Below are 57,671 nucleotides of genomic sequence, written 5' to 3'. Positions count from 1 at the left end.
TTTGGTGTCTGCATATAGGGTGTCCTGTTAATGTATGTTAAATTCGGCTTAATGTAATAATTTGCCGACCTGCACGCATATATTGCTCTTGACAAGGAAAGCTATTCCGTATTACTATATACCTGTAGTCGTTAATACTGAATACCGTTGATACAGAGTACTAAACAATACTGGAGTAAGCGAGGGATAAGCTTGGAGAATATTACCGAGATGCTGAAAGGGGTGCTTGAGGGCTGTGTGCTTGAGATCATCAGCCGCGGCGAGACGTACGGTTATGAAATCACGCATCAGCTGCGGGAGCTTGGCTTCACGGATGTGGTTGAAGGGACAGTCTATACGATTACCATGCGGCTTGAGAAGAACAATTGGGTTGATATCGAGAGGAAGCCATCCACTATGGGACCGCCGAGGAAGTTTTATACCCTCAACGCAGCGGGTCAAGAAGAGCTTAAAGCTTTTTGGAGAAAATGGGACTTTGTCTCAAGCAAAATTAACGAACTCAAAGCCAAACAAAGGTAAGGGAGCGAAGCAATATGAATTTTATTGAGAAAATTATCGGAAGTTTGGATGACAAGCGGGAATGGAAGGCGATGGAGGCGCGTGCCAAGTCACTTCCAAGTGAGTACCGCAATGCTTACAACACTATAAAAGAATATATTTATGCCACTGGCGGCGTTACGGACTGGAAGGACATCAGCCGGATCTTTAACGGAATTCTGGACCTCTTCGAGGAGGGTGCAGCGAATGGCAAGAAAGTCACAGACCTCATTGGCGAGGATGCGGCCAGTTTCTGTGATGAGCTGGTGAAGGATGCGAAGACTTGGAAGGATAAACAGCGCAAGAAGTTAAATGATCAGATAGGTCACAACTAATGCGAATTCTTAACTGAATAGCGAATTAAAAAAAGATCACTACTATTTCCGCCTGAATAGCTGGTTGCCAATGTAAATCAGACCATAACTATTCAGTTTATTTTTACCCAAGTAGTAAGTGATACAGAATATCAGTAAGGCTAAGTAGGCAGAGGGCAATGCTCTCTGCTCCTGGTATCGCAGGCGGCCTTGCTGCACGTTTAAGGAGGAAATAAGCATGACTAATGAAGTGATTTCTGTAAAAGGGTTGAGAAAATCCTTTAAAGACAAGGATGTCTTAAAGGGAGTGGATTTTGAGGTGCGGCGCGGAGAAATCTTCGCCCTTCTGGGCTCGAATGGAGCGGGCAAGACAACGACGGTCAACATTCTCTCGACACTAATGAAGCCAGATGGCGGCGAAGCGTGTATTTGCGGCTTTGACGTTCAACGGCAGCCGGATGATGTGCGGCAGAGCATAAGCTTAACAGGGCAGTTTGCAGCTTTAGACGGAATGCTGACCGGGCGGGAAAACCTGATGTTAATTGCCAAGCTGCGGGGAGCTGCCAATCCTGCTCAGGTCGCCGACAACCTGCTTGCGAGATTCAGCTTGAAGGATGCGGCTAACCGCCGTGCGGACCAATATTCTGGCGGGATGAAGCGCAGGCTGGACATCGCAATGAGCCTGATCGGAAAGCCGGCCGTCATCTTTCTCGACGAACCAACTACAGGGCTTGATCCCGAAGCGCGGATTGAGGTCTGGGCTGCGGTCAAGGAGCTTGCAGACGGAGGTACGACCATCTTGTTGACGACCCAGTACCTGGAGGAAGCCGAACAATTGGCGGGCCGTATCGCCATCCTGCATGAAGGGAAAATCATCACGACGGGTACTCTTGCCGAGCTCAAGAGGATGTTCCCGCCCGCAGAAGTGGAATATATCGAGAAGCAGCCGACATTGGAGGAAATATTCCTTGCCATCATCGGCAAAAAGGGGGAGATGTAAGTGAAAGGTAAAACAGGGGTCTTATTAGGCCGTTTAATGCGGAATATTATGCGCAGTCCAGATACGATTATCACGGTGGCGATCACGCCGATTATGATGATGCTGCTGTTTGTCTATGTATTTGGCGGCGCTATTGAGACTGGCACGGATAACTATGTCAATTATCTGCTGCCGGGGATACTGCTGATCACGATCGCATCCGGCGTTGCTTATACTTCCTTGCGGCTCTTCACGGATGTAAAAGGCGGGCTGATGGCACGTTTCACTACGATGCCCATTAAGCGTTCGTCCGTATTATGGGCTCATGTATGGACCTCGCTTGTCTCCAATGCGCTTACTGTCTTGGTGGTGATCCTGGTCGCGCTCTTGATGGGCTTCCGTTCCAACGCTGGTATTCTGGATTGGCTAGCGGTAATCGGGATACTCACGCTGTTTACGCTCGCGCTGACATGGCTGGCGGTCATCCCGGGATTGACAGCAGGGTCTATGGAAGGTGCGACCGCATACTCGTATCCCCTCATTTTCCTGCCGTTTATCAGCTCAGCTTTTGTCCCTACGGAAACGATGCCCGCCATTGTTCGCGCGTTCGCTGAGAACCAGCCCGTGACTTCAATCGTGAACTCGATTCGTGCCCTCTTGTATGATGGGGCGGTAGGCAGCGGGATTTGGATCGCGCTTGCCTGGTGCGTCGGCTTGATGCTTATCGCTTACTTTATCGCGAACAAAGTATTTAAACGCCAGTTAGGATAGTATGCCCTAGCGGGACTTATTATGGACAAAAGAGCGGTGGAGGCACGATACCTCCATCGCTTTCTTTATTTGGATAACGCTATCCCCAGCATGAGATTCTGAACAGCCTAAGTCACCTTCATATTTCCTCTTACGCTCGTTTCCCTTGTTAAAGAAAAGACGGCGAATCCCAAGGAGAGGATGACAAGGACGCCGCCGAACCAAGCTGTATGGGAGACCGTTCCGGTTTGGCTTAACACGATGCCGCCAAATGCTGACCCAAGAGAAATACCGATTTGTAACGCAGAGTTATTAAAGCTTTGCTGAATATCTGATGTAACAGGATCTGCTTGGATCAGGTAGCTTTGCAGCGGTGGAGCCAGACTCCAGCTTAGGGCTGCCCAGATCATCATGACCGGTATGAATACAATAAGTGAAAAAGTAGTGAATGGTATGGCGAACAGTACAACGGCAAATAAAGTGATGACGGCAATAATGCTTTTGTGAGTTCCAATCGAATCTGAAAGGATGCCACCGAATGCTCCGCCGCTAACCGCTGCGATTCCAAATAATAGATAACATATGCTGATCCAATTGGGGTTCAGATGAAGCTCCGTTTCCAGGAATGGCGTGAAGTACGCATAAAGCGTATAGTGTCCTGCCAGCATAAACATGGTTGCCAGATGTGCGCTGCCTAGTTTAAAGCTGCTAACGGCCTTTATCTGCTGCGAAAGCGGAATCGTGGTTTCCCCGGGAATCCTCTCCAAAAAGATGGAAATAAGCACAAAAGAACCTATCGATAAAATAGCGATCCCGAGAAAAATAACGCGCCAGCCAAATTGCTCGGAAATCAGAATACCCAGCGGCACTCCCATGACAAGCGACGAACTAATGCCCATATAAATGAGACCCAGCGCTTTTGCCCGGTGTGCTGGCGACACAACTTTTGCAGCTATGGTCAAGGACAGGACAACGATCAGTGCTGTACTCATGGCGGTTACAACCCTTGCAGCCATCATAAAGGTAAAATTCGGACTGAAATAGGTCATGATATTCCCAATGAAGAAAACAGCCAAGGATAGGAGATATAGCTTTTTCCGCTCCATTTTGCTAGTCATCACTAGCAACACAGGACCGGAAACCGCATAAATAAGTGCGAAGACCGTGATGAGCTGCCCTGCAGAGCTTAATGAGATATTCAGATCATTGGCGACGGTTGGAAGGATTCCGCCAATGATTAATTCAACCAGTCCAACGGCTACAGTTGATAAGGCGAGTATAAAAACTTTGACATTCATATCTGCTTTACGTCCTTTCTTATGAAAAACTGCGTTGATAAAATAAATAATCCTGACTACAAAAAATGAACGAATCATTTTCTGTAATCAGGATTTTATGGTTCCTGGTAGAGACCCTCAGCCATATTCTGAGGTTATACAGGTCGTATTATTTTATAAGCGCACTTTGAACAGTTTACTCGCTATCCTCTGAATTATCAAGTGGGAGGGGATAACTGCCACTGAAGTAATCGGTGCGTGGGCTACCAGAGGGTGCGAATGACATGTTTTAGGATATCTTCTGCCTTTACCACCTTTACCTTCCCTTGCCGCAGCCTGCGGTCGCTGACGATCCAGGTGTGGTCACTGGAATTTGTCCGCCGATGGGCGAGGAAATTAAACCGGCTTCCCGAATAGATCTTGAAGCCTTTAGCCCTGCAGGCCGTACAGAAGGCGACGCATTCGCCGTTATTCCTGTTCGGAAAACGGACTTTATTCAACACGCTTCGTCTGATGAGAAGGGTTGCCCCCTGAACGAGGGGAGCATAGCAGTTCTCCTTGTTATAGTAACGCAGCAGGAGGGTCTTACTGCCGTGCAAATACATATAGTGGGCCCGTTTTCCAACGATATCAGCGTTGGTGCGCTGCATGGCCTGAACACTTTCGGTAAGATAATGAGACGCATAATAATCATCATCATCGAACTTGGCGATGAGAGGATAGTTGGCTAAGGACGCACCATAATTGAGGCAGCTGCCGAGAGACAGGTGTTCGGGAACCTGGTAGATTCTTGTGTTGGGTATATGCCTAGCTGACTGAAAATAGTTATGCAGCGCAGCAGTGTCCTTATTCAAGATGACAATGAGTTCCTTATTTTTATACGTTTGCCGATTGTAATTCTCGAACAGGGCATGCATGAACTGCGGCCGGTTGGTAGCAGTGATAATGGAGACCCCAGCGTGTGTATTCATTGCAGAGGAGTGCATGATTACATCTTACCCTGTGGAGGCTTCTGTACGAACTTCCGAAAGCTGCGTACACCAGGAATTATCTTATGGTGGGAGATAAGTTCGCGATCGCTGATAATCCAGGTGTGGTTGGCGGAATTCTTCCTGCGTATGGCTGCAAAATTATATCTGCTGCCGGAGTATACCTTATATCCCGCCCTTCTGCTGCGAAGACAGAACAGATCGTCTTCCCCGACGTTCCGGTTAGGGAATCGGACTTTGTTAAATACGCTGCGCTTAAAGACGAGTGTGGCACCGGGAAGCAGTTTCGTCTGGCGGTTCTCATACTGTTGAAAACGCAGAAGCAGCTTCTTGGAACCGCGCAGATACATATAGTGGGCCTTCTTACCGAGGACATCAGCCTTCGCTCGTTTGAGTGTTTCCAGGCTTTCAGTCAAGTAGTAAGGTGCATAATAGTCATCGTCATCAAATTTAGCGATACAGCTGTAATTAGCTTTGTCCACCGCATAGTTTAAGCAGGCACCAAGAGTGTATCTCTCGGGCAGCTGATATATCCGTATATTCTGAATTCCAGCTGTCAGCTTTCGGTAGGGAGCAAGGGGGATACTGTTACAGTTAATGATAATAATCAGTTCCTTCTTCGGATGGCGCTGACGCTTGTAGTTGTTGATAAGATTCCTCATGTAACCTCGCCGATTCGTACAAGTAATAATTGAAACACCTTGGCTCTTGATCGAACCATCATGGTACTGAGCCATGTTTTCCCCCCTTATCGCAGTAAATCATTTTGTCCAAACCATTGTATGTACGAGAACAATAGAGGAAACGGCATCCGTACAACTTAACAATAAGGGGTCATGTGCAGCCTTCAATGAAATGAGAGTGTCGCATCAGGCGCCTTTTGCTTTGTACAAGTTATCTTGAAAATTTAGAAATATCTGGTTGACAACTAGCGGGTTACGCCATAAACTACTGTTGAATGAATCGTTCAATCAAAAAAACCGGTTATTCCCAAGTCATGATGAAATGAATCACCAAACATTGGAGAGGGGTATTTCCATGACAAACAGTAACTCGAAGGGTAAGGCTATTCTCATCGGCGGGGGCATGGCAGGACTGCTGGCAGCGCGTGTATTATCGGATCATTACGATGAAGTGGTAGTTATCGAGAAGGATGAATTTCCTGCAGGGCCTGACCTCCGGCCAGGAACTCCGCAGGCATTCCATCCGCATCGTTTTATGCCTCGCGGGAAAGCGGTCACTGAACGCCTATTTCCGGGATTTGAGCAGGATTTGGCGGCGCAGGGCTGCCCCTCAACACTGGGCAAAACGATGCATTTCAAGAACCAATACGGGACCATGGAAATGAATAATGACCAGAATGACAGGAAATTCAGCCGGGCTCTATTGGAGTGGGTCATACGCCAGCGCGTGGTTTCAATTCCCAACGTGCGTTTCCTGCCTAGGCACGATGTCACCGGGTTGTTAACAACTCCCGACCGCTCGGCTGTGGTGGGCGTGAAGGTTAGAGAGCGCAGTCCATCCAAGCTGGAAAAAGCCCTTACTGCAGATCTCGTTATCGATACAAGCGGTCGGTTCTCGAAGCTCTCGGATTGGCTTACAGATTTGGGGTACGAGGTGCCGAAACCTGATTTGTTGAAGGTGTCGCTTGGATACAGCACCCGCAGATACAGAGTGCCCCCCCATTTGACACACCTGATCGATAAATGGGATGTCATAAACCTGCAGGGTCAGCCTGAAGGCGGCACGTACACCTGTGTGTTTTCCTTTATTGAGAACGGGATTGCCGAAGTGCTTCTTTATCGTCCGGGCGGCAATTACCCTCCGACAGTTGCAGATGAATTTGAGCTGGCCTTAAAGCAGCTTCCGAGTCCGATCATATCGGAAATGGTGCGCGATCTTGAACCGACCGCCCTGCCAAGAAGCTACCGGGTTCCAGAGTTATACTGCCATCGTTATGAACAGATGTCCCGCTGGCCTGCAGGATTGCTTGTTCTGGGAGATGCTTACTGCATTTATGATCCGATTTTCGGCCAAGGGATGTCCGTTGTCACGCTCACTGCTGAGATTCTGGAGGCTTGTCTATTAGAGCGCCGGGAACATCACCGATCTGGCTGGGAACAAGACGCACTTCGAAGAGTGAAGGAAGTCATCGAGCCGGCCTTCTGGCTGAACTGTACAGCTGATCTAAGGTGGAGCGGCGTCGAATATGAAGGCTCGGATTCGAGCACGAAGAGCGCATTCAGCAGGGAGTATATGGAGTTGTTTCTCCAACATGCCATGAGGACGTCCGATTTGCAGCTTTACGGGCTTTATTGGGCAGTCAATTCGCTAATGGTTTCTCCCCGCCATCTATTTAACCCCGAGATGGCTGTGCAGGTTTTATCTGCTTCGGAAGAAGGCAGGCGTCTGCTCTCGACACTTGCAGGGGAGAATGGCGAGTCTATTGAAACCATGCTTGAGGAGCGGTTTCCTCAATTTTCAGAAGCGCCGTATGGGCATTCATACAGTGGTTAAATCTGGTACACTTATCGATAACGACATGGGGAAAGGAGCTCTCGACATTGACACCATTAAACGATGAACAGCTGCATCAAATTCGCGACGAACGGAGAGAGCAGATCAAGGCGGCGGCCGCTCAGGTTTTTGCCCGGAAAGGAATTCTTTGTGCAAAGATGAGCATGATCGCGGAAACGGCGGGCATCAGCAGCGGACTGCTGTACCATTATTTCAAGTCAAAAGACGAGTTGTTCATGTCACTCGTTCAAGAGGCGCTGGATGGTTCGGTAGCCGCGGTTCGAGGCGTTTATGAGCTGCCGGGCACACCAATTGAAAAGATCAGGGCGATGACAGAGGTCATCCTTGACGAGAGCGGCGCTCCATACTTTCTGCTGGTCCACCAAGCGCGTACGTCCGACGGTGTGCCGGAGCCGGTTAAGCGGCTTCTGCTGCAGTATTCGATGGACCACTATATTGAGCTGCTGCTTCCATTATTCGAAGCTGGACAGCGTGCCGGAGAAATCGTTGCAGGGGACTCCAGAGAACTAATCTCCAGTTACCTGTCGGTCCTTTCGGGGATCATGGTCGTCAGCTCGTACGGGATGAAGGACTATTGCATTCCGAAGGTTGATAGGCTGCTGCGGGTAATTTCCTCTCATTAACTCAGATTCAGGGGGGTGATACTTTGCATGGGCATGTACCGGATTACCGTGCATATAAGCCCGTTTTCTTTTGATAATGGATAACCTGTGTTGATATAATTGATATATGCCAAATCCAATAATCGCCACCAAATTTTATATCCCGGCGCCTGGGCCGAGAACGGTTATTCGCCGAAGGTTAACTGAAAGACTGAGCAAGGGATTGCATCGCAGGTTGTCCCTTATCTCCGCACCGGCGGGCTACGGGAAAACGACTCTGGTCAGTGAATGGCTAACAGACTGCGGCCGGCCGGCGGTATGGCTATCACTTGAACCAGGGGACAACGACTTTACGCGCTTTATAACGTACATGATCTTCGCTCTTCAGACTATAACGGATCATATAGGTGAAGGAGTACTTGCTGTCCTTCAATCTCCACAACCAGAACCGGCAGAGTCCATTCTGACCGCTCTTCTTAATGAACTCCAGAATATTCCGGACCCCTTCATCCTTGTACTGGACGACTACCACGAGGCGAGTTCTGAAGGGATCGACAACGCCCTGTCTTTCCTGATAGACCATCTTCCGAAGCAGATGCACCTTGTCCTAACAACCCGTGAAGACCCCTCTCTCTCCCTGCCGCGCTTACGGGCCCGCGATCAGTTAACCGAGCTGCGCGCAGCGGATTTGAGATTTACGCTTAACGAAGCTGAGGTTTTCTTTAACCATGTAATGGATCTTGACCTCTCCACAGAACACATAGCCGGGTTTCAGTCACGCATCGAAGGATGGGCTGCGGGTCTGCGCCTTGCTGCGATCTCGATAGAGGAAGATCATGATGCTGACCGGCTTCTTCAGTCATACTCGGGCAATCATCTGTACGTGCTGGATTATCTGGCAGAGGAAATTTTGCAGCGGCAGCCCATGGCTGTACAGGATTTTCTGCTGCAAACGTCACTCCTTGATCGCATGTGCGGTTCGTTGTGCGATGACCTTATGCTCAATTCTGAGGTTTCGGGCAAGGAGATGCTGCTGGACCTTACTCGTAAGAACTTGTTTATCATTCCCTTGGATACAGAACGCCGCTGGTATCGTTACCACCAATTGTTCGCGGATATTCTTCGCAGGCTGCTGCAGGAGCATGCGGACAGGAGCAGGATCAGAGATTTACATACACGAGCAAGCATATGGTACGAAGGCAATGGTTATGAGATTGAGGCGCTTCATCATGCTGTGGAAGCAGGGGATATAGCGCGAAGCTCGCTTCTCCTCCAGGGGAATGGGATGCCTCTTCATCTGCGTGGGGCTTCAAGAATTGCGCTTAAATGGCTGGAGTCGCTGCCTGCTGAGGAGCTGGATGCCAGGCCGGAGTTAGGGGTGTTTTATGGTTCTGCTCTGTTGATTACCGGTAGACCGACGGAGGTCGAGCAGAAGCTCAGAGCGGCAGAAGCGGTCTTGGATGGCAGGGTGCTGGACGCTGGGATTACGGACCTGATTGGGTTAATCGCAGCTACCCGTGCGGCAGTGGCATCCTTACTGTTGACGGGTAATCGCGCGGTTGCGGACTCCAATCTTCACGCAGCCGAGGCAGCCATGCAAGCCTCGGAGCTCGAAGACAAGACGGATGAGCTTATTGGCTTGATTATGCCTGCCAGCAATGCCGCGGGAAGGGGAACAGGCGGAATAGACGAAGTTATTGCTCAATCACGCCGTGCGCTTGCCTGCCTGCGGCCGGATAACCTGCCTGTTCGCACCGCATCGGCTTGGATGCTGGGTGTGGCTTGCCAGCAGCAGGGAAATTATACGGAGGCATATGAAGCCTACCACGAAGTCATTATGAATTGCGGCAAGATAGGTCATCAATTGATGGCTGTTATGGCCTTTATCGGCCTTGCTCAAATGAGGGCGGCGGAAGGGCGGCCGGACCTGGCGGCAGAGCATTATCAAGAGGCTCTGAAGCTTGCCGGCGCTCTGCCGCACCCTGCTGTAGCTGAAGCCCAATCGGGCTTGGAGCAGATGCGCCGCATCCTTGAGAATGGGAGAATGAAGGGCAGCGGGACCGAGCCTCTTAGCGAACGCGAGACTGAAGTGCTTGAGCTCATAGCCAAGGGACTGTCCAATCAGGAAATTGCCGAGAAGCTCTATATAGCTTTGGATACGGTGAAGGGGCACAATCGCAGAATCTTCGAAAAGCTGCACGTGCAGCGACGTACGGAGGCGATAGCCCGAGCCCGGGAATTAAACTTGTTAACGAACAGCCCCAAACCACACTAAAGTGTCTACTGGCGTGCTCCTCTTCCAGCTATACTGCAGTTAAACGAGCGAAGAGAGGGGCAAGGACATGAGAAGAGCAGAAATAGCTGTGGGGGTTTTATTTTTATTGTCAACGGGTTCATTCTTAATTGGAAGCGGAATGCTGAATCCTATATTGCACGGGGCTGATTTACTCCGCCATGTGGAATCCAATCGAACAAGTGTAATTACTGGGCTGCTGTTGGAGTTGATTAATGCCATTGCGGTTGTAGGAATTGCCATGCTGCTGCAGCCTATACTGAAGAAGCACCATGAATCATTTGCATGGGGTTACTTTGCTTCACGGGTCATGGAGTCTGTATTGCTCATTGTGAGTTTAATCGGTCCGTTGATTCTCCTGGTGCTAAGCAAGCAGTCTATACCCATGGGAACCAGCAGCGGTGAATTCTTGAAGGCTGCAGGAAGTTTAGCAGTGGAAGCTCATTTTTTGTTATTTGACATGGCCATGATCGTGCTGAGTATAGGCAGCTTATTGTTTTGTTACATCCTCTATCGTTCCAGACTGGTTCCGCGATTGTTATCCATCGTTGGTTTCATCGGATATGTGGGGCTGCTGGCGAGCAGTTCCTTGTCCATTATCGGACTGAATACGGGGAGTCTCCTGTATATCCCTGGAGCGGTCTTTGAAATTGTCTTGCCGGTTTGGCTCATAGCAAAGGGATTTAATCTGCGGACGAAGGGAGCCTGATCTTCAGAGGGTCGGCCTTCAACCGATTGAGAGGAGCGGATGTATGTACCGGATTGCCGTATGCGATGATGACGGGCAGCAGAGAGAGCGGGTCAGGCAGCTGCTGCTCGCTTTATCGGTTAAGGCTGGAATTGACTATGAAGCGGAAGAGTTTGAGTCCGGAGAACAGCTGCTTGCACATTATGCAGATGGGAAGGCTCCATTTCATATTCTGATCCTTGATATCGAGATGAACGGATTGAACGGGATTCAGACTGCACGGAAGCTGCGGGAGTTGAAGCGGCACCAGGAACAGATCATATTCCTGACAAGCTACGCCGAGTATATGCTGGACAGCTTCGATGTGATCACGTTCCAGTATCTGATCAAGCCGGTGGAACCGGAAATCTTCGAGGCGAAGCTGATGAAGCTGTGCCGGTATTTTGAGGAGCGGGAGCCGGACATTCTGATTATTAAGTCGGGATACGATGAAGTTGTGCTTCGGCACAGTGACATTATCGCCATCGAGGCGGCGAAGAGTCTGACGGTGAAGAGTAAGCTGAAATTTACGACAACAGATGCCGTTTATGACGGCAGGGGACTGATCTCCAGCTATGCAGCGGCACTGAAGAACAGTAAATTCCTGCAGATTCACCGCTCCATTCTCATTAACCTGCACCACGTCTATAAATTTTCGGGGAGCAAGGTTGTCATGGCTAACGGAATGGAGCTGCCAATCGGGCGGTCCAAGGTTCAGGAAGTCAAGGATACCTGCACAAAATTTATGGTTATGAGGGCGGATTGAAGTGATGGATCCTGTGCTGCTGCTGTTCAATGCGGGGATCGCGCTGGTCATGACCGTGCAGGTCAACTTCTATTTCAATTCGGTATTTGGCAAGGAAAGCAGCAAGCCGGCAAAATGGATGTATCTGGTCGCGTTCTTCTCGCTGGATATGGTGTATTTGTCGGTGCCTCTCGATGCCATCTTGTCCTCTCTGCTTGCACTGGCCGTTATCTTATGCCTGTCGCAGGCCTATGAAGCGGAGCTCCGGCTGAGGGTCGTGTTTTCCATCCTGTATGCAGTTCTCTTTACGCTCGTCAACATCATCTGCGTATCCGTAATCGATCCATCGATTTCCTTAACGGAGAACAGGCCGGCATTGTCCAAAGGAACGGAGCAGCTGCTCCTTCTCTTCAGCTGTATCGTCATGTTTGCGGTTATCCAGATCATCCGTTTGTTCGCCAGTCGCAGAAGCTATACGCTGAACAACCGTTATTACCTGCTGTTTCTCATCGTACCGATTATCAGCATTTACCAGGTGAATGTGCTGCTGACCTACAGCGAGAAGAATGTCCATTATTTCTTGTCGGTGACCGGCTTTGTCATTCTGAATGTCCTCGTCGTCTATGTCCTCGATACGGTCATCACCAGATTTCAGCTGATGCATGAGAACGACCAGCTGCAGAAGCAGATGGACTACCAGGACGCCAATTATGAGAAGACGGTGCACAGCTTCAAGAAGATCAAGAGCATCATCCATGACACGAACCAGCAGTTCTTGTATGTATCGGAATGCATTGAGCGCGGCAGGACGGCCGAAGCAAGCGAGCATATCCGCGTTACCCTGAACAAAATTGAAGAAGCTTATCACAGGGTTAACACCGGAAATCTGGTAATCGATGCGCTGGTGACCAATGCCCTGAACATCGGGCAGGGGAGCGGGATCCGAATCGACACGGAGCTTTATTTGTTTGATCGGGAGCTGCCTATTGAGCGCTATGACCTGTGCGTGGTCCTGGGGAACATGCTGGACAATGCCATTGAGGCTTCGAAGAGGGTCAAGGTTGCCGAAGACCGGCATATTCGTGTCCACATCCGTTCAAGTGAGTCGGCACTGTTCATACGGATCCGCAATTACGTGAACAGAGAGGTAACCGATTTGCGCAGCCGGAAAAACAGTCCGGATTATCATGGTTTTGGTTTGATAAATATCAAGCGGATCTGTGAGAAATACGGCGGCCACATGACAATTGAAACGGAGTCCCGCATGTTTGACAATATGGTCGTACTGCCGTTCGGCGCAGAAGAATCCCCTGCTTAATGCAGTTCAGGGATTCTTTTTTGCGTTTCAGGGCATTTTCCGTTCTCATCCTTCATCCCTATATATGATGAGGTTAGTAAGAACCTCAAACCGGAAAGGGAGGAAGTTATGACAAACATGTGGAAGAGGAGAACTCTAACTGTAATGGCGGCTCTGCTGCTGGTGCTGCCCGTGGCGGAAGTTGGCGCTCAGGCAAGCAAGGGCGAAGCGGAAGATTTGACCATAAGGGTCGCGCAGGAAATGGCGGAAACGCTCGTCGATGATTACGGTGTAACCGGCGTCCAGTATGCCATTCGAGATGAAGGAACAATCGTCCTGTCAGGCGGTTTCGGAGTGAATGAAGCAGGAAATAAGAAGTCCGTCTCCAAGGATGCCATGTTCGGCATCGGCTCGGTCAGCAAGATGTATGTAACCGCAGCTGCCATGATGCTGGCCGATACCGGCAAGGTGGACATCGACCAGCCTTTAACGACGTATATTCCGGATTTCAAGATGGCTGATGACAGATACAAGCAGATTACGCCCCGCATGCTGATGAACCACTCGGCAGGGCTCTACGGCTCGCATTATAAGAACGGTATCCTGTTCGATGACAACGATACGGAGAACTATGATAGGCTGCTGGAGAATCTTCGCACGGATAAGCTGAAGTCGGAGCCAGGCGAATACTCTGTCTATGCCAATGACGGGTTTCAGCTGCTGCAGCTTCTCGTGGAGCGGGTGAGCAGGATGCCATACAGCGATTTTCTGGAACAGAAGGTCAGTGCTCCGCTGGGACTGACTTCTACGAAGACGCCGCTGGATGAGTTCAACCGTGGCCGGTTGTATCCAGGCCGGTTTCCTAGTCTACCCGGAAAGCTGCCGGCAGAGAACGCGAATATACTCGGCACTGGCGGTCTATATTCGACTGCGGAAGAAGTGACACTGTTCGCGGACGTGTTAATGGGTAACCGGCCGGACCTGCTGTCTGAAGCATCGGTGTCTGCGATGCAGCAGCCTGAGTACCGCAAGGGCATCTGGGTCAAGGATGAGAGGAACATCTTCGGCTATGGGCTGGGCTGGGACTCGGTTGACCTGGCTCCGTTCGGTGATTATGGAATAAAGGCGGTGACCAAGGGCGGAGATACACTTATCTATCATTCGGCACTGATTGCCCTGCCGGACAACGATGTCTCCATTGCATTGCTTTCTTCGGGGGGATCATCCTTATATAATACGGCTGCAGCAACGAATATTCTGCTAACGTACCTGAAGGAGACAGGAGATATCCCGGCCATTCATCCGGACGTTACGTTCACGCCTCCTGTCCAAGAGGCCATGCCAGACAGCCTGAAAGCATACAGCGGCTTATATGGAACGGCAGGGTCCACACTCCGGATTACGATCGATAATGGAGAAGTAGCCCTCCCGGGTATGCTGGGCGGGATAATTCCAGGGCAAACCTTCGTATATACCGGCGAGGGTGAGTTTACCGGCAAGGACGGGCGCACGGTTATCAGCTTTGATGAACAGGCGAACGGCCATACGTATGCCCGCGTCAAGAGTGTTCTAGAGTTCCCAGGCCTCGGGCAATCGGTCCTCGCCTATTACGAATGGCAGAAGTTAGAGAAGAACCCCCTGGCCCGACCGGTTGCGAAAGCCTGGAAGAAGAGGGACGGCAAGACCTATTATGCAGTAGACGAGAAAATAAACTCGGCGTTCTACCTTTCCCCGGCGGTCCTGATGAAGACCATCTCATTCGACGAGCAGGGCGGTTATGCCAATGGAACGAAAATCGTGGATGAAAGTCATGCTGTCAACGCTGTAGAAATACCAGTCATGAACGGGCGTGACGTTACTGACCTGCGGTTTTTCTCGAAGTACGACGTAGAATATCTGCAGGCAGACGGCCGGATCTATATCGGCGAAGGAGCCGTGAAACCAATCTGCGAAGGAGCTGTTTCCTTTGTTACCATTCCGGCATCGGGTCATGCGCGCTGGTTCAAGATTGGTGAGGGGGCCGCAGGCCAGACGATGAAAGTGCATGTTCCGAAGCATGGCGGCTTCGCTGTCTATGATGCGAATGGCATGCCGGTGAATATCTCCGCCGTCACCAGTACGAACACTGCAATCTTGCCGGAGGACGGGTTGATCGTTTTCGGCGGCCGGGCAGGCGATATATTGAAGATCACGCTCAAGCCAGATAAAACCAAAAAATCTTAACAAAGTAAATTATTGACACCAGCTATCTATGGGCTTAAGGTTGAACTACAAGGTCCTGCAATATAATTTTGTAAAATTAAATAGGAGTGATACCAATGCCAAAGGTTACAGTTGGTCATGAGAATGGCAATCCGATTGAGCTTCACTACGAGGATGTAGGAGCAGGCAGACCGGTTGTGCTGATTCACGGCTGGCCGCTTAGCGGAAGGTCTTGGGAGAAGCAGGTACCTGCCCTGGTGGAAGCCGGCTACCGTGTGATCACGTATGACCGGCGCGGGTTCGGCCAGTCTTCCCAGCCGTGGAACGGTTACGACTACGATACGTTTGCAGCGGATTTGCAGCAGCTGATTCAGCACCTGGATCTTCGCGAGGTGACGCTGGTAGGGTTCTCAATGGGAGGCGGGGAAGTATCGCGTTACATCGGCACTTACGGTACGGAACGGATATCGAAGGCAGTTCTAGCGGGTGCCATCCCGCCGTACCTCTACAAAGCTGCGGATAATCCGGAGGGCGGGTTCGACGATGCGACGATCGAAGGGTTCCTGGATGGGGTGAAGGCAGACCGTCTGGCGTTCATGGATGGGTTCACGACTAATTTCTTCGCCTCAGGGGACAGAACAGACCTGGTTAGTGAAGCGTTCCGGCTGTACAACCGCGATATTGCGGCCTTCGCATCGCCGAAAGGAACGCTCGATTGTATTAAAGCGTTCAGCTATACGGATTTTCGCGAGGATCTAAAGAAATTCAACGTGCCTACGCTTATCCTCCACGGAGATGCTGATGCGATCGTACCGGTTGAGATCAGCGGCCAACGGGCACATGAGCAGATCGCCGGCAGCCAGCTCGTCGTTATTAAAGGCGGCCCGCACGGATTCAACGCCACCCATGCGGCGGAGTTCAACAGTGCGCTGCTGCAATTTTTGAAAGGTTAACAGGTATGAAGGGGATCCGCCAGCTTAGCGGCCCCGCTGATGATGAAACAAAAACCACTCCAGCCATCATGGAGTGGTTTTTGGCATACGATTTATAGGAAGGGATTACGATGAAATCGAACCGAAGTACGTCTGTCCTTGTGGGAGTACTGTTAATTCTCAGCGGGAATCTTTAGTTGGGCGTAAAATCTTAATAAGAGCGGCTACATCTTCTTCGCCATAGCCTCTGTCGACAGCCCTCTGGAAAAGGTTATGGGCAAATACCGGAAATTCGTTGTTCATGCCTGCTTCACGGGCTTGTTCCATGAGAAGCTCCACAGATGTCATAGACATAGAGAGAGAGCTTTGCGGGTGGGCGTAGGCTCCGGTTTGAATTACTTCGCTTTCATGCTTGATCACTTGTCCGATCATCGGCGATATATGGGCGAGCATGGTCCCGAAATCGTCTACGCGCAGGCCGTCTGACTCAAGGATGCGCGCAGCATGAAAGAGGCCAAGATACGAACCGAACAAATAGGATAGGAACGCCAGATCGATTGATGAAGCGGCGCTGACCTGCTCGCCATAATAAGGCACATTGCCGGCCAAAGCTTTTAGAAACGGTTCCCCCTGCTGGAAGGCGGCAAGTGAGCCCGATGTGAAAATGGTCGCTTCAGGCTGACCCATTTGAATTGGTGATGCAGCTATGGCTCCATCAAGATAGTCGGCGCCATATTTCCGGGCCCATGCTTCATGATCACGAGCCTGCCCGGGACTGCCTGTGCTTAATTGCAGCAGAATGCGGCCTGGGAGAGCAGCCCGAACCTCTTCCGTATCCAAAATTTCATACGAGGTCTTAAAGTCGGACACACAGATGACCGACACCGTGCTGGCGCTAACAGCAGCGGCGGCCGTAGGAGCAAGGATTGCCCCTTCCTGGACGAGCGGTTCCGCTTTGGCCCCCGACCGGTTCCATACGGTAACATGACAACCCTTCTGCAGAAGCGTGCGGGCGATAGCTCCACCCATGGCCCCGAGACCAATAACCGTAATACTTTGCATGTTGTTTCCTCCTTGGATTGACTTCGGGAATAAGCATAAGACATAATAGTGCCAACTATTGGCACTATTTATTTCAATAAGGGGAGGGCACATGCACAAAGCACAGCGGCTCATTCAATTGATTATGCTGGTGAACGAGCGCAGAGTATTTACGATACAGGAGCTGGCCGACGAATGCGGCGTCTCGCGCCGGACAATGATTCGTGATCTGGCGGAATTAAGCGAACTGGGGGTGCCGCTTTATTCTGAGGTCGGTGCCAATGGCGGGTACCGCATTCTGAGGGAGAAGGTGCTGCCGCCGATCAGCTTTACGGAGCATGAGGCGATGGCGCTTTTTTTTTGCCTGCCAATCGTTACGCAACTATAAGGCTCTGCCCTTCGAGAATGAAGTGGATACCGCGCTGCAGAAATTTTTTCACTACTTGTCCAGCGGGCTGAAGTGGAAGATTGAATCCATGAGGCAGCGGCTCGTCTTCTGGGTCCCTCCGCACGAGCTGGCTGTCCCTTTTTTGAAGAAGCTGCTGGATGCTGCACTGGAGCAGCGGGTCGTTACGATCACGTACGAAGCGGCTTCACGCCGCGAACGGATGATTCAGCCGCTCGGCTTATACACCATGAATGGATTGTGGTACTGTCAGGCGTACTGTTTCCTGGCAGAGGATTATCGGGTGTTTCGCGCAGACCGGATAAAGGATTTGTCCGAGGAGGCCGACCAGAGCCGGCGATTGGACACGACGGAGGAGGACATTCAGACGCGGATTCTACGAACGGATGATAACGAGGCGCTGGAGCTTGAGGTGGACTTGACGCCGGAAGGAGTAAGGCGCTGTCATTCGGATTTGTGGCTATCCCAATCTATCGAGCTTCGGGAGGACGGCTCAGGCACAATCCGCACCAGAATGAGCGCGTCCTATACGCCCTGGGCTGTGCACTTCTTCCTCGGCCTTGGCATGGAGGCGAATGTCAAGCGTCCTCAAGCGGTACGCGGGCAAATTCAAAGCAAGCTCCAGGAACTGCTCGTCCAGTATGCGGATTCCAACAATCTATCAATGCAAGAATAGACTATGGTAATATTTATAAATAAGTCGAAACTAAGCAAAGGAAGAGAATCTATGAAGCATGTCTATCAAGAAGGCAAGGATTTTGCAAAGGCACATATACTGCCCTACACAGACAGGACCGACAAGGAATCGAGGTTCCCTGAAGAATCGTTTGAGAAGCTGGCTGAACAGGGCTTTCTGAAGCTCCTTATCCCTGAAGAATACGGCGGTTATGGCAAAGGACTTGAAGAGCATGCGGAGGCTTGTCTGGCATTCGCGGAGATCTGCTCCACGACGGCTCTGTGCTATATGATGCACAATGTGGCCGTGATGTGTCTTGTCACGCACGGAAGCGATGAGCTGAAGAGGAGGATTTTCGCCGACATTATAGAGAACCGTACATTTATGGCGTTAGCCTACAGCGAATTTGGAACAGGCACACACTTTTATATAACGGAGATGACGGCAGAGGTTAACGGCGACAATACAACGTTTAACGGCAGGAAGAGCATGGTCACCTCCGCATCCTATGCGTCCTATTACCTCGTGCTTGCGCCATCTGTGGAAGAGGGGAAAATCAACAACTGGGTGTTCCCGCTGGATTCGGAAGGCCTGTCCTTCGAGCTCACAGAGTGGAACGGCCTCGGGATGAGAGGCAACTCGTCATGCCCGATGCACGTCAATGATGTAACGCTGGACTCATCCTGCCGCATCGGGGCGGAAGGCTCGGGGCAGGAGCAGGTATTTAATGTGGTCGCTCCATTCTTCATCACGGGGCTTGGGGCTGTATACAGCGGCACTGCTATGCACATGTTCGAAGTGGCCAGCAGCCATGCAGTGGACAGGAAATATCCGGATGGAAGCAGCCTGTCTGCCATTGAGACCGTTCAAGTACATATCGGAAATATCTACAAGAATGCGTCTGCTGCAAGAGCCATCACGCTGGAAGCGGCCAGAGCGGGTGCGAACGGGGAAGCGGATGCGCTTGCGAGGATTCTGTCGGCTAGAATATTCGCCTCGGAGGCCGCAATCGAATGTGGAAGGCTTGCCATGAGAGTGGGCGGAGGCAAAGCTTATAACAAGGCGCTTCCGTTGGAACGGCTTGTCAGGGATGCCTATGCAGGGCAGATTATGGCGCCAAGCGCAGACGTTCTGTCGGTTTGGCTTGGCAAGGCGTTAACAGGCCAGATGATTCCATAGAGAGACCAAATAAGGAGCGAGCGATATGAGTAACGATAGAATAAAGGTCGGAGCCGTGATCTATGATCCAAGGGTTACCGTGATTTGGGGCATTATTGCTGATTTTTTCAAAGCGGAAGGGCTTGAGATCGAATGTGTCTTCTATAAGGATTATGAAGGACAGGTAGATGGTCTGATGAACAGGGAGATTGACATTGCATGGAATTCTCCTCTGGCCTGGCTGGATACCTATCTGAGAACGGATGGCAAGTGCCAGATGGGTTCTATGCGAGATACGGACAGAGACCGCAAGACCTGCTTCATTGTCAGAAAGGACAGCGGTATAACCAGTCTAGATGGACTGAGAGGAAAGACGATTGGCTTCGGGGCTGTCGATTCTCCTCAAGCACGGTTGATTCCAATCAATCATCTGCATAAGAATGGCCTTGAGTTTGAAGCGGACTATACGGAGCAGAGGTTTGATATCGGCGTTGGCCTACATGGGGACCATGTTGGAGGAGAGCTGGATGCCATCCGGGCATTAATGGCGGGAACGGTAGACGCCTCTGTAGCGCTCGATTTGAACTGGGAAGCCTGGAAGAAGGATGGCACAGTTGATGAGAATCAGCTGGCATGTATTGATACGACGCCTTTGTTTGACCACTGCATCTTCACCGCTCATCCCGACTTCTCAACAGAGAGGTTCCTGCAGTGGCAGGAGGTGCTTCACAGGATGGACTATTCCAATGAAGCGCATAAGCAGATGATGGATATGGAAGGCTTGAAGGAATGGGTTGAAGGCAGAATCACAGGATTCGAGCAGCTGCGCGAAGCAAATGACTACCTGAAATTCCTGAATAACGTATGAGAAAACAACTGCCGCTGTTCCCCACTTCCTTAATTGGAAGCATGCCGCGATCCCCAATCATTCTGAGCGCCTTAAGAATGAAGAGGACAGGCAGGATTGATGCAGACGATTTCAACAAGCTGATTGAGCAGGAGACGGAGAAGGTCGTCAAGCTGCAGGAGGATGCGGGGATTGACATCATCACGAGCGGCGAGCTGGGACGGGATAACTATGTATCCTTTGTTGCGGGCAAAATCGGCGGCGTTACGATGATGAGCATGAGCGAAATGCTGGACTATATTGACGACAAGAAAGCGTTCGAAGACATGCTGACTGCGCTCGATGTGCCGGCGGTCAGTATTAAGAATGCGATCTGTGTGGATAAGCTTCAGTACAAGGGTGACATTGTTGTGAATGAGCTTCTGACGATGAAGAAGTTTACGGACCAACCTGTTAAGGTCACGCTTCCGGGTCCTTATCTGCTTACCCGGTCGATGTGGCTTCCCAAGCTTACGGGCAAGGTATACGGGAGCAAGGAGGAGCTGGGCCAGCATGTGATCGAAATCTTGAAGCAGGAGATCGACAACCTGGTGAGCATAGGCGTTGATGTGATTCAACTGGATGAACCGGTGTTGACTGAGGTTGTGTTCACAGAGGGCAAGCCTAGGTCATTCATGTGTGCGGCTCTCTCCGAGCGAAAGGACCCGAAGGAGGAGCTGGAATTCGCCGGTTCCTTGATTGGGCAGATTATGGGCCATATCGATCGGACGAAGACGGTTGCTTCTCTGCATGTCTGCAGAGGCAACTGGAGTAAGGATGAGCGTATTTTATTGACGGGTCCCTATACGCCGCTGCTTGAGCTGTTTGCACAGGTAAATCCGGACCTTCTAACCCTTGAATTCTCAACACCAAGGGCCGGGGAGCTGAGCTCCATATTGACAGATCCTAGGATTGCAGCGCATACGGCACTTGGTCTGGGCGTAATCAATCCGCGAACCGATGATATCGAGACAGTGGACCCGATCCATACAAGAGTGCAGGAGGCCATGACCTATCTTCCGGCGGATAGAATATGGCTGAACCCGGACTGCGGCTTTGCAACCTTTGCCAACAGCCCTGTTAACGTGCTTGAACATATTTCGGGAAAAATGCGTTCCTTATCGGAAGCAGCTTCACTATTAAGGAGCCAATATCATGAACCGGTCAACAGATGAGACGAAGACCTTATATGAATCCAGATTTTATGATATGAAATTCAGGGGAACATCAAACGATCTCGCCACTGTGAAAATTTATACAAGCAAGAACAGCTTTCAAATCGAAAAGCAGATCAGCTTTGACTCGGATTATGAACCGGTCAGCAGTATGGAATACTTCGCGGGGTCTGTGTTGAGCAGCATCCTGTTGACGCTCTTGGAGCAGTCCAAGAGAAGCGGTTTAATAATCGAAGAGGTCGAAGGGGTATTAAACCTCTCGCTGGAGAACCCTCTGACGCTGGTCGGTGTAAGAGGATACGATGAAGAACCGGCAATTCGGAAAATAGCGGTAACCGTCTTTTTGTTTGTCGAGCTTGAAGATCAAGACTTTGATGATTTTTGCTTTCGCGCACTTCGCAAATCGCCTATTTACAATACGTTAATGAGATCAATGGAGCTTGAAGTCATGTTCAAAAAGCTGATCTGAGGCTCAAGAGCCCTTCAAGTACGGGAATAGAAGCAGGCCGCCATTATGGCGGCCTGAATGATATTATTTGGCGTACAGCAGCGTTTGAGCGATGCCCACAAAATATTCCGATTCGCGGATGATATGATCGATCACGACGATTGCGGTCGGGTTTTCCTTCACCGGCACACTATGTTCTTTAAGGTGCTGACAGAACCCGATAAACTGATGGCTCTCGTTTAAACAATGATGAACTAACTTCATGACCTCCTGATACAAGGCGGGGGAAGGGCCGCTGCCTCCGGAACGGTTAACAGATTCGATGAACCGAACCACGGCTTGATGTGTCGCCGCGAGCACATTTTCCCACTGCTTAAGCCCTTCTACGTACTGCTGCTCCAGCCCTTGAACCAATTCGCGAATGACGACCGTATGCTCTTCTTCCTGGTGCTTCCAGAATTCCGCCTCGTCCAAAATCCGTAACGGCATCTGATTTCCGTAATAAAATTGCATGTTCATCACCTCCACCATGACCCTTTACATGCCATTACATGGTATGAAGCCCACGAGGAGAGTAGAACGTGGATTGCGATTCTCTGACCCGTCCCACAAGAACGGCACCCCCGGCTGTGATTAACAATGATATTTGGATGCCAGCCAACCCCTTAAGCAATTCATTTTCGGCCAGATGATTAACCGGATGACTTGCTTTACAAATAATCATGAAGGGAAGGGTGGCAGGTAGTGATATCTTGGCCATATAATATAGATAGACTAAAGCGGTTATGGAAGATATGGTTTGACAGGATGTGTACCTAGGGGGTCGCCTGACTAGAGGAGAAAAACCATTATGATGAGCGAGGAGTCGATCAAAATGGAAACAAATCACCCGGTGAAAGTAACCGTAGAGGCAGTTGTTCAAGCTCCAGTAGAGAAAGTATGGCAGTATTGGACCGAGTCAAGCCATATCATGAATTGGAATCAAGCTTCAGAGGATTGGCATGTGCCAAAAGCGGAGAATGACCTGCGGGTTGGCGGCAAGTTTCTTACACGGATGGAAGCAAAGAATGGAAGCATGGGTTTTGACTTTTCCGGAGTTTACGATGTCGTGAAGCAGCATGAGAAGATTTCCTATACGATGGAAGATGGCAGAACAGTCGATATCACCTTTGTGAACCAGGGGAACGAAACGAAGGTCATCGAAACCTTCGACGCGGAAAGCACCAATCCTGTTGAATTTCAACAAGCAGGCTGGCAGGCGATTATGGATAATTTCAAGAAATATACGGAACAAACCTAAATCATAGCCGTGAAAGAAGCGGGCGCTAAAAAGTAAGATAACCTCTTCTGCAGATCAGGCAGAAGAGGTTATCTGTATGTGGCGGGTAAAGACTTAGACAGTAGCGGCAGTTACGCCCGCCGTTTCAGCTGGAAGCACATTGCGCTGCGCAGATGCGTCGCGAATCGCCTTCACAAGCTGTACTCTTGGCGGTGTACCGGCAATGTCAGGCGTGTCTTTCTCCCGCAGCTTCAGCGTAACCACGGTACCGTCGGCGTTTACGGTAACATCGTTGACGGTATAGCCGTCAACCAAGAACGAGTCGAAAGCAACGGAAGTTGGCTGAATGGCTTCCGAGAACGTTACGGTTATAGTGTCCCACTTGTTGTTCGCATTCGTATCTGTAATGACGCGGGACAGAATAGCTGGAGCGACATAGTCAACGGCACCGGTTTGGGAAATTACAGAGCTGAGAATATTGAGGTCCGATGTCAGACCGCCAGCAGCAATCCCCATGACCACATTATTCGGGTTGACCATGGTAATAGGCGCTCTAACTGTTACGAGCGCATTGCCTCCTTCATTCTTATAGGTCGCTGAAGTCGCAGCTTGACCGTCAATCGTGAATTTCGATACATCGATTGCGTTGAGATACGAGTCGACCTTAAAGGTAATTGTATCATTGCTGATGGCCCGCACATCGCTAATATTGCCGATGGTTAGAGCGGCGGGTGTCAGCGTAACCGGATTGCTCAGCGCACTCGTGGCATTACCGCTTGCGTCTCTCACTTGACCGATGAGAATCTTCCCGAAATTCCCGGAGCCAAGTCCTGATATTGCGCTAGGGAACGTGATGAGAACTCCCTTATTGCCAGCCGTCTGAGTAATCGTTGTTCCTGCCGGTAACGCGCTAGGGCTGCTGCCATCAGCATTGGCTAAACGGTAGTTATTCGTATCAAGGATAGAGCCCAAGCCGGTTATCGTCATAGCCTCACTGAACTTAACCAGTACAGTCTTATTGTCAGCCGTATATTCACCTGTTGTAACGGTTGGCGCGATCGTGTCAGCAACGGTAAACGATGTGGAGTAAGGAAGGTTCTTGTTCTTAGCAAGCGACGTATCGGTTAAGACACCCTCCGCAAGGCTTAAGGTGTATGTCGAGCCGTTAATCGGTACAGCGGTTGTTAAGCGATACGTATTGTTTGTTGGTGCAACGTTGGTGACAGTCACAGGCGTACCGTCCGCGTCCTTCAACGTAAAGTCGGCTGCATCGACGCCAGTCACGGGTTCGCTGAAAGTCACATCCACATGAGTGGAGTCGACATAGTTTACTCCGGCCACCGTAGGAGCAGTCGTATCGGCAATGACCGACGTGGTAATCGTGGCCGTTGCGAATTTGTTGCCCCAGGCATCCTGAAGCTGGGATGTTGTCGTTGGACTGTTGTTCAAGAACAAGGTGACGGTGCCTTGCGGCAGCGGTGTATTATCGAAGTTAACTGTCATTGAACGGCCATCTGAGCTGAGGGACACCGTGCCTTTGTAGTTCGCCACGTTATTATTCGAGTGATAAACCGTGAAATCCGTGTTCAGCGCACCCGTGCCTGCCATGCTGACCGGTTCGTCAAATTCCAGTGTAACCGTTGTTTGCGTCACCGAAGCCACACTTGCGACCGGTGCGAGCGTATCCGTGGCATAGCTGAACTTCACATCGCTCCGCGGTACAGCCAGTCCAACGAAGTCCTTGATCAGATTTCCGCTCGTCGTATTCGCTGGGTTGATGGTCAGCGTATAGTCGCCGGCAGGCAATGTGCTGCCGAGCGTTAGTTCAATTACATTCGGCCGCACGATTGTCGGCACACTGGCTAATGAATACGTATTGTTATTGAGCGAGAATGCTGCGTTGTTCAAGGCGGAAGCTGTTACTGGCTCCGAGAACGTCACATGAACCTTAGTAGGGGCTACCAGCTTGGCGCCAACTGCGCTTGGTATCGTCAAATCCAGGAAGGTAACAGTATTGCTGACATTCGCCAGCTTATTGCCGGCTACGGATTGTACGTTCCTGATTCCCAGCGTACCGACTGCCTGCTGACCTTCTGCCTGAGTTAGCGTGACCAGAACAGATCTCTTGTCGTCCAGCAGGTCAACCGAGGTAATCCCTGAGGAAGCACCCGTATACGTATAATTGGATACGAGCTGAGCCGACGTTCTGTCGAGCTCCTGGTTGAAAGCCACTTTAATTTGTTTGTTGTTTTCTGTGGATACACTCGTCACAAGAAGGTCAGTGACGACTGGCGTAACGATCGCCGGTCCTTTGACCGTTGGCTTGTTCACCGTAATGGTGTATGGAACGCCTTGAGTCATTTTGCCAGTTGTAACGACAGCCGTTGTCTTATCATCACTTATATTCACATTCGTGACAGCCAGCGCTGCGCCGCCGGCTGCTGTAATCGAGATATCCGCCGCCGTGAGCGAATCAAGTGCTTTGGAGAATCTTAAGGTCAGGGATGACAAATCCTCACCAACCGAAGCCGTAACTGTTGTGGTAAGCAGAGCGGCCGCTGCCGACTGCAAACTACCCTTATTTGCCAAGAACCGATCTACGACAACGGCAACCTGCTCGCGTGATGCATTTTCTTTTCCGGAGAACCGGGTTGGCGTTACCCCTTCAAATAGACCGTTCCGTACCGCAAAAGCAACCGCGTCGCGGGCAAATGGCGAAATATCATTCTTGTCCTCGAATGTCAGTGTGTCGCCGAGTCCTCTGATGTCGTCTGGGATCAATCCAAGGGCGCGTACGAATATTGTGGCCATCTGCTCGCGTGTAATATTTTGGCTGCCCCCGAAGACACCCGCAGAGATTCCCGAGATCCAGCCCCTGTCGACTGCCGTTTCCACGTACGGATAAGCCCAATGATTCTTGTTGATGTCAGTAAACGTCGCCTTATCCGGCTTTACGAGCTCGTTAGCGGGAATGAGCGCTTTGACCAACATCGTTGTGAAAGCATCGCGGTTCATTGCTGCCTTGGGATTAAAGTCTCCTGACGTATCCCCGGTGATAATGTTCAGATCCATTAAGCGGGAAATAGAGGGCTGAGCCCAAGGGGCAGCGGAACTAAAATCTTTAGGTGCAGCTGCCTGTGCTTGCCCGGCAATCCCTGTGAGCGGAATCGTCGAGATCAACATGCCGCCCAATATGATCCTGGCAACATGAATCTTTACGTTCGGATACTTTTTCTTGGCATATTCCTCGACATCCGAAGATAACTCTTGCTTATCGTCTCCCCCAAGATCCGATTCTCTTGCAAATTCAACCTTCTGCGGATCAAGGTAAATAATCAATTCATAACCTTCACGCGTTCTAATAAGCTCATCACGCAAGATGTTCAATGAAATTCCTCCAATCAGATTGAAGATCAGACAGCCAGTAGCCTTCTTATCGTTCGCTTCAATCCAGAGTTCGATTCATTGAAATTGTTCCTTGAGTCAATTCTGCCGGTACAGGAGGACGAACGAACACTTCATACTTTCGTCACCTCTAATTTGGGGAACCTTAATTTTCCTTTTATACTAGTTGTGCTAAGATAAAGAAGGTAATAGATAAATCCGGAGGTGGCTGTGTGAAGAGGTTACAACGTTCTATCGCATTTATGTTAGCGCTATTATTATCTCTCAGTATCGGGCTTGCGAATGTGGATGCAGCAAGCGACCAATTGATTACAAGGGGTCAACTGACAGCCTTGATTAATCAGACATTTCAGATTCAGGCAGACGAGCCGACGCAGGCCTTTACCGATGTGCCTGCCAGTCATGCGAATGCCAGTGATATAGCAATCGCTGCAGCTGCCGGATACATGAAGGGTACGGGAGCAAAGCAGTTCAGGCCAGATGCCAAAGTTAGCGGGCCGCAGCTGGTTGTTATTGCATGCCATATCCTTTCGTGGAAAGGGATAGAAGCGGACAGCAGCATTACGGATGTACCTGCTTGGGCTGCACCTTATTATGCGGCGCTTGACGATTTCGGGCTGCTGGACGATCTGGGGCTGCCTAAAGGTGCCGTCACGACGGAGCAGGCGCAGCAGTTTATCACGAAGCTGGCGTATGTGGCACAAGCCGCAGCCAACAACAATCCCTATGGAGCCAAGCAGGTTGGATTAAAGGATGACTTCTATGTATATACGAACCGTGAATACCTTGCTAATCCCGTTATCCACCCGGGTTATCCGAGTGCGGGGACATTTCTTGATGTAATGAAGAAGGTAGACGGTACACGGTCTGAGATTATGAAGCAGCTGCTGCAGAACAAAGCTTCGGCGGCCAGCGGATCTCCGGAATGGAGAGCGGCTGAGCTTTATGCCATGTATACAGATACAGCAGCGCGCGAAGACGGCATTGATAAACTTCGTCCTTATTTAGATGAGTTGTACGCCGTCAAACACGCTGCAGACTTAAGAGCGATTACCGAGAAATATTGGGACCGGTTCAACTTCATCCCGTTTATAGGCTTTGCGCCTGTTGAAGACACGCTGGGCGACAGGACGAAATATGCAGCCGCCTTCATGGGCACAGGACTTGGTTTGGGCACGCCGCTGTATTATACGGATGATCCGTCTATGGCGAATGTTCAGCAGGCATACATAAAGTATATGGAACGCGTGCTGGGCTATATCGGCGAACAAGATAAGCTCTCCGAACGAGCCAAAGCAATATTCGAGCTTGAGAAGCAGCTTTCTGCCAAGGCTACACCGCCGGAACAGATGCAGGACCCTAAGGCCCGGCTTAAGAAATCGACATGGGATGAAATGAAGAAGGCAACACCGAACTCCGGACTGGCGGAGATGGTAATTAAGCTATATGACCTTCCTTCAGATATGACGGTATACTCCCCGGAGCATGATTATGTTAAGTTTGCCGACAGCCTCATAACCGATTCGAATTTACAGGCGATCAAAGATATGCTGGCCGTAAATACATTTTTCCAGTATGAAGCTGCATTTTCCGAAACAACGCAAAGCTTCCAGGATGATTTGATGAAAGCGATGATCGGCATTTTACCTGAGAAGCTTCCGGTAGAAGAACGTGCGGCTGCTCTGGCTCAAGGCCTTGAACCGCAGGCGTTTGACAAAGTGTTTGTCAGCAAGTATTTCCCTGAGTCCAGTAAAAATGATGTGAAAGACATCGTTAACGAGATTATTGCAAAATACGAAGAGCGGATTAACGCTCTTACATGGATGAGTGCCGAAACGAAGGCAAAAGCCATCGAGAAGCTGAGAGATATCAATGTAAATATCGGGTATCCTGATGAATGGAAACCGGTGCCTTCCTACAGCTTCCCAAGCAAAGCAGAGGGCGGTACGCTGTTTGATGCAATTATTAGCCGGCACGCCGCTATGAATGCAGAAGGTAAAGAGATGCTTAAGCAGCCGTATTCCATGGACATATGGAGCGTGCTGCCTGTTATGACGGTAAACGCGTTCTACGTTCCGTCCACCAACAGTATCATCTTCCCGGCAGCGATTCTGCAGGCGCCTTTCTATGATTCTAAGGCGAGCCGGGAACAGAACCTGGGCAGCATCGGTACGATTATCGGTCATGAAATATCTCATGCCTTTGATGTAAACGGCGCCCAATTCGATAAGGACGGCAATTTGACCAATTGGTGGACAGAAGCCGACTATGCCGAATTCCAGAAGCGTGCTGGTGAAATGGCAGATGAGCTGTCCAAGATTGAATTCATGCCTGGACATAAGCTTAATGGCGAACTGACGCTTGCGGAAACAATTGCCGATTTAGGCGGATTGTCGTGTGTGCTTGATATTGCGGATGACAATCCAGACGCGGACCTCACCCAAGTGTTCGAAGGATTCTCACAAGCATTTGCGGCATGGATGCCCGTAGAGTCAGCCGTCGCAAGTATCCAATCCGATCCTCATGCACCGAATAAGGTCAGAGTTAATTTCACCCTGCAAATGCTGGACCAATTTTATGAGGTGTACAACGTTACCGAGCAAGATGCCATGTACGTATCGCCGGACAGGCGCATTTCCATCTGGTAATAACACGATTCTATTGTAGACAGGGGCATCCGTATGGATGCCCCTAAATTTGTGTCCTGAGCGTGCTGCGAGGGAGCCGTGCTATACGGTTGGCCGGATGACCAGTTCATTCACATCGACGCCTGCCGGCTGCTCAATAGCATACGTTATTGCACGGGCGATGGCTGAAGCGGGCAGTGCAATACGGCGGTACTCTTGCATGAGTTCCCTTGCTTCATGATCGGTTATGGTCTCGGCCAGCTCTGACTCTGTGACGCCAGGCGAGACGAGTGTCACACGGATGCCTTGCCCTGCAACCTCCTGCCGGAGCCCATCGGTTATGGCGCGCACGGCGTATTTGGTAGCGCAATATACAGCCGCCGTCGGGGACACTTCGTAGGCGCCGATAGATGCCACGTTGACGAACTGACCAAACCCCTGTTCCTTCATGACCGGAAGTCCGGCAGCAATGCCGTGAAGGACTCCGCGGATATTGACGTCGATCATCCGGTCCCATTCCTCGATCTTTAAGGATGCCAGGGGCGAGAGCGGCATGATACCGGCATTGTTGACGATAGCATCCACACGTCCATACCGGTCAATCGCGAATTTGACCACTGCCTGCATCTGTGAGAGTTCCGTCACATCAAGCTGATGAACAGCAACCGAAGCGCCTTCCGCCTGAAGTGACGATGCCAGAGCTTCAAGCTTCCCGAGGCGCCGCGCACCAATAATAACGTTAGCGCCCCCGCGCGCAAGCTCACGGGCCGTGGCTTCGCCAATTCCGCTGCTCGCACCTGTGATAATAACCGTTTTCTCTTGAATTGCCTTCATATAATCCCACTCCTATTTGGTTTATTTGTCCGACTCGATAAAGGGTTGAACAATAGTACAAGTAAAAGCAGCTTGAACCTTGTTGATACCTCCATTCGGATTAATCCCTGCTCATTCATTATGAATGAATCCAGAAAGCACCCGGTAGCTGAAAGGTCCATGGAACTTGCCTAATCCTCCAAAAGATAATAGGGTAAATAGCAGAAGACTGTGAATGGGATGGTGGGATAGTGGGGGAGCGGCCTGTCAGAAGAAGTGATGAGCTGGTTGAGCTGTTAGAGCGGTATGCAAAAGAGGATGGTACGCGGGAGACAGAGATTCCAGGTCTGCGCTTTATTCGTGCTTCCCGGATAACTGAGCCGGTACATTCTGTTTACGAACCGTCTTTATGTGTGGTGGCCCAGGGTTCGAAGGAGGTCCTGCTTGGAGAGGAACGCTACCAGTACGACCCGGCCAGTTATTTGACAGCTTCCGTATATCTGCCAATTACAGGCCAGATCATGGAGGCTTCGCCGGATGCGCCTTATTTAAGTGTACAGCTGCAGCTCGATATGAATCAGATTCTTGAAGTTATTCAAGCAGCGGAACAAGCTGGTAAACCTAAACATGAATCCGGGCGGGGACTGGTTGTCAGCAGGCTTGGCGATTCACTCCTGGAAGCCGTTCTAAGGCTTGTCCGGTTGCTGGATACACCGGAGGATATCCCCGTGCTTGCTGCCGGATTTATTCGTGAGATTATTTACCGGGTCCTTCAGGATGAACAGAATGCAGCGATGAAGCAGTTCGCACTCCTTGGCAGCCGGGCTCAGCGGATCGCGAAGGTGATTGAGCGGATGAACCGTGAATTTGCGCAGCCGCTGAAAGTAGAGGAGCTGGCGGAGGAAGCACGGATGAGCGCCTCATCCTTGTACAGTTATTTCCGGGAAGTCACGGGCATGAGTCCGATTCAATACCAGAAGCAGCTTCGGCTTCAAGAAGCGCGCCGTCTGCTCCTCTCAGAAGGCCTGGGAGCGGCCGACGCCGCATATCAGGTCGGATATGAAAGCCCGTCGCACTTCAGCCGGGAATATACCCGCAAGTTTGGTTTGCCACCAGGGAGAGACCTTCAACGTTTACGGGAGACGCTGGGGAGATAAATTCCACACAAGGAGCAAGATATGGGGAAGACCACTACTATATAAAAAGGCAGATTACTGCAACGTAAAAGCATCTCATGCGAGGTGCTTTTTTTGTATAAGTAATTATCTTTTAGAGGCCATCTCGCACTGAAAACTATAAATTACCAAACGTTTACCCGATATATATTTTATAAGATGGCTGGAAAACTGGACCAGGTAGTGAGGAAGGGGAGGCGGCAAAGGTTAGAGTAGGAACCCAGGGGTCAGCAATTCGGATAGTCTAAACCAAATCATCGCAGAACAAATTACAGAAGGGCCTGAACATATTGAGAAGAATAAAAGCTAAAATACTAATCGTTCTTATTTCATTAGTCATCGTCGGGATCGGTGCATCACTTTTGGGGGTTTCCTCCTTAAATATGCTGAAGTCTTCGAGTGATCGTATTTCAGACAATTATTTGAACCGAATTATGGTATTGGACAGTATTTCTTCTACAATGCAGGAGGCTCAGCAGCTGCTGTTAGCCCATTGTATCGCATCAACGATTGAGTCCAAGCTTGTGCTGACAGAAAGTATCAGTAAGTCTATAGCGCAGCTTGAATACAGTTTCGGGGAGTACGCTTCGTTAATTGGAGATGAAGACAAAGCTTCTTACGATAAATTGATGACTCTTTACCAAGACTACAAAGAGAAATACGAACAAACCTTCCGCTTAAGTGCGGTTAACCACTATCAAGAAGCAGCAAGCAATGTAAATGGTGTGCTCACAGAAATTTTCAATTCGTTAAACCAGCAAGCTGACGAATTAGTTGAACAGGCTAAACATGATATTGAGGTTGCCAAAGAAGATCAAGTAAACACCTACTCCAATGCCATAGCGATCGTCCTGGGCATGCTCGTGGTTATTTTCATCGTATTTATAACCAATTATATTGTGCTTAACAAAACGATTGTAAAGCCTACCGTCTCGGCAGATAAGAATCTAACCAATATTATCGAGAAAATCAAAAACAACAAAGGGGATTTGACGGAGAGAATTCCGGTTGAAACCAATGATGAGATTGGAAAGCTTGTGAGCGGTATTAACACCTTCATCATGACGCTCGAGGATATTATCGGGAAGATTATCGTTTCATCCAACCAATTAGACAATATCACGATGCACGTAAATGAGAATATAACAGGCGCTAATTCCAACTCTCAAGATATATCTGCAACAATGGAAGAGTTATCGGCCAGGATGGAGACGGTAGATCACACCATTGGCAGCATCAATTCCAGTGCTGAGCATGCGGGAGTAGAGGTGAGGAATGTATCGGCCTCCACCCATAATATCTATCAATACACGATTGAAATGAAGAAGCGGGCGCTCCAATTAGAACAGACTGCCGTTCATAACAAGGAAGCTACGCATGAGATGATGACGGCCATACTTGGATCATTGCAAACAGCCATAGAAAATAGTAAAAGCGTACAACGGGTAAATGCTTTGACCAATGAAATTATGAACATCTCCAAGCAGACCCACCTATTGGCACTGAATGCCTCTATTGAAGCGGCCAGAGCTGGCGAAGCCGGGAAGGGATTTGCCGTGGTGGCAAATGAGATTCGAAATCTTGCAGACACGAGCCGTGAAGCGGCCAGTAATATTCAGACGATCAACACGACGGTCACCTCGGCTGTAAATGACTTGAATAACCAGGCCAATGCAATCGTCGCCTACATTAATCAAACGATTCTTCCTGATTATGAGCAGTTTGTAAGTTCGGGTCAGCAGTACAGAGCAGATTCAGAACATGTTAATGCCACGATGGATGAATGCGTTGAGAATACGCAGAACCTCACGGCGATCATGAATGAATTAGCCGAAGCTGTAAAACAAATCTCCAGCGCTATTAATGAAAGCACACAAGGAATTACTGACGCGGCGGTCAGCACTTCGGAGCTAGTTAACCAAATCAGCGTCATTCATGAAGAGATGGAATCCAGCTCTAATGTTGTATATGAACTGAACAAACAATCTGCAGCATTTACTAACCTGAAATAGGTTGCGATAAAAAGGAGATTCAGTAGATGAGAAATAAAGTGCTCATACTTATGATATGCACGTTGTTATTAGCAGGCAGCAGTTCCGCGGTCGTCTCGGGGGAAGAGGCGGGTTCAGCAGCTGCGCCGAATTTGGTTACCGTAGATACAATTGACCTGGATATTCATAAAGAAACAACAGGCCAGTTTACCTCTCTTTATACCTATGAGAACCCTTTTAAGGGACAAGATACCTCAAAAGGAGTTACCATAGAATTTATGGCCGTTCCGACTTGGGAACCGGCTCCGCTTGGTACTATTTTCTCTATTATGGGGAGCGGGGATTATGATGGCAGGCTGTATTTCACGCCAGCTTCTTATCTTGGCTATAATGCCGCGAACTTCGGAGGATACTTTGACGCGAATATCAAGGATTATCTGTTAGTTGAAGACTATATCAAAGAACAGGCATCAATCAAGATTGAAATTGTCCCTACAGGCTTTAAAGTTTTTGCGAACGGGGAGCTGGCTTATGATCAGTCTATATTAGATGATGAGCTCAGAGCAGCCGGGGATTTTAAAGGAACCTCGGATTTCACGCCGGTGTTAAACTGGATCGCCAACGCCGATACGCTGCATTTCGGCTACGGTTCGTGGTGGAATAATGTGAATGCGGATGAAGCGTATGTTCAGCTATCCGATATTCGTTTCGGGCTTGCGGATGGTACGGTACTACTCGATAAATTTGTGGTAGATGAAGCCCTGATCCAAGAAGCTGTGGAGAGCAGCGAATCCATCAGTATGAAGTCCAAAGTCAGCTTGACCATTCCAGCGTATACGGGGGAACTTACTTCCGCGCTTGCGGGTACGAAGGCTGTGGATTATGAGGGATTTTCAGTCATACCGATTGTGCTTATTATTGTCGCGGTAATATTGATCCTGGCTATTCTGATTATAGTGAGAGTTACGAAACCCGCAATCTTCAAGCGTCATCCTGTTAAATTGAGAAAGAGCGGTGTGGAATAGCATTCTGACAGATTAATAGATCAGCCTCCGCTGTATGTGGATACAGGAGGCTGATCTTTTTTGCTGTTGACAGCTATATACTTATCCAGCATAATTGAGAATGATTTTCGATTGCAACTAGAGGGGGCATTATTTATGGCAGTCCAGAGAAAAAGAAATCGCAAAACATTCATTGGTTTATTTGCAGCAGTACTGATGTTATCTGCCTTTCTGGCAGGATGTACCAATAATACAGCAGAAACAACGGCATCTGATCCGGAAAGCAAAAGCATGCTTACGTTTGCTTGGCCCAGGGATATAGGCGAAATGAATCCGCATATCTACAATCCTTCACAGCTGTTCGCGCAATCCATGGTCTACGAGCCTTTGGTGGGCTACGAAGATGGAGGAGAACTGAAAGGATATCTGGCTGAATCCTGGGAAATTTCCGAGAATGGCAAGGAATATCTATTTAATCTTCGTCAAAATGTAAAGTTCTCGGATGGTTCCGATTTTAACGCAGAGATTGTGAAGAGAAACTTTGACACCGTGCTGCAGAATGCTCAATTACACAGCTGGCTTGGGTTTATCTCGAAGGTGGAGCAAACCGAGGCCGTTGATGAGTATAAGTTCAAGCTTACCTTAAAGGAACCTTACTACCCTACGATTCAGGAGCTGGCGGTTGTTCGTCCTACCCGGATTCTGGGCGCTGCCGGATTTCCTGAAGGGGATGACACCTCCAAGGGTGTTGCAAAACCTGTGGGCACAGGCCCATGGGTACTGGAAGAACATAAAGTGGACGAGTATGCGGTTTTTGCACGTAACGAGCATTATTGGGGAGAGCTTCCTGAAGTAGAGAGAATTAAAGTCAAGGTCATCCCGGATGCCGAAACACGGGTGCTTGCTTTTGAAAAAGGCGATCTTGATCTGATCTACGGTGAGGGTGTTATCAATATTGATACGTTCAAGCAGTTGGAATCAACAGGGTCTTATGAAACTAAAATTTCAGAACCGGTTGCTACCAGACTGCTGGTTATGAATTCGAAGAAGGAACAGCTCTCGGATGAACGGGTCCGCCAGGCGCTGCATTACGGATTCAATAAACAAGCGATGGTAGAAGGGGTAACCTCCGGTTTGGAAGCAGTGGCTGATCAGATTTTGTCTACAAACTTCCCTTATACATCTGATATTGATGCTGCGGCTGTTGAATACAATGTCGATAAAGCAAAAGAGCTTCTGGATGAAGCAGGCTGGAAGCTGCCAGAAGGAAAGGCTGTTCGTGAGAAGGACGGCAAGCCGCTTGAGATTGAATTAATGTATAACTCTACCGAGACCATTCAGAAGATGATGGCTGAAACCCTGCAGTCGGAGTATGCGGTCATCGGAGTGAAATTAAATATCGTGGGTGTGGAGCTGACAACGCAAGTCGAAAGGTTTAAAGCCAATGAGTTTGACTTGAACTTCTTCAGCAACTATGGTGCGCCATATGATCCCCACACCTTCATTAACATCGTAGCTACAGAAGGATTCGGATTTAGAGAGGCGATCTCAGCATACCCGAACAAGGATGAACTGCTGGAGATGATCGCTAAAGTCCCGCAGACGACTGATGAAGGCGAGCGTCAAGAACTCTACTCATCCATCCTGGAATCACTTCAGGAGCAAGGCGCCATTGTTCCTGTCTCCTATATCAAGAAGATAGCGATCTATCAGAAGGACGTAGCTGATTTTAAATTCCCGGCTAATCGCGATGCGCATCCGTTTACAGGTATAAGCTTGAACAAGTAAGCGTAAGAGGAGAGTTCGATGGGAGTATATATTATAAAACGCATATTGGCCATTATCCCCATCTTCCTATTGGCTACACTTCTAACCTTTGGATTAATCCACATGTCGCCGGTTGATCCTGCTGAGGCTTACTTAACAGCTGCTCATATCCAGCCAACCGATGAGATTCTGGCGCAAAAGAGACAAGAGTTTGGCTTAGATCAACCTCTGTATATTCAATATTTAAATTCTGTGATCAAGATCAGCCAAGCTGATTTTGGCACCTCTTACGTCTCGAACAAACCGGTTTGGGACGAAGTATCCTCCCGCATGTCGGCAACTATTCAGCTGGCTCTGGGAAGCATTCTAACAGCCATTGCAGTCAGTGTTCCTGTGGGGTTTTTGGCAGGCTTGAAGAAAGGCGGCGGAATCGACCATCTGAGTCGATTTCTCTCTTTTTTCGGGGCATCCATTCCTTCGTTCTGGTTTGGCTACCTGCTGATCATATTCTTCTCCGTCAAGCTTGACCTGTTCCCGGTAGAAGGCATCGGGACGTGGAAGCATCTCGTCCTGCCCTCAGTCACTTTAGCGCTGCCGTTAATTGCGCTGTATACCAGACTTCTGCGGGCCAGCGTCATTGAAAATCTGGATAAGCCGTACGTTCTTTTCGCACGCACCAGAGGGCTGCAGGAGAAGCTTATACTGGGCAAGCACGTATTGCGAATGGCCATCTCTCCTATGGTAACCGGCCTTGGGATGAACCTCGGGAAGCTCATGACGGGTACCATTATTGTAGAGGCTGTTTTCTCGTGGCCGGGCTTTGGCCGTTATTTTATCGAAGCGATATTTAACCGGGATGTGCCTGTTATCCAGTGCTATGTACTGCTGGCAGCGGCGTTGTTCATCATCAGCAACCTGGTGGTGGACCTGATCCAGATGTATATTGATCCCCGGATTTCCAGTAAAGGAATAACAGAGAGATGACGATCAAGATACATGCACGATTGAAGAGCCGCAAGGTCATGATCCTATGTTCCATTATTATAGGCATGCTCATTCTGATCACGCTTCTCGCACCATGGCTTGCACCCCACGATCCGACACTGGTTAATCTGGCCCACAAGCTGAAGCCGCCTTCCTGGGAATATCCTTTGGGAACGGATCATCTAGGGAGATGTACGTTATCGCGTCTTCTGTATGCCGCACGCATGTCACTGGGTTATGCGACACTCATATTTATATCCGCGCTAACGATTGGTTTGGTTGTCGGGACCCTATCGGGATATAAGGGCGGCTGGGTGGACCAGCTGTTAATGAGAATATGCGACGGGATTATGGCTTTCCCCAGTCTCCTGCTCGTTCTTGGACTGGTTGGCATATTTGGACATGGGCTGAAGCAGGTAATTCTTGCACTAATCTTCGTACAGTGGGTGTATTATGCAAGAATCATCCGGGGAATGGTGCTGAGCTTAAGGGAGCAAACCTATATTGCTGCAGCCCGAATAAGCGGCTCCTCCCAGTGGACGATTATTAGAAAGCATATTATCCCAAACGTCCTGCCGCCGCTTGCAGTTATGGGTGCGCTGGAGATGGGCTGGGCGATCATGGATATATCCGCCATGTCGTTCCTCGGTTTAGGCGTACAGCCTCCAACGCCGGAGTGGGGCGCGATGATCCATGAAGGAAAATCCTATATTCGTTCCCATCCAGAGTTAATGATCTATCCGGGCCTGATGATTATGCTGGTGGTGGTGACCTTTAATTTGTTCGGCGAAGCGCTGTCGGAACGCTATGGCGTCAAACGCAATTCTTGAAAGGGATGGAAGAGCTTGAGTACAGACAATCGATCCGTCTTGAAAGTGAAAGATTTGCATGTACAGGTGAAATCCAGTCAAGGAATGTCCACGCTCGTTCAAGATATTAATTTTGAATTAGAGAAGGGCAGGGTACTGGGAATCGTTGGCGAGAGCGGCTGTGGTAAGACCGTTACAAGCATGTCCATTCTGCAGCTCTTGGACCGGAAGGCCATGACAATCGACGGCAGCATTACCCTGAAAGGGCAGGAGTTAAATGGCCTGCGCGAACAAGAGATGCGCAAACTGCGCGGGAAGGATATTGCTTTCATTATGCAAAATCCGATGAGCGCATTTACACCTGTCTTTACAATAGGGGAACAGTTTGTAGAAACGATCAAGGCCCATACGGCATTCAATACGAAGCAGGCGAAAGAGCTTGCCATCGAAGCTATGCAGAATGTAAACCTGCCTGATCCGGCCAAGCTGCTTGCGAAGTACCCCTTCCAGCTAAGCGGTGGTATGCTGCAGCGGGTGATGATCGCGATGGCCGCCTGTCTGCATCCTGCTGTCATTATTGCGGATGAGCCTACGACTGCCCTTGATGTTCATAACCAGCTGCTGGTGCTTCGCCATCTGGATCAAATCCGTGCGGACTATGGGACAGCCATCCTGCTCATTTCGCACGACTTAGGCGTCATTGCGGAGATGGCAGATGATGTGGTGGTGATGCAGCAGGGCCGAATCATTGAAGCGGCCAATGTGTTTGAGCTGTTTGACCATCCCCGGCATGAGTATACGAAGACATTGTTAAATGCCAGGCTTCAGTTACCTTTTTGAAGTGGGGGAACTCATGAGCTTATTAGAAGTAGACAACGTAACCCATAGCTATAACTCGAAGCGGCTCTTAAGACGGAAGAAGGAATCGGAGCAAGCGCTAACCGATATTTCCTTCCGGATTGAGGAGGGCACATGCCTGGGGCTGCTTGGTCCGAGCGGGGCAGGCAAGAGCACCCTGGGTAAAGTCATACTTGGCCTGCAGCGTCCGCAGCGTGGACAGATCCTGTTTCAGGGCCACGATCTATACGCCGCCCGTATTCCACACAAGCTTCGCCGGGATATGCAGGTTGTATTCCAGGATTCATACTCCGCTGTTAATCCGCGAATGACCGCGGCGTCTATCATAAGTGAACCGCTTGAAAACTATGAAAAGCTAAGCCCCGCTGAGCAATATAGAACGGTAGTTGAACTGCTGGAGAGAGTTGGGTTAAGTGAAACGGACGTAAAGAAATACCCGCATGAATTCAGCGGCGGACAGCTGCAAAGGATCAATATCGCAAGGGCCATTGCTCTTAGGCCGAAGTTAATCATCCTGGATGAACCGGTCAGCAGCCTGGACATGGTGAACCAGACGCTGATTTTGAAACTGCTGAATGAATTGAAGAGTGAATATGGCCTTTCCTATCTCTTCATCACGCATGATATTAAAGCAGCTTTTGCAATCTCGGATACCCTGGGTGTCTTGGAGAAGGGAAAGCTGATTGAGCTGTATGAATCCAAGAATCAGTTTCTCACTTCCAGTCATCCTGTTGTCACTTTAATGAAGGAGTCTATTCTTGCTAACCATCCGCGCTCACGTTCCCTTCCAACAAGGCCAATCTAATCTCCTGTTCTACTCAAAGAAAAGGGGTGTCCCAATATCATCTTCGGTGACTTATGGGCCCCCTTCCTTACCCTATTCAGCATCAAATTTGCCGATTCTACCTGCTATAAGGTTGCATTAGCTTTGGTTAGCAGCTTTAAGAAAGTCCGGCTTTCTTCATCGGTAAGGCCTTGTGTAATGCTCTGTTCGACTTCTGTGAATATTTCATTGAATTCTTCCACGAGGTCTGTGCCTTTTTTCAATAGGTATATCTTTTTTTGCCGCTCGTTATCCTCAGGAATCACCCGTTTAATATACCCTTTCTTCTCTAGTCCTTGAAGCATGCTTGTGATGGTAGCCCCCTTACGATTAAAATGCTCGGCCAAGTCCTTCTGAATCACGCCTTTATCCTGATGTTCAAATATGTAGCCCATCATTTGCCCTTGTTGAGCGTTCAGGCCAAGTTCTGACAATCGGGTGTTCGCCATGCTTCTGACTTTTATTCAGGCGCCCATTGTAACTTGTATCGCAGGCGCCTCAAGGGTATGATGGTTTTGCGTATAAATTCCAAGAGAGCAGGATTGTATACATGACAGGAATGAAGAAACAGCTTTACCGCTTCAGTGAAGCGCCTATATGGAATATCCAGCGGCAGTATTATGAAGACAAGGGAACGAAGGCCTGGAACAATGACCAAGTTCCTCAATATATAACGAGCAATCCTATGATTGGTGCGGCTTACGCTGAGATGATCTTCGGGTTGCTGCAGGACCGCGCGAATCAAGGGCATGATGCAGAGCCTGTCTATATTGTAGAGCTGGGAGCGGGCGCGGGACGCCTGGCTAACCACGTGCTGCACGAGCTCTGCCAGCTGCGGGAGTATGCGGGAATAGCACTGCCTGAATTCCGCTATGTGATGACGGACCTGGCGATGAGCAATGTAATGGCCTGGAAGAAGCATCCTGCGCTGCAGCGTTTTGTTGCGGAGGGGCTGCTCGATTTTGCACAGTATGATGCTGCCCGTGATACCGTTCTGAACCTTGTTGTGTCCGGCACAACCATTGGGGAAGCAGCTCTGCGCCAGCCTCTGATCATAGTGGCCAATTACTTCTTCGACAGCATCCCGCAAGAGCTGATCTATGTTGGCGGGGGGCAGATATACGAAGCGGATGTTTATGTCGAATATACCGAAGAACAGGTGTCTAGCAAACCATCTGAATGGCTGAATCAAATTAAGTTAAGCTATGAGCATCGCAGGGCGCCTGAGTACGAGCAGGATAACTATCCCTACCGTGATATCATCGCGATTTATCAGGAGCAGCTGGAAGACTCGCATATTTTATTTCCGGCTGTGGGGATAAATTGCCTGGAGCGGTTGAACCGGTTATCGCAGGCGGGATTCGTATTGATAACAGCGGATAAGGGAGATCATCTGCTGGATAACTGGAAATTCGCAGAGCCGCCGGAGCTGATGGTTCATGGGAGCTTCTCGTTAACGGCGAACTACCACGCGATTCAGCATGCTTTCGAGCAGCGGGGAGCTGAGACACTGTTTCCCCCGCATCATTATAAAAACTTAAACGTTGGCTGCATTCTTAATGTGGAACAGCCCACCGGCTACCCGAATACGAGACTGGCATACCGCCGGTGCATCGAACGCTTCGGACCCGATGAATTCTTCAGTCTGAAGATTTGGGTGGACCGCAATGTGGATAGCATGGGTCTGCAGCAGCTGTTAAGCTTCTGGCGCCTCGGCGGTTATGACGCGGAATTCTTCATTCAGAGCGCGAAGCGGATCTCCGGCTTGCTGCCGGATGCCAACGAGGAAGAGCTGCGGGACCTTCTGCTGGGCATAGAGCGGATGTGGTCATCCTACTATGTCATGGAGCAGCGCTATGATCTGGCGCTTGATGCCGGATTGATCCTGTTTGAAATGGATATGTACGAGCATGCTAAACGGTATTTGGAAACATCGGTCCGTGAAGAAGAAGATGAGGTTGTATCCACTGTCTACTACTGCCTGGCCATCTGCTGCTTCGAGCTTGAGCTGGTTGAGGATGCAGCGGTGTACCTGCGCAAGCTGTTGGAGCTTGAGCCTGACCATGAAGAGGCCTTGGCGCTGATCGCCCATCTGGAGCACGACTAAGTATGGAATAACGCTGCCGGCACCAGGATGCCGGCAGCGTCTTTATGACGGCCGGATATTTTATGGCACATACTGTGCATCCACCTCAAACCCGAGCTGACGAACAGATGCGATGTCTTTGCTGGTGAATAGGCTTAAGTCCTGGTGTTTATATCTTCCCATGGATGCAGGCTTAACGATCAGGCTGCGCAGTTCATTCATAGAGACAGCTCCCAGGTCAAGGTTCAGGAAATTCACTAGCTTATGGAGTTCTCTTGCCGGATGTGCACAGAGATCTTCATACCGCAGGATAATAAACCGGTCTCCAAGCAGCTTGCTGCCTAAGTCGATAGCTCTCCGGTTAGCCTTTACCCAGTACGTGAGGCTTGCCCTTGGAAGAAGAGCAGGCGACTTTGGCAGCGGAACACGAAAGAACCTCCCCCAATTACGAAGCTGATTCTGGTTTCGGCTGTAAGCCATATCAAGCCCGTTACGGATGACTAATATATATTTCATATTGCTAAAGTAATGGCTCAGATAATCAAGGTAAATGTGGGTCGGAGGATTCTTCCATCCCCAACCTGTATACTTCGAAGTTTGCAATGAGGCAGAACGAAGCATGCGCTGCTGAAACTCATGAAGCTTCTGGTCAATTACCTGTACTGTTATTTTGCTGCGGTAGGTTCCTTCGTTATAGTTAAAGAACAGATTAGCGAAATCCACGTTATCATTGGCTGAATTCAAGCTGCTCCCCATAAAATAACCCATACGCTTCAGCAGCTCTGCAGCAACCCGGGTTCCGCTGCCGCCAACCCCTCCGATCACTACAGGCCCGTCAATTTTGTTGAGACTGCTCATAACGTTCCCTCCTTTGGGTCAGTTAATATAAGGTATGACGGATTGCAAGATCATGCTTGTACGAATGCTTCATGAGAATCTCCAATTCATTATTTTGGATCCCTTGAGGAAAGGTAACGGTAACATGATATACCTGCAAGGAGTTTTGTCATATGGGGATTCGTGGCGCCTGACCGGCTGAGAGAGATCATGGATGCTACTAGGGCGTTCTTCCTGGAGTCGTTCGGATGGTTCTAGCAGCTGTCGGCAACCTTCTTTCTGCTATTTTCCTTATTCCTTATCATTGTAAAATATGGGAAAATACGATTAAGGGCAAACGAGGATAAGCCGGAGAGCGAGCCGGACCCGGATGTAGTTTGAAACGGGATATAGGGTCGATGTAACATTCCCTTGGGAGAGGGTGCCAGCCGTATGAACAAGACAGACCGGTTGCTAGCCATTGTGTTAGAGCTGCAGCGCAGCAAAGTACTGCGAGCCGAGGATTTGGCAGCCAAATTTGAGACCAGTGTGAGAACGATCTATAGAGATATTCAGGCCTTAAGTGAAGCAGGAGTATCCGTGATAGGAGCACCAGGGCAGGGATACTCCATTATGGAGGGGTATTTCCTGCCGCCTGTAAGCTTCACGGTGGAAGAGGCGGTAACGCTGCTCATCGGGACTGATTTTATCGAGCAGTGGTTCGATGCCCACTACGGCAGCAAGTCTCGTGCCTCCAGAGGGAAGATCGAAGCGATCCTGCCGGAGCCCATTCGCGGGGAGGCGGAGCGGATTCGCAGCAGCTTTCGTCTGCTGACAACCGCTGAGGAGGCAGAACGGCTTCAGGAGAAGGACTACCTGAATGTGATTCGCCAGGCGATACTGGAGGAGAGGAAAATCAGGTTCCGCTATTCCAAGCGTATCGCTGAAGCCGACGGGAACCGTCATAGTGTCCGTACAGCTGCGCCATATGGACTTGTGCTGGTGCGGGGATCATGGATACTGATCGCCTGGTGTGAACTGCGCGAAGAGCTCCGTCATTTCCGGCTGTCCAGGATGACAGAGCTTATCGAATTGGAAGCCAAGTTCACCCTTCCGGCCGATTTCCGTCTGGATGCCTACAAGCCTCCGGATGACCGCAACGTTCGCGTCCGCGTTTGGGTCGAGCCGGACCTTGCCGATAAGGTGAGGGAGGCGAACAGCTTCTATACCGAGACGATAGAAGAACAGCCGGAGGGGCTGCTGATGACCTTCCGCGTCCGGCAGCCGGAGGAGCTGCTGCAGTGGGTGCTTGGCTGGGGAAGCGGTGTCGTGGTGCTGGAGCCGGAGTCCTTCCGGAGCCGGGTCAGAGATGAATTGAAAAAAGTGCTAAAACGCTACTGACATAACGGTGTCAGTAGCGTTTTTGTATACTGGGCTCAATAACGATTAAAGGAGATTACGGGACAAGATGATGACAACAACGGAAGTCTTGCAGCGCTTTGAGGAAACGGCGGCACATTATATTCGTGAGCTTGATCCGTTCACCATGGAGCAGCTGAAGCAGAAGCCAAGCGATGAGGAATGGTCGATCGGCCAGATGGTTCAGCACCTCATTAACTCGGCACTCCATATGCAGCTGCGTAATTTGGACCAGTGCCTGGCAATAAGCAAGGAACCCGTTTTTTCTTCAGATGAGAAAACCGAGATTGGCAAATCTATATTTACCCAGGGAGGCTTCCCGCCCATTCGTATTCAGGTTCCGTCTTCCGCTCAATATACACCGCCGCAGCCGGATAGCAAAGAGCAGCTCATCGAAGGTTTACATACGGTCATCCAGCGAATGAAGGACGTTGAACCGGCGCTCGAACAAGCGTCCAAGCAGCATACCGTTTCTCATCCCCGGTTTGGGGGGCTGTGTGCGGAGGAGTGGTTCCGGCTTGTTGAGATGCATTTCCGTCATCATCTGCTGCAGCTGGATCGCTTGAAGCAAGGACTTGCTGAGAAAGCACAATAAAACAGATGAGGGGGCAGTCGCCAACTAGGCGGTTGCCCCAACGTTTTGTTCCCTTGTTGACAAAACTGGTAATTTACGGTTATGCTATTGTTATATAAGTCACAGTTCTAAGAGTTGATAGATTCCTATCCTTCGTACGTGTCCTATGCTGCATGAAGTTCCTCTGTATATCCTCATGAAGAAATCTGAACACGCGTTCAATGCTGCAGAGAACTCTCTATTCTATCACCAAGTGAGAACAGGTTACACCTTGAGATCCCGAATAGGGGGCTTTTCGAAAGGGGGTGGTTGTTTTCGTAATTGGGACCGATAGTGGTGTCTAAGGAGAGGTATTTTTTTGATCGAAAGGTGTGGTAGCGTTTTCAAGATGGAGTGCTGTGTTGAAATTGTCCAAGCCTAATAATTGTTATGGGAGGGAATTAGTATGACGGATCAAGTTATGGTTCCAAGCAAGATGCCCAAGCTTAAGCTGCTGGTCTTAACGGCGGGTGCCATGTTCATGGTTATCGCATGTTCACTGCTGCTCGCAGATCGGGCATCTGCCCACGGTTGGGTGGAGAATAGCCGTTCTGACTTATGTTATGACAAAGTCAATAAGAACTGCGGTCCTGTTATGTACGAGCCGTGGAGCATCGAAGGGCGCGGTGATTTTCCGGAAATCGGTGTTCCTGATGGTCAGATTGCAGGAGGCGGCGGCGCATTCCCTGCTCTTGATGAACAGACACAGGACCGCTGGACCAAGATTGATATGAAGGGCGGACCTCATACGTTCCGCTGGGACATGGTGGCCAACCACAGCACGAACACCTGGGATTATTACATCACGAGAAAAGGCTGGGATCCGAATTCTCCGCTGAAGCGCGAGGACCTTGAGCTGTTCTGCCGTTACGAGGATCATGGCGCGCTTCCGCCGATGAAGGTTTATAACGACTGCTTCATCCCGAACGACCGGGAAGGCTATTATGTCATCGTAGCCGTATGGGATATCTTCGACACTGTTAATGCTTTCTACCAAGTCATCGACGTTAACCTGACGATTGATCCTTCGCAGCCGACGGTTCCGGCCCCAGGCTTCCCGGGTGATCCGGACCGCTTCGGCGATATCCCGCAGTGGGTATCCATTCGTCCTTATCTTGAAGGAGAAGTCGTGCTCCATAAGGGAAAGGTATGGAAGGCAAGATGGTGGACACGCGGACAGGAACCGGGTACCCATGAGGTTTGGGAGCTGATCGGAGACGATCCAGGCAGTCCAACAGACCCAACAGATCCGACAAACCCAACAGATCCAACTGATCCGGGCCATCCAACTCACCCGACAGATCCAACTGATCCAGGGGATCACGGTAATCATTATCCGGCCTGGGATGCAAGCAAAGTGTATACGAATGAAATTGTGTCTCACAACGGCCAGCTGTGGCAGGCGCAGTGGTGGACGCAGGGCCAGGAGCCAGGTACAACCGGCCAGTGGGGCCCTTGGCAGCCTGTTAACCCGTAGTGTAACTTAGATGAACTGGAGGGTGTCCAATGACTTGGGCACCTTCTTTTGTGTGCTGCACCGTGTATAAGGCCCTTCGGGATAACACATACTCATTAGCAAATGATGCTTAAGGGGTAAATGAAATGAATGTGGACCATACTGTAGGCCTCTCCTCAACGGAAATCGCGGGATTATGGGCGACGTACATCAATGACAGCCTTTCGATATGCATTTCAAAGCATTTCCTGCATCATGCAGAGAGTGCAGACGTTAAGCCGATCGTTAAGAGGGCACTGGAGCTATCCGAGACTCATATGAGAGAAATCAGGGATATTTTTGAGAAGGAAGGATTTCCAATCCCGGAGGGGTTTTCCGATGAAGATATTGATCTGAGTGCCCCGCCATTATTCTTTGACCTCTATCCATTGAGTTACACCTACGGGATGAGCCGCATGGGACTTGTAAACTATGCGTCTTATGTATCCAATGTAGCCCGCGAAGATATTCGGGTTTTCTTCTCCCAGTGTCTGCAGTCTACCCTGGAGCTATATAATGAGTCGATTAGCCTGCTGCTGGCAAAAGGAATCTATGACCGCCCGCCGATGATTCCGTATCCGGACCATGTTGAGTATATACACAAGAAAGAAGGCTTCTTATCCAAGTGGCTGGAAGAGAAGCGCCCCTTGAGCGTGCTTGAGCTATCCGAAATATTCTTCAACATTGAAAGAAACTACTTCGGACTGGTGCTGCTCACAGCTTTCATTCAAGTAACGAAGGATGAGGTTATTCAGCAATATTTAATTAAGGGAAAAGAGTTAGCACACAAGCAGATTCAGTATTTAAATGGTACATTGATTAAAGAAGACCTGATCGGGTCGATCATGGTAAATTCGGAGGTAACAACGTCAACCGTCTCCCCTTTTTCAGATAGGTTAATCTTAAATCTTGTTACGATGCTGAATACGCAGGGGATAAACTTTATCGGCCACGCCCTATCGGTTTCCACGAGGATTGACCTGAACTGCGAATACTTAAAGCTTATACCCGAGATCCTGCAGTATGGGAAGGACGGAGCAGATATATTAATTGCCAGAGGATGGCTGGAAGAACCGCCGCATGCCCCCAACAGGAGAGAATTAGCCCGCCGTTAGAGAGCAAGGGCTCAAGTGAACATACCTACGGAGCTGCAGCCAACCGTTCGGTGGACAGATGGTTCATTAGCGCGCAAATCTACTGCGCGTTTTTTATTTGTGAAAGGCAAGGTGGAACCATTACAGAAATATTATTATGTTCATATTTGCATTTTGTATACAGAAACCGACAATAAATATTAGCGCTTTCAAGGGGATGTAGAGTGCTGGGCAGAGATAGTGACGCTTACAAATGTGATATTTATATTACAAAGTTAATTATTAACAGTTGACGACAATTATTTCCTTACTTCGACATAGGTGCTGTGATATATTCTGGTCAAACTTCAAGAACTTATATGAAGTACTGGAAGGGGGAGTAAAAAGTGGTAGAGTCGCTTGTGTGGACGTCCAATCACAGGCTAGAGCTGTGCGAAACGGAAGAGCCGCAGATTGCAGCGCCTGACGAAGTTAAAATCCGGATTGAGATGACGGGAATCTGCGGAACGGACCTGGCGGTTATAACCGGCAAGGAGGAAGGAATCCCGGGAATTATCCGGGGACATGAGGCAGTAGGGACCGTTGTGGCAATTGGCAGTGCTGTTGATCGCGTAAAGGTGGGTGACCGTGTGGTGATCGATCCCAACCAGAGCTGCGGAGAATGTTATTTTTGCCGGAAGAAGCAGCCTCATCTGTGTACGGGCACCGATGGGAAGGGTATGCCTATCGCCGGATTGAACCGAAATGGCACGTTCACTTTTTTTTTCATTACAGTTCAAACGTTTGCACACCCCATTCCAGACGATATGAGCTGGGAAACAGCCGTAATGATTGAGCCGCTTGCCTGTGTACTGCACAACTTCCATGAGGCAGAGATTTCGCCAGACGATAAGGTGCTCGTTCTTGGATCAGGCCCCATGGGACTGCTGTGCCAGATGGTCAGCCGGTCGAAAGCAGCGCTCACCGCAGCAACGGAGATTAACCCTTACCGGCTTGCCGCTGCGAGAGAGATATCCGACTATGCTTTGACACCTTCCCAATTAAATGAGGGTATTGTGCACGAGATCTGTTCGGGCCGCAAGTTCGATCTTATTATCGATACGGTGGGCAATCAGCTGGAAACGGCGGAGCAGTGGATCGAGCGGGGCGGGCGGATTGTCCCCTTCGGTATTAACGCCAAGTACCAGTACACCTTCTCTCCCACCAAGTTTGTCCAGAACGCCATCAAGATTATTGGGGCAGGAGAGTACCGTTATATGTTTGAGGAAGCTCTGCAATTTGCGGCTGGTACACCTGATTTGGGCAAGCTGGTGACCCGGAAGGTTCGGCTGAATCAGTATGAGGCGGCGATTAATGAGCTGCTCGGCTATGATTTGAATTCCATGGGGGAGGTAAGGGGTGAAACCCTGAAGACGGTTTTTGCCCCTTGGACGTAAGGATTTCATTGAGTGAGGTGAGACCTGCTGATGAGCACAGTAAGCAAGCTGAACCAGATCCAGGATTATATGGCTGGATGCAGAGGTAGAGACGCTGAGCCGATATGGATACCTGCTGTTTGGAACGAATGCGGATATGAGCGCATTCTCTGCGAACAGGATAACGAGATTTGCGTTCATCCTTATGATTTTATGACGGAGCATCTGCACTATATGAGCAAGCTATCGTGGAGGTATCCCTTTAAGGAACGCACGGATCTGGATGACAGTGCGATCTACTCCTCACTTGTCCGCTATTCCACAGCCTGGGATTACAACCATGACGGGAAAATCGAGTCGGGCACTTTCCTGCGGTTCTGTATCCTGCTGCCGCTGCTTAAAAGAATGGGAGTCAACATCCTGTACATGCTCCCGGTCAACCAGTACAGCAAGATTAACCTGAAGGGAGAGATCGGGTCGCCCTACGCGGTGCAATCGTTATTCCGGCTGGACGAGAACCTGCACGACAGCCTGCTGGACGGGATGGAGAGCTTCACGCTTCACGATGAGCTTCGCGCTCTGGTAGAGGCCTGTCATCTGCTTAATATTAAGACTGTTGTCGATTTTATCCCGCGTGTCACGGCAAGAAACAGCGAGTTCATCGCTGAACATCCGGATTGGGTGTACTGGATCAAGACCGATGAACTGCAGGGCTTTGCCCCGCCGCCGATTCCTGAGCTTGGATTCTTCGAGGAGTGTACGCCTGACAAGCTGGAGACCGTCTACCGCAGCCGGGATACGGCAGCGTTTCTGCAGAAGTTCTCGCAGCCGCCGAATGTATTAAATCCTCTCCTGTGGCATGAGCTGCAGAAGCGCGCTGCTGATACAGGTGAAGACATATTGACACTAGTGGAGCAGGAGATGGGTATAACGACCTCTCCCGCACATTCGGATTGGATTAATGATGTGCAGCCCATATGGACAGATATCACTTTTTTGCGCCTCTATAAGGATTTGTCCCCGCAGGTCCGGCAGCTCGTCGAACCGGATCAAGCGCCATATGTCTTGTTTGATACGATCAAGTGCAACTATTATCCGGGAGAAGAGCCGAATCTGGAGCTGTGGGATGCTTTGGAGCAGGCGGTCAGATTCAACCTCGAAACGTATGGCATTGACGGCTTCCGCATCGACATCGGACATACGCTTCCGATCCCGCTATTGACCCGTATTTTCAACACCATCCAAGAGATTAACCCGCATGCAATACTGATCAGCGAAGATTTATTTAACCGAAACCACCGGCAAGCGGCCGCCACCGGCTACAACATTATGCTTGGCAGCGGCTGGAATGTCATGACCCGGATTACGAAGGACAATCTTGATACCTTCCTGAAGGAGCTGCCGGAGCTGAGCATTCACGTGTTTGCCTGTGCCGAAACAGCGGACACCCCCCGGATCATGAGCCGCGGCGGCGTCGGGCTTGCCCGAATGATGGCGGTATTCAATCACTTCTTGCCCAATGCGATTCCATACGTGACAACCGGCTATGAGATGAACGAAGAGCAGCCATTGAACTGCGGGCTGGGCGATAACACGGATGGCGCTGACATTCCGCGCGCATTTTTCAATGTGATGCAAATCAATTGGACAAATGACAACCCGATGCTTCCGCTGTTGGCTGAGCTGAGTGACTTGAAGAAGAATTGGCTTCATCTTATCAAGCCGGAACACTTTTTCGTGGCGGAATCACCGGAGAATACGCTGCTTTACGGATATTTGCGCGGCGGTCAGACGCTGCTCTGCTGCTTCAATCTAAGCGCTGATGCTGTCTCCCGTATTGATCTGCAGGCTTCTGTACCAGGCCGCGGCCCAATGACCGTAATCCTGGACAGCTCCTTAACAGGAAGCAGCACAGGACAGATAACGGACAGCCTGCTGCTTGCGCCGAATCAGGCGCTGGTGCTCGTAAACAACAGATAATCGATGAATTTGAGGGAGTGAGACTGTGATGGAAGAGAACAAGACTGAAATCGTATTATGGCATGAGTTCGATGGTCCGGGAGATACCTCGATCGAAGTGCTGGAGGAGATCTGCAGGCTCTATTCCGTGCGCCATGGCGTTCAGGTGACCCCCGAAGTCATGTATATTACGGAGCTGACGGACCGTCTGAACCAGATTAAGGAGACGCAACAAGGTCCGCATCTGGCGCTGGTTCCAGCCGATATGGCTTCGTATGCCGGGAACGGGCTGTACTCCGAAGTGCCGGCGGGGATGTTCGCGGATGCGTTGACCGAGGATGTGCTTGCAACGATGAGGCTGAATGGTGTTCAGTATGGTGTTCCGGTACTGCGGGGCAATCATCTGGTCGTCTATTACAACCGGGAGATCTTCGCCAATCCGCCTACGGCATGGGAAGCGTTCGAGGAGGCTGCAGAGCGGCTGTCTGCTCTAGGCATTGTACCGGTCGCGGCCGATCTGAAGCAGAGCTTCTGGATGATTCCGTTCCTCTCGGCATTCGGCGGATGGCCTGTGGAGGCTGACAAGCCGAATGTTGTGTCGCCCGAGGTGAAGCAGGCTCTGCATTTCATTAAGGACTGTATGGACCGGGGCGTGCTTGCAAGTCTGGATGGCTCCCATGCCCTTCTGGAACAGTTCATTGACGGCAAGGTGGGAGCGATTATATGCGGCGAGTGGATTTATAACCATCTCGACAAGCACATGGGTGACCAGCTTGCGGTATGCCAGCTTCCAGTCATAGAAGGCCGCCAGGCGCTGTCCATGTCTTCTTCGATCGGCTTGATCTACCCGAATCAATCGCTGTCATCGGAAGAGCGGGAGCACATCTTGGCCTTCACACACTTCATGCTGAGCGACGAATGCCAGACGATGTGGGCAGACCAGGTACAGCGGATTCCGGCTCGTGAAGAGGCGCTGAACCGCCTGGCCGCGTCTGCTTCGCCGAGTAAGAGGATGATCTTATCCTGCCTGGAGCACACGCGTCCGATGCCGATTGAGCCCTTCATGCTCCACGTATGGGGAGCGCTGATTGCGGGACTGAATGAGCTGCCTACAGGCAGCCCGGAGCAGGCATTGAGAGCAATCGAGCGAACTATCCAGGAATCTTTAAGCACTGTACGAAGCTAATAGAGAGACGGGAGAGAAGCCATATGAAAACAACGATATTCAGTCAAGTTTCCATTGACGGTAAGCTTACTTTGGGCGCAGGTAATTCGAGCAAAGAGCTCTTTTCGCTATTTTCCAGCCAGGATATTGAATTCATACATCTATTCCGGGGGAAAGTGCAGGGCATTATGGTTGGTAAAAATACGATTCTGACGGATAATCCGTTCCTTACGAACCGGTATGAAGAGAACAAGAATCCGATCCGCATCATTCCTACGGCTACGCTGGACATCCCGCTGGACTGCAATGTGCTCTCCGATACGGGGCGGACGATTGTTGTCACGACGGAGAAAGGGAGAGACGAGGACAAGATCAGCCAGATCCGGGCAATGGGCAAGGACTGCATCATCTGCGGCGACGAGAAGGTAGATTTCGTGAAGCTTGAGCGTCTGCTGGAGGAGAATTACGGTATTACCGACCTGATGGTAGAGGGCGGCGGCTTCCTGAACTGGCATATGGTCAATCAGGACCGGGTCGATGAGATTATACTGATGCAGCTGCCCATCATCATCGGGGGCGCTTCGAATATTACGCTGGTGGACGGGGACGGGTACCAGGAGCTGTCCTTTGCGAAGAAGTTCAAGGTGGTAGATATTCAGCCTAAGGATAATTATACGCTGATGCGCTACAAGAAAGTGATATAGCCGCCATGGGGGTCATAGAATGCTTGGATGAACGGACATGGGAGCTGTAAAAATCAAAGCATAGGGGTTGTGAAGATCCATGTCAGAGAAGGATAGTTTCTACAAAAGTGTGTTTAAAATCGCTGTACCGGTTACGCTTCAGAGCTTGCTGATGGCACTGCTTAACCTTACTGATCAATTGATGGTCGGACAGCTTGGGGATACAGCGATCGCTTCAGTGGGAATGTCGACGAAGATATACGGGATAATCGCAGTCGTACTGGCGGGCTTATCAACCGGGGTATCCATCTTTGCTGCCCAATTCTGGGGGAGCAAGGACGCCAAGAGCGTATCCCAGGTGCTGGGTCTCGGGCTGATTGCGGGATTTACGTTTACGTTCCTGTTCTCCGCAGCCGTATTCATCGACTCGCCGCTCTTCCTTAGCATGTTCACCACAGACGCCAATGTAATTGACAAGGGGTTTATTTTCCTCCAAATCATGTCACTTGGCTTTGTGCCAGTCATGCTCACGATGATGTACTCCGCAATACTGCGCAGCACGGGTCATGCCCAGTGGCCGATGTACGTGAGCTTTATTACGGTTGGCGTGAATGTTGTCCTTAATTACCTGCTTATCTTCGGCAACCTGGGGGCACCTGAACTCGGCCTGCAGGGTGCGGCCATTGCTACCCTTATTGCCAGAATTCTTGAGTGCCTGCTAATCATTGGCGCTGTGTATCGTTATCGTCTGCCGGGAGCGGTGGGGCTGAAGAACTTGTTCATCATTCCAAGACCGCTCATTAACAAGTTTGTTATTACGACCTTCCCGCTGCTGCTGACTGAACTCGTCTGGGTGCTCGGCGAGACGGCATACGCGATCATTTACAGCCGCATGGGAACGCTGGAAATGACGGCGATGACCATCACCTTCCCATTGCAAGGGCTCTGCATCGGGCTGCTGTCGGGTCTCGCCAGTGCAGCCGGCGTCTTGGTCGGCAACCGTCTGGGTGCGAACGAAGCCGACACTGCCCTTAACCACGCCAAACGCTTCATTCGTCTTGGCATAGTGATCTCGCTGGTCATTGGAGCCATCATAGCGGCGGGCGCGCAGCTGTATGTATCGGCGTTTAACATCTCGGAGGAAGCGGCACAGATGGGCACCTATATCGTGATGGTGTTCGCTGGATTCCTCTGGGTGAAGGTATCCAACATGATTATGGCGGGCGGTATTCTGGTCAGCGGAGGGGACAGCAAGTTCGTATTCGGCATGGAAGCGACCGCAACATGGCTTATAGGCGTCCCTTCCGGCCTGCTGCTGGCACTGGTCTGGAAGCAGCCTGTCTACCTCGTCTATCTCATCATCTGTCTGGAGGAGGTAGCCCGCTTTATCGTCGGCTGCATCCGTATCTATTCCCGCAGGTGGATGAGAAACCTGGTTAGTGATTTGGCTCAATCTCAATAAGATGATCAAGTTGGTAAGAAGGGCTGTTCCTGTGCCATGGAAGTGGCGGGGGATGGCCTTTTTTCAGTATGGTAAGGGAACCGCTTGGGAAACATAACCGAAAGCATAAATCTTAACCGGTGAGGACTCCACACTTGAAAAACTACAACAATGATAATACGGCCAGAAGATATCTAGCTCATGTAAGCCAAATAGGTACCACACAGTTTCATTTAAGGAACCCTTATATCGTTGCATGGTGGTCTATGGCTTTTCCGGGGTTCGGGCATCTTCTTTTGTCCAAGTATTTAAGGGGCATGGCGCTGTTCCTTTGGGAAATGGTCATTAATTTGAATGCTCACATTAATGTGGGGATTGTGTATTCCTTCTTAGGCGAATTCGATAAAGCAAAAGAGGTTCTTGACACACGCTGGCTCATGTTATATTTGCCGACTTATTTTTTTGGAATATGGGACAGCTACCGGACCACCATCGATATGAACAAAGTTACACTGCTGGCCAAGAGGGAAAATCATCGCATAAATTCGTTTGTGATCAGTCCGCTGGAAATCAACTATCTGGATAGACGCAAACCTTTCACGGCGATGGTCTGGTCTTTCCTTATGCCTGGCATGGGACAGCTATACCTTCATCGTATTGTAACAGCATCCTTTATATTAATCTGGATGATTGTGATCACTTATTTTTCACATCTTGCTGAAGGAATGAATTATATCTTCATGGGTGAGCTTGGGCAAGCTACCGTTGTCTTCGATAAAGAATGGCTGTTATTTCTGCCCTCCATATATGGTTTTGCCATGTACGATGCGTATTCGAATGCAGTTGAGAATAACAAGCTCTACATTTGGGATCAGCGGAACTATCTGAAGAGCGCTTACCAGAAATACAAGCTCGAGATCAAGAGGAGCCGGCTAACAAAATGATGCAAATCTTCTCGTTATTTGAACATTCTCCTTCTGTGGAGCTGGCTTTGTCGAAGCTGGAGCAGGAGGGGGTAACCAAGGAACATATTCTGGTTGTTCCTGTTGATGAAACCTATGAAAACATGAAGGTTTTTAACTCGCTTCATGATGCCGATGGGGTTTCCTTCGTAGATAAGGCGCTGGCACTGGCAACAGCCTTCGGCGTGGTAGGAACAAGCATTGGATTTAAGCTGGAATGGGGGCCCATTATATGGGGGCTTATTGCGGCATTTATTGGTTTCTTATGCGGCCTTGTGTGGAATTTGTGCATCATTAAATTCACGAAGAACGGGTACAGGAAGGAAAAGAGAGTCCTGCCCTTAATCATTGTTATAGTTGAATGTGAGAGAGAGTATGTCAAGGGCATTGAATCCATCCTTAGAGAAAACAAGGCTATCGGGTATAGTACAACGGGTTGATGATCTCTACATAAAAGGGGAACCAACATGGCCTTTCTTATTGCTTCCATAATCGTATTTAATACGATTGCGTTCTTTATACCCAAAAACATGACAAGGGCAGAGATATACAGTGCTCTTCTGTTTGCCTCGGTATTCCAGCTGATTACGGATTATTACCTTATTGAAAAATATGATTTGTACGGCTATTTTGATAAAGGACCAGAATTTAAGGAGCTGCTGGTGTTTTATGGAGTATTTCCTGCAGTAAATACGATCTATCTAAACTTCTTCCCCTTTAGCGGGAAAGTAATAGTCAAAGTCATTTATATCCTGGCTTGGGCGGCCTTTATCACGCTGTATGAATGGGCTTCTGTGAAATCGGGATATTTCTATTACAGCGGTTGGAAGCTGGGCTACTCTGCTTTGCTATATCCGATTATCTTCTGCGTCCTTACCTTGAATTTCGTTATCCTCCGCAAGCTGGAACGACACGAGTAACAAAAGATGTTAAAATTGAAGAACACAGCAAGCGTACGCAGCCACTCCGTCAATTAGGGAGTGGTTTTATTTTACATACCAAATATAGAAGTTTGCATTTGAGTCAGGGAAGGAGTGGCCTGCATGAAGACAATCGGACTGATCGGCGGTATGAGCTGGGAATCTACGGCGCTGTACTACAAAATAATCAACGAAACGGTCAAGGAACGGCTTGGAGGCCTGCATTCCGCCAAGTGTGTCATGTATTCGGTCGATTTTGATGAAATTCAGAGACTGCAGCATATGAACGAATGGGACAAGACGGGAGAGATCCTAGGAGAAGCGGGAGCGAGGCTCGCAGCAGCAGGGGCAGATTTCCTCCTGATCTGTACGAACACGATGCACAAGGTGGCGGACGACATTGAAGCGAAGAGCGGCCTGCCGCTGCTTCATATCGCGGATGCAACCGGGGCCAGCATTCAGCAGGCGAAGCTTCAGAAGATCGGGCTGCTCGGCACACGCTTTACGATGGAAGAATCCTTCTATGTGGACCGGCTGCAGGAGCGATTTGGCATCTTAGCGGTTGTGCCCGAACAGGAAGTGAGAAATGAAGTCCACCGGATTATCTTTGAAGAGCTGTGTCTTGGCGTTATGAAGGACGATTCGAGGGCACTGTTTAAGGAAGCTATCACTGGATTAATCGGGCGCGGAGCGGAAGGCATCATACTGGGGTGTACGGAAATTGCCATGCTGGTCAGACCAGAGGACAGCAAGGTACCTGTGTTCGACACGACTGCCATCCATGCCCGGCGTGCTGTGGAGCTGGCGCTAAGCGTCGAGGCATAATTAAGCCAACAGTTCGAACGCAAGGGGGATGACAATGCCGGACGAATTAGCTAAGGCAGAGCCTTATCTGCCTGATTTGACTCGTTACTGCCGTTCTCTGGCCGGTAACGATTGGGATACGGATGACCTGATGCAGGAGGTGCTGGCCAAGGTTCTGCATGCCGTTCGGCAGGCTCCAGAACGGCCGGTCAGCCGGGCGTTCCTCTTCCGGATTGCGAAGAATGCTTGGATCGACCGCTATCGGATGGAACGGAAGCGGCAGGGCGATACGGCATTCGATGAGGAATACCACCAGACTGCATCGTTCACGATGAATGAATGGCTGGCCCGGGAGCTGCTGGAGCAGCTTGCTGAGTCGCTTAACCCCAGACAGATGGTGCTGGTCATCCTGATCGATGCGTTCGCCTTCACCGCTTCAGAGTCAGCGAAGCTGCTGCACATGACAGAAGGCGCGGTGAAGGAAGGACTGCGGCGGGCGCGCAGGCGCGTGCACGCCCTTGCTGATGCTGACGAGAATGCCATCGCGCGAGGCGGCAAGGCGAGGAGACAGGCCGGAGGGGAAATGCCTGCCGCATTGTTCGAGTCCTTCGTAACCGGCTTTCGAAGCGGCGATGCCGGGATGATCTGCCGTGCATACCTCAGTCTCGCCGTTCAAGGCGTTGCGATTGAGAAGGTAACCGGGGAGCACGGCCATTATTCCTTTACCCTGCGGGACCCAAACGGCCATTTAATTGGAATGTTCCAACATATCTAGATGACCCGTTTCTTATTGGTATTCGCTCACGTTATATGGGGTGAGAACCGAATGGCAGGAGGAATATACAATGACAGTCAACGTAACTAATTATGCGGTCGTTCAGTTGCCAGTCCGCGATGTGGATGCTTCCCTCAGGTGGTACAAGGATGTGCTGGGCATTCCGTTCACATTCACATACACACCCGGTGACGAAGAAGCCTGGCTCAATGTTGGAGGAGTCGGCCTGGGTCTGATTCGCTGTCCGGTGGTGCCGAGGCTGGAATTCACGAACAGCCGGGGTGAGCTTCAGCCGATTATATCGCTGCAGGTGGACAATATTCACGATGCCTATGAAGTGCTGAAGAACAAGGGAGCGGAACTAGGTGAGATGATTTACAAGCCGCAGGGCGGATACAGCTTCACCTTCCGTGACCCCGATGGGCATGTTGGGCACTTGTGGGGCGGTTGGCCGCAGGATTAACAAAGCAGGATCAAAGAAGAGAAGGGGAGTCTCTCGTCATGTGAACATGACGAG

53 protein-coding genes and 1 riboswitch are annotated in these 57,671 nt (G+C 50.0%); of the genes, 44 read left to right on the top strand and 9 right to left on the bottom strand.

Features of this window, described 5'->3' with window-relative positions; all coding sequences use genetic code 11:
- Positions 1 to 192 precede the first annotated feature (192 nt).
- The 4 genes from DNH61_RS06940 to DNH61_RS06925 all read left to right on the top strand — a co-directional run bounded on the left by DNH61_RS06940 (position 193) and on the right by DNH61_RS06925 (position 2,601).
- The gene (locus tag DNH61_RS06940; RefSeq protein WP_111145939.1) at positions 193 to 519 is read left to right on the top strand and encodes a PadR family transcriptional regulator; all 327 of its coding nucleotides are present in this window, start codon (positions 193 to 195) and stop codon (positions 517 to 519) included.
- Between the two features lie 14 nt (positions 520 to 533).
- Positions 534 to 872 carry a DUF1048 domain-containing protein gene (locus tag DNH61_RS06935; RefSeq protein ID WP_111145938.1) on the top strand — a complete coding sequence of 113 codons (339 nt, stop codon included), beginning with the start codon at positions 534 to 536 and terminating at the stop codon, positions 870 to 872.
- A 217-nt stretch (positions 873 to 1,089) separates the two neighbouring features.
- Positions 1,090 to 1,851, top strand: a complete 762-nt coding sequence (locus DNH61_RS06930; RefSeq protein WP_111145937.1) for an ABC transporter ATP-binding protein — start codon at positions 1,090 to 1,092, stop codon at positions 1,849 to 1,851.
- Positions 1,852 to 2,601, top strand: coding sequence for an ABC transporter permease (locus DNH61_RS06925; RefSeq protein ID WP_111145936.1), 750 nt, complete (start codon positions 1,852 to 1,854; stop codon positions 2,599 to 2,601).
- 107 nt (positions 2,602 to 2,708) lie between these two features.
- On the opposite strand, the gene DNH61_RS06920 is transcribed toward DNH61_RS06925, so the two are convergent.
- The 3 genes from DNH61_RS06920 to DNH61_RS06910 all read right to left on the bottom strand — a co-directional run bounded on the left by DNH61_RS06920 (position 2,709) and on the right by DNH61_RS06910 (position 5,583).
- Positions 2,709 to 3,878: an MFS transporter gene (locus DNH61_RS06920; RefSeq protein ID WP_111146049.1), complete on the bottom strand. Its 1,170-nt coding sequence runs from the start codon at positions 3,876 to 3,878 to the stop codon at positions 2,709 to 2,711.
- A gap of 64 nt (positions 3,879 to 3,942) precedes the next feature.
- A riboswitch (purine riboswitch) is annotated at positions 3,943 to 4,040 on the bottom strand.
- A gap of 80 nt (positions 4,041 to 4,120) precedes the next feature.
- The gene (locus DNH61_RS06915; protein ID WP_111145935.1) at positions 4,121 to 4,843 is read right to left on the bottom strand and encodes a glycosyltransferase family 2 protein; all 723 of its coding nucleotides are present in this window, start codon (positions 4,841 to 4,843) and stop codon (positions 4,121 to 4,123) included.
- A gap of 2 nt (positions 4,844 to 4,845) precedes the next feature.
- Complete coding sequence (locus tag DNH61_RS06910; RefSeq protein ID WP_111145934.1) at positions 4,846 to 5,583, bottom strand: glycosyltransferase family 2 protein; 738 nt, start codon at positions 5,581 to 5,583, stop codon at positions 4,846 to 4,848.
- Positions 5,584 to 5,884: 301 nt separating this feature from the next.
- Between DNH61_RS06910 and DNH61_RS06905 the strand changes: the two genes are divergently transcribed.
- From DNH61_RS06905 to DNH61_RS06870, 8 genes are all read left to right on the top strand, one after another.
- Positions 5,885 to 7,363, top strand: a complete 1,479-nt coding sequence (locus tag DNH61_RS06905; protein WP_111145933.1) for an NAD(P)/FAD-dependent oxidoreductase — start codon at positions 5,885 to 5,887, stop codon at positions 7,361 to 7,363.
- A gap of 47 nt (positions 7,364 to 7,410) precedes the next feature.
- A complete protein-coding gene (locus DNH61_RS06900; protein ID WP_111145932.1) occupies positions 7,411 to 8,007 on the top strand; it encodes a TetR/AcrR family transcriptional regulator in 597 nt (198 codons plus the stop codon).
- A gap of 106 nt (positions 8,008 to 8,113) precedes the next feature.
- Positions 8,114 to 10,261 carry a winged helix-turn-helix domain-containing protein gene (locus tag DNH61_RS06895; protein ID WP_111145931.1) on the top strand — a complete coding sequence of 716 codons (2,148 nt, stop codon included), beginning with the start codon at positions 8,114 to 8,116 and terminating at the stop codon, positions 10,259 to 10,261.
- A 67-nt stretch (positions 10,262 to 10,328) separates the two neighbouring features.
- Positions 10,329 to 10,988, top strand: coding sequence for a DUF4386 domain-containing protein (locus DNH61_RS06890; protein WP_111145930.1), 660 nt, complete (start codon positions 10,329 to 10,331; stop codon positions 10,986 to 10,988).
- Between the two features lie 43 nt (positions 10,989 to 11,031).
- Entirely contained in the window at positions 11,032 to 11,772 is a 741-nt protein-coding gene (locus DNH61_RS06885) for a LytR/AlgR family response regulator transcription factor (protein WP_111145929.1), read from the top strand.
- 4 nt (positions 11,773 to 11,776) lie between these two features.
- On the top strand, positions 11,777 to 13,069 hold the full coding sequence (locus DNH61_RS06880; RefSeq protein ID WP_111146048.1) for a sensor histidine kinase: 1,293 nt from the start codon (positions 11,777 to 11,779) through the stop codon (positions 13,067 to 13,069).
- 117 nt (positions 13,070 to 13,186) lie between these two features.
- The gene (locus DNH61_RS06875) at positions 13,187 to 15,271 is read left to right on the top strand and encodes a serine hydrolase domain-containing protein (protein ID WP_111146047.1); all 2,085 of its coding nucleotides are present in this window, start codon (positions 13,187 to 13,189) and stop codon (positions 15,269 to 15,271) included.
- 95 nt (positions 15,272 to 15,366) lie between these two features.
- On the top strand, positions 15,367 to 16,203 hold the full coding sequence (locus tag DNH61_RS06870; RefSeq protein ID WP_111145928.1) for an alpha/beta fold hydrolase: 837 nt from the start codon (positions 15,367 to 15,369) through the stop codon (positions 16,201 to 16,203).
- Between the two features lie 159 nt (positions 16,204 to 16,362).
- Here the strand turns inward: DNH61_RS06870 and DNH61_RS06865 are convergent, their stop codons facing one another.
- Positions 16,363 to 17,244 carry an NAD(P)-dependent oxidoreductase gene (locus tag DNH61_RS06865; RefSeq protein ID WP_111145927.1) on the bottom strand — a complete coding sequence of 294 codons (882 nt, stop codon included), beginning with the start codon at positions 17,242 to 17,244 and terminating at the stop codon, positions 16,363 to 16,365.
- A 91-nt stretch (positions 17,245 to 17,335) separates the two neighbouring features.
- Between DNH61_RS06865 and DNH61_RS26725 the strand changes: the two genes are divergently transcribed.
- The 6 genes from DNH61_RS26725 (at position 17,336) to DNH61_RS06840 (ending at position 21,993) form a co-directional block, all read left to right on the top strand.
- A complete protein-coding gene (locus DNH61_RS26725) occupies positions 17,336 to 17,611 on the top strand; it encodes a helix-turn-helix transcriptional regulator (RefSeq protein ID WP_245947984.1) in 276 nt (91 codons plus the stop codon).
- Complete coding sequence (locus tag DNH61_RS06860; protein WP_245947982.1) at positions 17,562 to 18,305, top strand: helix-turn-helix transcriptional regulator; 744 nt, start codon at positions 17,562 to 17,564, stop codon at positions 18,303 to 18,305. The genes DNH61_RS26725 and DNH61_RS06860 overlap by 50 nt, the downstream gene beginning before the upstream one ends.
- Positions 18,306 to 18,356: 51 nt before the next feature.
- Complete coding sequence (locus DNH61_RS06855; RefSeq protein ID WP_111145926.1) at positions 18,357 to 19,484, top strand: acyl-CoA dehydrogenase family protein; 1,128 nt, start codon at positions 18,357 to 18,359, stop codon at positions 19,482 to 19,484.
- A gap of 25 nt (positions 19,485 to 19,509) precedes the next feature.
- Positions 19,510 to 20,331 (top strand): phosphate/phosphite/phosphonate ABC transporter substrate-binding protein, encoded by an 822-nt coding sequence (locus tag DNH61_RS06850; RefSeq protein WP_111145925.1) that lies wholly within the window; start codon positions 19,510 to 19,512, stop codon positions 20,329 to 20,331.
- A 77-nt stretch (positions 20,332 to 20,408) separates the two neighbouring features.
- Complete coding sequence (locus DNH61_RS06845) at positions 20,409 to 21,524, top strand: cobalamin-independent methionine synthase II family protein (protein ID WP_245947980.1); 1,116 nt, start codon at positions 20,409 to 20,411, stop codon at positions 21,522 to 21,524.
- On the top strand, positions 21,505 to 21,993 hold the full coding sequence (locus tag DNH61_RS06840; protein ID WP_111145923.1) for an OsmC family protein: 489 nt from the start codon (positions 21,505 to 21,507) through the stop codon (positions 21,991 to 21,993). Before DNH61_RS06845 ends, DNH61_RS06840 begins: the two co-directional genes overlap by 20 nt.
- 63 nt (positions 21,994 to 22,056) lie before the next feature.
- On the opposite strand, the gene DNH61_RS06835 is transcribed toward DNH61_RS06840, so the two are convergent.
- Positions 22,057 to 22,485: a DUF2935 domain-containing protein gene (locus DNH61_RS06835; RefSeq protein ID WP_111145922.1), complete on the bottom strand. Its 429-nt coding sequence runs from the start codon at positions 22,483 to 22,485 to the stop codon at positions 22,057 to 22,059.
- 361 nt (positions 22,486 to 22,846) lie between these two features.
- Here DNH61_RS06835 and DNH61_RS06830 point away from each other — a divergent pair, with 361 nt between their 5' ends.
- Complete coding sequence (locus DNH61_RS06830) at positions 22,847 to 23,272, top strand: SRPBCC family protein (protein ID WP_111146046.1); 426 nt, start codon at positions 22,847 to 22,849, stop codon at positions 23,270 to 23,272.
- Positions 23,273 to 23,365: 93 nt separating this feature from the next.
- Here DNH61_RS06830 and DNH61_RS06825 read toward each other — a convergent pair whose 3' ends face one another.
- Entirely contained in the window at positions 23,366 to 26,638 is a 3,273-nt protein-coding gene (locus DNH61_RS06825; protein ID WP_111145921.1) for an S-layer homology domain-containing protein, read from the bottom strand.
- Positions 26,639 to 26,868: 230 nt separating this feature from the next.
- Between DNH61_RS06825 and DNH61_RS06820 the strand changes: the two genes are divergently transcribed.
- On the top strand, positions 26,869 to 29,304 hold the full coding sequence (locus DNH61_RS06820) for a M13-type metalloendopeptidase (RefSeq protein WP_146240958.1): 2,436 nt from the start codon (positions 26,869 to 26,871) through the stop codon (positions 29,302 to 29,304).
- 81 nt (positions 29,305 to 29,385) lie between these two features.
- Here the strand turns inward: DNH61_RS06820 and DNH61_RS06815 are convergent, their stop codons facing one another.
- Positions 29,386 to 30,117: an SDR family oxidoreductase gene (locus DNH61_RS06815; protein ID WP_111145919.1), complete on the bottom strand. Its 732-nt coding sequence runs from the start codon at positions 30,115 to 30,117 to the stop codon at positions 29,386 to 29,388.
- Positions 30,118 to 30,347: 230 nt separating this feature from the next.
- Here DNH61_RS06815 and DNH61_RS06810 point away from each other — a divergent pair, with 230 nt between their 5' ends.
- The 8 genes from DNH61_RS06810 to nikE all read left to right on the top strand — a co-directional run bounded on the left by DNH61_RS06810 (position 30,348) and on the right by nikE (position 39,489).
- Entirely contained in the window at positions 30,348 to 31,253 is a 906-nt protein-coding gene (locus DNH61_RS06810; protein ID WP_111145918.1) for an AraC family transcriptional regulator, read from the top strand.
- Positions 31,254 to 31,561: 308 nt separating this feature from the next.
- Positions 31,562 to 33,283, top strand: coding sequence for a methyl-accepting chemotaxis protein (locus DNH61_RS06805; RefSeq protein ID WP_111145917.1), 1,722 nt, complete (start codon positions 31,562 to 31,564; stop codon positions 33,281 to 33,283).
- 26 nt (positions 33,284 to 33,309) lie between these two features.
- On the top strand, positions 33,310 to 34,287 hold the full coding sequence (locus tag DNH61_RS06800; RefSeq protein WP_111145916.1) for a hypothetical protein: 978 nt from the start codon (positions 33,310 to 33,312) through the stop codon (positions 34,285 to 34,287).
- Positions 34,288 to 34,482: 195 nt separating this feature from the next.
- Positions 34,483 to 36,054: a nickel ABC transporter substrate-binding protein gene (gene nikA / locus DNH61_RS06795; RefSeq protein WP_425452226.1), complete on the top strand. Its 1,572-nt coding sequence runs from the start codon at positions 34,483 to 34,485 to the stop codon at positions 36,052 to 36,054.
- 18 nt (positions 36,055 to 36,072) lie between these two features.
- Positions 36,073 to 37,017: a nickel ABC transporter permease subunit NikB gene (nikB, locus tag DNH61_RS06790; RefSeq protein WP_111145914.1), complete on the top strand. Its 945-nt coding sequence runs from the start codon at positions 36,073 to 36,075 to the stop codon at positions 37,015 to 37,017.
- The gene (gene nikC / locus DNH61_RS06785; RefSeq protein WP_111145913.1) at positions 37,014 to 37,847 is read left to right on the top strand and encodes a nickel ABC transporter permease subunit NikC; all 834 of its coding nucleotides are present in this window, start codon (positions 37,014 to 37,016) and stop codon (positions 37,845 to 37,847) included. The genes nikB and nikC overlap by 4 nt, the downstream gene beginning before the upstream one ends.
- Positions 37,848 to 37,931: 84 nt before the next feature.
- Positions 37,932 to 38,666, top strand: coding sequence for a nickel import ATP-binding protein NikD (nikD, locus tag DNH61_RS06780; RefSeq protein WP_181438613.1), 735 nt, complete (start codon positions 37,932 to 37,934; stop codon positions 38,664 to 38,666).
- Between the two features lie 13 nt (positions 38,667 to 38,679).
- Positions 38,680 to 39,489 (top strand): nickel import ATP-binding protein NikE, encoded by an 810-nt coding sequence (gene nikE / locus DNH61_RS06775; RefSeq protein WP_111145911.1) that lies wholly within the window; start codon positions 38,680 to 38,682, stop codon positions 39,487 to 39,489.
- Between the two features lie 104 nt (positions 39,490 to 39,593).
- Here nikE and DNH61_RS06770 read toward each other — a convergent pair whose 3' ends face one another.
- Positions 39,594 to 39,956, bottom strand: a complete 363-nt coding sequence (locus DNH61_RS06770) for a MarR family winged helix-turn-helix transcriptional regulator (protein ID WP_111145910.1) — start codon at positions 39,954 to 39,956, stop codon at positions 39,594 to 39,596.
- Between the two features lie 101 nt (positions 39,957 to 40,057).
- On the opposite strand from DNH61_RS06770, the gene DNH61_RS06765 reads away from it, so the two are divergent.
- The gene (locus DNH61_RS06765; protein ID WP_111145909.1) at positions 40,058 to 41,614 is read left to right on the top strand and encodes a tetratricopeptide repeat protein; all 1,557 of its coding nucleotides are present in this window, start codon (positions 40,058 to 40,060) and stop codon (positions 41,612 to 41,614) included.
- Positions 41,615 to 41,674: 60 nt separating this feature from the next.
- Here the strand turns inward: DNH61_RS06765 and DNH61_RS06760 are convergent, their stop codons facing one another.
- Complete coding sequence (locus DNH61_RS06760) at positions 41,675 to 42,451, bottom strand: sulfotransferase family protein (protein ID WP_111145908.1); 777 nt, start codon at positions 42,449 to 42,451, stop codon at positions 41,675 to 41,677.
- Positions 42,452 to 42,862: 411 nt separating this feature from the next.
- On the opposite strand from DNH61_RS06760, the gene DNH61_RS06755 reads away from it, so the two are divergent.
- The 15 genes from DNH61_RS06755 (at position 42,863) to DNH61_RS06685 (ending at position 57,617) form a co-directional block, all read left to right on the top strand.
- On the top strand, positions 42,863 to 43,810 hold the full coding sequence (locus DNH61_RS06755) for a helix-turn-helix transcriptional regulator (RefSeq protein WP_111145907.1): 948 nt from the start codon (positions 42,863 to 42,865) through the stop codon (positions 43,808 to 43,810).
- Positions 43,811 to 43,880: 70 nt separating this feature from the next.
- Positions 43,881 to 44,423 (top strand): DinB family protein, encoded by a 543-nt coding sequence (locus DNH61_RS06750; protein ID WP_111146045.1) that lies wholly within the window; start codon positions 43,881 to 43,883, stop codon positions 44,421 to 44,423.
- Between the two features lie 424 nt (positions 44,424 to 44,847).
- Positions 44,848 to 45,918 (top strand): lytic polysaccharide monooxygenase, encoded by a 1,071-nt coding sequence (locus DNH61_RS26965; protein ID WP_111145906.1) that lies wholly within the window; start codon positions 44,848 to 44,850, stop codon positions 45,916 to 45,918.
- 125 nt (positions 45,919 to 46,043) lie between these two features.
- Positions 46,044 to 47,051 carry a DUF3231 family protein gene (locus DNH61_RS06740; protein WP_111145905.1) on the top strand — a complete coding sequence of 336 codons (1,008 nt, stop codon included), beginning with the start codon at positions 46,044 to 46,046 and terminating at the stop codon, positions 47,049 to 47,051.
- A gap of 365 nt (positions 47,052 to 47,416) precedes the next feature.
- Positions 47,417 to 48,466 carry a zinc-dependent alcohol dehydrogenase gene (locus DNH61_RS06735; protein WP_111145904.1) on the top strand — a complete coding sequence of 350 codons (1,050 nt, stop codon included), beginning with the start codon at positions 47,417 to 47,419 and terminating at the stop codon, positions 48,464 to 48,466.
- 30 nt (positions 48,467 to 48,496) lie between these two features.
- Positions 48,497 to 50,425 carry an alpha-amylase family protein gene (locus DNH61_RS06730; protein WP_111145903.1) on the top strand — a complete coding sequence of 643 codons (1,929 nt, stop codon included), beginning with the start codon at positions 48,497 to 48,499 and terminating at the stop codon, positions 50,423 to 50,425.
- Positions 50,426 to 50,453: 28 nt separating this feature from the next.
- Positions 50,454 to 51,590: a sugar ABC transporter substrate-binding protein gene (locus DNH61_RS06725; protein WP_111145902.1), complete on the top strand. Its 1,137-nt coding sequence runs from the start codon at positions 50,454 to 50,456 to the stop codon at positions 51,588 to 51,590.
- A gap of 23 nt (positions 51,591 to 51,613) precedes the next feature.
- Positions 51,614 to 52,273: a RibD family protein gene (locus DNH61_RS06720; protein ID WP_111145901.1), complete on the top strand. Its 660-nt coding sequence runs from the start codon at positions 51,614 to 51,616 to the stop codon at positions 52,271 to 52,273.
- 79 nt (positions 52,274 to 52,352) lie between these two features.
- On the top strand, positions 52,353 to 53,714 hold the full coding sequence (locus DNH61_RS06715) for an MATE family efflux transporter (protein ID WP_111145900.1): 1,362 nt from the start codon (positions 52,353 to 52,355) through the stop codon (positions 53,712 to 53,714).
- A gap of 134 nt (positions 53,715 to 53,848) precedes the next feature.
- Positions 53,849 to 54,637 carry a hypothetical protein gene (locus DNH61_RS06710; RefSeq protein WP_111145899.1) on the top strand — a complete coding sequence of 263 codons (789 nt, stop codon included), beginning with the start codon at positions 53,849 to 53,851 and terminating at the stop codon, positions 54,635 to 54,637.
- Positions 54,638 to 54,684: 47 nt separating this feature from the next.
- Positions 54,685 to 55,095 carry a hypothetical protein gene (locus DNH61_RS06705; RefSeq protein WP_245947979.1) on the top strand — a complete coding sequence of 137 codons (411 nt, stop codon included), beginning with the start codon at positions 54,685 to 54,687 and terminating at the stop codon, positions 55,093 to 55,095.
- A 27-nt stretch (positions 55,096 to 55,122) separates the two neighbouring features.
- Positions 55,123 to 55,575 carry a CBO0543 family protein gene (locus tag DNH61_RS06700; RefSeq protein ID WP_111145898.1) on the top strand — a complete coding sequence of 151 codons (453 nt, stop codon included), beginning with the start codon at positions 55,123 to 55,125 and terminating at the stop codon, positions 55,573 to 55,575.
- Between the two features lie 123 nt (positions 55,576 to 55,698).
- Positions 55,699 to 56,400, top strand: a complete 702-nt coding sequence (locus tag DNH61_RS06695; protein WP_111145897.1) for an aspartate/glutamate racemase family protein — start codon at positions 55,699 to 55,701, stop codon at positions 56,398 to 56,400.
- A gap of 34 nt (positions 56,401 to 56,434) precedes the next feature.
- Positions 56,435 to 57,154, top strand: a complete 720-nt coding sequence (locus DNH61_RS06690) for an RNA polymerase sigma factor (protein ID WP_181438609.1) — start codon at positions 56,435 to 56,437, stop codon at positions 57,152 to 57,154.
- Positions 57,155 to 57,224: 70 nt separating this feature from the next.
- The gene (locus tag DNH61_RS06685) at positions 57,225 to 57,617 is read left to right on the top strand and encodes a VOC family protein (RefSeq protein ID WP_111145895.1); all 393 of its coding nucleotides are present in this window, start codon (positions 57,225 to 57,227) and stop codon (positions 57,615 to 57,617) included.
- Positions 57,618 to 57,671 lie beyond the last annotated feature (54 nt).

The sequence above is a fragment of the Paenibacillus sambharensis genome (genome assembly GCF_003233845.1).
Taxonomy (GTDB): Bacteria; Bacillota; Bacilli; order Paenibacillales; family Paenibacillaceae; genus Paenibacillus_I; species Paenibacillus_I sambharensis.
The sequence above is the reverse complement of the archived record's forward strand: the minus strand, read 5'-3'. Positions and strand labels throughout refer to the sequence as shown.

Bases quoted from the DNA above. Each gene is read 5' to 3' on its own strand.
- DNH61_RS06840 (WP_111145923.1), top strand. From the start codon at position 21,505: ATGAACCGGTCAACAGATGAGACGAAGACCTTATATGAATCCAGATTT.
- DNH61_RS06855 (WP_111145926.1), top strand. From the start codon at position 18,357: ATGAAGCATGTCTATCAAGAAGGCAAGGATTTTGCAAAGGCACATATA.
- DNH61_RS06890 (WP_111145930.1), top strand. From the start codon at position 10,329: ATGAGAAGAGCAGAAATAGCTGTGGGGGTTTTATTTTTATTGTCAACG.
- DNH61_RS06815 (WP_111145919.1), bottom strand. From the start codon at position 30,117: ATGAAGGCAATTCAAGAGAAAACGGTTATTATCACAGGTGCGAGCAGC.
- DNH61_RS06875 (WP_111146047.1), top strand. From the start codon at position 13,187: ATGTGGAAGAGGAGAACTCTAACTGTAATGGCGGCTCTGCTGCTGGTG.
- DNH61_RS06685 (WP_111145895.1), top strand. From the start codon at position 57,225: ATGACAGTCAACGTAACTAATTATGCGGTCGTTCAGTTGCCAGTCCGC.
- DNH61_RS06740 (WP_111145905.1), top strand. From the start codon at position 46,044: ATGAATGTGGACCATACTGTAGGCCTCTCCTCAACGGAAATCGCGGGA.
- DNH61_RS06720 (WP_111145901.1), top strand. From the start codon at position 51,614: ATGAAAACAACGATATTCAGTCAAGTTTCCATTGACGGTAAGCTTACT.
- nikE (WP_111145911.1), top strand. From the start codon at position 38,680: ATGAGCTTATTAGAAGTAGACAACGTAACCCATAGCTATAACTCGAAG.
- DNH61_RS06920 (WP_111146049.1), bottom strand. From the start codon at position 3,878: ATGAATGTCAAAGTTTTTATACTCGCCTTATCAACTGTAGCCGTTGGA.
- DNH61_RS06690 (WP_181438609.1), top strand. From the start codon at position 56,435: ATGCCGGACGAATTAGCTAAGGCAGAGCCTTATCTGCCTGATTTGACT.
- DNH61_RS26965 (WP_111145906.1), top strand. From the start codon at position 44,848: ATGACGGATCAAGTTATGGTTCCAAGCAAGATGCCCAAGCTTAAGCTG.
- DNH61_RS06700 (WP_111145898.1), top strand. From the start codon at position 55,123: ATGGCCTTTCTTATTGCTTCCATAATCGTATTTAATACGATTGCGTTC.
- DNH61_RS06845 (WP_245947980.1), top strand. From the start codon at position 20,409: ATGAAGAGGACAGGCAGGATTGATGCAGACGATTTCAACAAGCTGATT.
- DNH61_RS06865 (WP_111145927.1), bottom strand. From the start codon at position 17,244: ATGCAAAGTATTACGGTTATTGGTCTCGGGGCCATGGGTGGAGCTATC.
- DNH61_RS06870 (WP_111145928.1), top strand. From the start codon at position 15,367: ATGCCAAAGGTTACAGTTGGTCATGAGAATGGCAATCCGATTGAGCTT.
- DNH61_RS06910 (WP_111145934.1), bottom strand. From the start codon at position 5,583: ATGGCTCAGTACCATGATGGTTCGATCAAGAGCCAAGGTGTTTCAATT.
- DNH61_RS06750 (WP_111146045.1), top strand. From the start codon at position 43,881: ATGACAACAACGGAAGTCTTGCAGCGCTTTGAGGAAACGGCGGCACAT.
- DNH61_RS06935 (WP_111145938.1), top strand. From the start codon at position 534: ATGAATTTTATTGAGAAAATTATCGGAAGTTTGGATGACAAGCGGGAA.
- DNH61_RS06860 (WP_245947982.1), top strand. From the start codon at position 17,562: ATGAGGCGATGGCGCTTTTTTTTTGCCTGCCAATCGTTACGCAACTAT.
- nikC (WP_111145913.1), top strand. From the start codon at position 37,014: ATGACGATCAAGATACATGCACGATTGAAGAGCCGCAAGGTCATGATC.
- DNH61_RS06895 (WP_111145931.1), top strand. From the start codon at position 8,114: ATGCCAAATCCAATAATCGCCACCAAATTTTATATCCCGGCGCCTGGG.
- DNH61_RS06880 (WP_111146048.1), top strand. From the start codon at position 11,777: ATGGATCCTGTGCTGCTGCTGTTCAATGCGGGGATCGCGCTGGTCATG.
- DNH61_RS06725 (WP_111145902.1), top strand. From the start codon at position 50,454: ATGGAAGAGAACAAGACTGAAATCGTATTATGGCATGAGTTCGATGGT.
- nikA (WP_425452226.1), top strand. From the start codon at position 34,483: ATGTTATCTGCCTTTCTGGCAGGATGTACCAATAATACAGCAGAAACA.
- DNH61_RS06755 (WP_111145907.1), top strand. From the start codon at position 42,863: ATGAACAAGACAGACCGGTTGCTAGCCATTGTGTTAGAGCTGCAGCGC.
- DNH61_RS06835 (WP_111145922.1), bottom strand. From the start codon at position 22,485: ATGCAATTTTATTACGGAAATCAGATGCCGTTACGGATTTTGGACGAG.
- DNH61_RS06800 (WP_111145916.1), top strand. From the start codon at position 33,310: ATGAGAAATAAAGTGCTCATACTTATGATATGCACGTTGTTATTAGCA.
- DNH61_RS06695 (WP_111145897.1), top strand. From the start codon at position 55,699: ATGAAGACAATCGGACTGATCGGCGGTATGAGCTGGGAATCTACGGCG.
- DNH61_RS26725 (WP_245947984.1), top strand. From the start codon at position 17,336: ATGCACAAAGCACAGCGGCTCATTCAATTGATTATGCTGGTGAACGAG.
- DNH61_RS06850 (WP_111145925.1), top strand. From the start codon at position 19,510: ATGAGTAACGATAGAATAAAGGTCGGAGCCGTGATCTATGATCCAAGG.
- DNH61_RS06930 (WP_111145937.1), top strand. From the start codon at position 1,090: ATGACTAATGAAGTGATTTCTGTAAAAGGGTTGAGAAAATCCTTTAAA.
- DNH61_RS06765 (WP_111145909.1), top strand. From the start codon at position 40,058: ATGACAGGAATGAAGAAACAGCTTTACCGCTTCAGTGAAGCGCCTATA.
- DNH61_RS06760 (WP_111145908.1), bottom strand. From the start codon at position 42,451: ATGAGCAGTCTCAACAAAATTGACGGGCCTGTAGTGATCGGAGGGGTT.
- DNH61_RS06915 (WP_111145935.1), bottom strand. From the start codon at position 4,843: ATGCACTCCTCTGCAATGAATACACACGCTGGGGTCTCCATTATCACT.
- DNH61_RS06715 (WP_111145900.1), top strand. From the start codon at position 52,353: ATGTCAGAGAAGGATAGTTTCTACAAAAGTGTGTTTAAAATCGCTGTA.
- DNH61_RS06770 (WP_111145910.1), bottom strand. From the start codon at position 39,956: ATGGCGAACACCCGATTGTCAGAACTTGGCCTGAACGCTCAACAAGGG.
- nikD (WP_181438613.1), top strand. From the start codon at position 37,932: ATGTCCACGCTCGTTCAAGATATTAATTTTGAATTAGAGAAGGGCAGG.
- DNH61_RS06730 (WP_111145903.1), top strand. From the start codon at position 48,497: ATGAGCACAGTAAGCAAGCTGAACCAGATCCAGGATTATATGGCTGGA.
- DNH61_RS06830 (WP_111146046.1), top strand. From the start codon at position 22,847: ATGGAAACAAATCACCCGGTGAAAGTAACCGTAGAGGCAGTTGTTCAA.
- DNH61_RS06905 (WP_111145933.1), top strand. From the start codon at position 5,885: ATGACAAACAGTAACTCGAAGGGTAAGGCTATTCTCATCGGCGGGGGC.
- nikB (WP_111145914.1), top strand. From the start codon at position 36,073: ATGGGAGTATATATTATAAAACGCATATTGGCCATTATCCCCATCTTC.
- DNH61_RS06885 (WP_111145929.1), top strand. From the start codon at position 11,032: ATGTACCGGATTGCCGTATGCGATGATGACGGGCAGCAGAGAGAGCGG.